The organism is Intrasporangium sp. Soil_C_50 (assembly GCF_057656595.1).
The window spans coordinates 1-56,679 of the sequence record NZ_JBDGKB010000008.1 but is presented as its reverse complement, the minus strand read 5'-3'; the positions used below and the strand labels follow the sequence as shown (position 1 = coordinate 56,679).

Here is a 56,679-nt window from a genome sequence, read left to right as displayed (position 1 = left end):
GTGCGGGTCGGCGGTGCGAACATCCCGTACCCGCCGAGCCGGATGGAGGAGGAGTTCCTCCCCGACCTCGACCGCATCCTCGACGGCGTCGACCGCGCTCTCGCGTACTGACCGAAAGAGACTGTCACACATGGCAATCCGTACGTTCAAGCTCCCCGACCCCGGTGAGGGGCTCGTCGAGGCCGAGATCGTCGAGTGGCGGGTCAAGCCCGGCGACACGGTCAAGGTCAACGACATGGTGCTCGAGATCGAGACCGCCAAGTCGCTCGTCGAGCTGCCGATCCCGTGGGCCGGCACCGTCAAGGACCTCCTCGTCGAGGTCGGCCAGACCATCGACGTCGGCACCCCGATCATCACGATCGAGGACGGCACGGCCGAGGAGCCGGCGCCGGTCGCGCCCGGCATCCCCGGCGAGACGGCCGAGCCGGCCGGTGGCTCAGGCGGCGAGGCGATCCTCGTCGGCTACGGCGCCAAGGCCGGTGCCACGGCGCGTCGCCCGCGCAAGGCGGCTGGTGCGTCAGGTGCCGCCCCGATCGCCCGCACCACGGCCCCCACCGAGACCGAGCAGGTCGCGGCGGCGGCCCCCGTCGCCGAGCCGGTCGCCCCGGCCGCTCGCGTCGAGTCCCCGGCGCCGGCTCCCGCGGCCCCTGCCGCCCCGGTGGCCCGCGAGGGACGGCCGAAGGCCAAGCCTCCGGTGCGCAAGCTCGCCAAGGACCTCGGCGTCGACCTCTGGACGGTCGCCGGGTCCGGCCCCGAGGGCGTCATCACCCGTGACGACGTCAACGCGCACGCGTCGGGTGCCGTGAACGGCGCTGCGGCACCGGGGGCCCCGGCTGTCGGCGGCGTCGCGGCTGCCGCGTCGGCCCCCGCGCCGCCGTTCGGTACGGGCGAGCGCGAGACGCGCCTCCCGATCAAGGGCGTGCGCAAGATGACGGCGCAGGCGATGGTCGGCTCCGCGTTCACGGCGCCGCACGTCACCGAGTGGATCACCATCGACGTCACGAAGACGATGGAGCTCGTCGACCGCCTCAAGGGCCATCGCGAGTTCCGCGACGTCAAGGTGACGCCGCTGCTCGTCCTGGCCAAGGCGCTGACGCTCGCGATCAGGCGCAACCCGGGCATGAACGCCACGTGGGACGAGGCCGCCCAGGAGATCGTCCAGAAGAACTACGTCAACCTCGGCATCGCGGCCGCCACGCCGCGCGGGCTCATCGTGCCGAACATCAAGGACGCGCACGCGCTGACGATGCTCGAGCTCGCCCGCGCCATCGGCGAGCTGACGGCGACGGCCCGCGAGGGTCGCACCCAGCCGGCCGAGATGTCGGGCGGCACCATCACGATCACCAACGTCGGCGTCTTCGGCGTCGACAGCGGCACGCCGATCATCAACCCCGGCGAGTCGGCGATCGTGTGCTTCGGCGCGATCCGCAAGCAGCCGTGGGTCGTCACCGACGCCGACGGCAACGACGAGATCGCGGTGCGCCACGTGACGCAGCTGGCCGTGAGCTTCGACCACCGCCTCATCGACGGTGAGCTCGGCTCGCGGTTCCTGTCCGACCTCGCGGCGATCCTGCAGGACCCGGCCCAGGCCCTCGTCTGGGGCTGACCGACCCCACCACGCTCAACCGTCGAGTGGCCACGAATGGTGGCCTCTTGACCGTCGAAGGGCCGCGAATGGTGGCCGGCTGACACACGAGAGGCCAGATCCCGGACAGGGATCTGGCCTCTCGACGCGCCGGGGCCAGCCGAACATGGCCTCTCGACGGTGGGGGGTGACGGGGTCAGCGGGCCGAGGCGGCCTCCTGCTCGACGCGTCGGGCCTGCTGACGGTCGACGAGGTAGGCGGCCGTCAGGTCGTCGCCGACCCGCTCGAGCATCCGGACGTCGACGGCCTCGTACCGCTCCGCGACGGTCGGCTCGACGGTCGTCATGACCTCGTGGGCATCGCGCTCGGCGATGGCCGTGGCGAGCTCGCGCTTGAGAGCCTCGTCGAGCACGCCGCCCTCGGCCTTGGCCCGTGCCGCGACCTCGACGGCAAACCGCTCGGTGTCGGCCGCGATCGACGGGTCCTCGGTCGTGAGCATCCGCGCCGTCCGGTGCAGCAGCGCCGCCCCCGCGTCGAGGTCGCCCTCGCCGATCCGGACCACGGCCCGCGTCAGCAGTGGTCGGTCGCCGCGCAGTGCGGTGTCGGCGAGCAGCGCCAGGCGCAGGCCGAGCAGGCGCTCGTGGGTGCGGGTGTTGCCGGCCTCGCGGCCGAGCGGCACCTTGAGCTCGTCGTCGGGCGCCGACTGGGACAGGGTGTCGAGCATCTCGATGCCGGCCTCGTCGGGCGTGTGGACGGTGTCGCGCAGCGGCAGCTCCTTGATGAAGAGGGCGGCCAGCAGTGCCAGGGCGAAGGGGACCAGGCCCCAGACGAACACGGTGTGCAGCGAGTCGGCCAGACCCTGCTGGACGCCGTGCACGATCTGCGGCGGCAGCTTCGACAGGGCCGACGGGTCGAGCACCGAGCCAGCGCTGATCTGCTGGCCCGAGGCCTTCATCTGCTCGACGACCTGGGCCGGCAGGTGCGAGGCGATGTTCGCCGCCAGACCGCTCGTCATGATCGTGCCGAACACCGCGGTGCCGACCGTCGAGCCGACGTTGCGGAAGAACTGCGTGGACGCCGTGGCCACGCCGAGGTCCTTGCGCTTGGCGGAGTTCTGGATGATCAGCGTGAAGACCTGCAGGGCCATGCCGAGGCCGATGCCGAAGACGATCATCGACAGCGTCAGCTCGACCTGGCTCGAGCCGTAGTGCAGCTGGGTGAGCAGCCAGAAGCCGACGCCCATGATCAGGATGCCGAGGATCGTCTGCAGCTTGTACCTGCCGGTCTTGGTGATGACGAGGCCGGACACGATCGACAGGCCGATCATGGCCACCGACATCGGCATGAGGATGAGGCCGGAGTTGGTGGCCGACACGCCGAGGACGCCCTGGGCGTAGACCGGCAGGTAGATCATCGCGCCGAACATCATGACCGAGACCATGAAGGCCGCGATGTTGGACAGCGTGAAGAGCGGGCTGCGGAAGAGGCGCAGCGGCAGGACCGGCTCGACGGCCTTGCGCTCGATGGCGATGAAGGCGCCGAGCGCGATGATGCCGGCGACGTACATGCCGATGATGGCGGGGGAGCCCCAGTCGAGCGTCGTGCCGCCGAGCGAGGTGGGCACGAGCAGGAGGATGAGCGTCAGCGACAGGACGCCGATGCCGGCCTTGTCGACGACGGACTCGCGCGGCGTGTGCTCGAGGTGCAGGAAGCGGCTGATGCCGAAGAACGCGAAGACGCCGACGGGCAGCGTGATGAAGAAGAGGTAGCGCCAGCCCCAGTGGTCGGTGACGAAGCCGCCGACGAGCGGGCCCAGGATCGAGGCGAGGCCGAAGACGCCGCCCATCAGGCCCTGGTACTTGCCGCGCTGACGCGGCGGGATGATGTCGCCGATGATCGTCTGCGACAGCGGCATCAGGGTGCCCATGCCGGCGCCCTGGATGGCGCGGGCGGCGATGAGCCACCAGAAGTTCTGCGCGAAGCCGGACAGGATCGAGCCGGCCATGAAGACGACGAGCCCGCCGAGGTAGAAGCCGCGGCGGCCGTAGAGGTCGCTCATCTTCCCGACGATCGGCACCGTGATCGCGCTGACGAGCATGGCGGCGGTGGCGAGCCACGAGTAGTGGTCGATGCCGCCGAGCTCGGCGACGATGCGCGGCATCGCGGGCCCGACGATCGTCTGGCTGATCGACGCGACGAGCATGCCGAGCATGAGCGCGATGAAGATGTTGCGGGTGGAGCGGTCGAGTCCGGGCGCCTCGGTGGCGGTCGTCGAGCCGGCTGGTGCGGTCGCGGTGTCCGTGGCTACCCCCTGGGTCTTCTGTGGCATGAGCGCTACGGTACGCCGATTGTGCAGTCACTGCAAAATTGCAGTCCATGCAGTGATCGTGACACCATGAGGGCATGAGCACGACGACGCTGACCGACGACGGCTGCGGCCTGAGGGAGCGCAAGAAGCGGGAGACCCGCCGCGCCATCAACCTCGCGGCCCTCGAGCTCGTCGAGGAGAGGGGCTTCGCCGCGGTCACCACCGAGGAGATCGCCACGCGCGCCGGCGTCAGCGCCCGCACCTTCTTCAACTACTTCCCCTCCAAGGAGGCCGCCGTCATCGGCACGACGGCCGAGGAGCTCGAGTCCTACGCCGGGCAGCTCGAGGAGGCCACTGACGGCGAGACGCCGCTCGAGTCGCTGCGCCGCATCCTCGCCGGCATGCTCGCCCCGGCCTCGGTGGACCGCGAGCTCCGGGCCAAGCGCCGCCGCATCCTGCTCGGCGAGCCGTCGCTCGCTCCCGCCCTCGTCGGCAACAACATCCGCATCGAGAACGCCCTGACCGCGGCGCTCGAGCGCCGGCTCGGCCTCGCGCCCGGCGAGTCCCTCCAGCCGCGGGTGACGGTGGCGGTGGCCATCGCCGCGGTCCGGGCCTGCATCGAGCACCAGCAGGCCGGGGGTGGCGGCCGTCTCGAGCGCAACATCGATGCCGCCTTCGACTTCATCGGCGCCGGGATCGCCTGAGCCGCAGCCGGTTTCCGCCTCCCGAGGCGGGCACGTCCCGGGTGGAGCTGCGTCTGGTGAATGCGCGTCAGGCGAGGCCGCTGCGGACCGCGACCGCGGCCGCCTCTGCGCGGCCGTGCAGCCCAAGACGGGCGTAGAGCGCGGCGGCGTCGTCGGTCAGCGCGGCGAGCTCCAGCCCCGACGCGTCGCCGATCTCCGACAGGAGACGTCCCGAGCCGAGGGCGCTGAGCAGGTGCACCTCGGCCGCGGAGAGCGGCACCTCGCCGCCGGGGCGACCCTGCGTCGACGCGGGCGGGCCGGCGGGGGCGGCGGGCTGGCCGCCCGCGATGGCGGTGACGTAGGCGAGCACCTCCGCGTGGGCGGTCGCCGGGTCGAGGAGGGAACCCTCGAACGCCTGGCGGTCGAAGACGTCGGCGCCGAGTCGCTCGCGCAACACGGCAACCGACCGCTCGTAGGCCGCTGCCTTGCCCGGCGGGAGGCCCGCCAGCAGGACCGGGAGCACCGGCATGGCGATGCCGTGGAAGCGTGCCGCCGACACCAGGTCGCCCTGCGCCGCAGCCATGCGTGAGGCGACGAGGTAGGAGTAGGCGACCGTCGTCCACGCGGACAGGCGCCACACGAGCTCGAGTCGGGTGCGCGTCCAGCGGGCCGCCCCCACGATGTCGCCGTCGTGCAGGGCTCGGCTCGCCAGCTGGCCGAGGATGAGCGAGCGCGACGCGGCGTCGCCCGCCTCGGTGGCCACGGTGAGCAGCTCGGGCAGCGTCGGCACCTCAGGGCTCGGCCGGCCCGACGCGTCGCGCGCGCCCGGCAGGCCGATGCCCGGCGGCACCGAGTGCAGGAGGGTCCCGGCGGCCACGACTGACTGCCGGTCCCCGGAGGCGCGCCCGCGACGCAGGGCCGACAGACCGAGCTGGGCCGCGCCCGCCGCGTCTCCGCCCTGGCTCAGGAGCGTGGCGCGCCAGGCCTCGAAGCGCGCGACCCACCGCTCGTGGTGGAGGTTCGTGGCCACCTCGAGGCCCTCGACGACGCAGCGGTGGGCGAGGATCGCGTTGCGGTGCAGGGGTGCGGTGCGGGCCACGGCGTCGAGCCCGCGGAGCAGTCGCAGCCGGTCGGGCGTGTGCCGGGCGCGGTCGATGCCGGCGAGCATGTGGGGCAGGGCCTCGTCGACGCGCTCGAGCGCATCGGCGCCCTCGAGGGCCAGGGTGCCCGACCAGATCTCGGCGTCGGCGAGCAGGCCCTCGTCGACCGGTTGCGTGGCCAGCTCGCCGAGCAGCTCGTCGAGGACGCCGCGCAGGTTGCCGCGCTCGCCGACGGTGCGGCTCAGCAGGGCCAGGTCGACGGCGAGCCGCAGGGCCGTGGCGTGGTCGGGGCCGGCGCGCAGCCAGGTCAGCGCCGCGCTGAGGTCGGCGGACACGGGCTCGAGCAGCGCCAGGGCCTCGGGCTCGCGGGCGTCCGCCGCGATGAGGGCCGCCCGGCGGGCCAGTGCGGCGTGGTGCGCGGCATGACGGTCGAGCACGGCGCCGCCGGCACCCGTCTGGTCGAGCAGCTCGGCCGCGAGCTCGGCCGCGACCGGATCGAGCGCGAACCGGGCCCGGTGGTCCGGCCGGGCGCCCCCGGAGGCCACGGCGGCCGGGGCGGCCGGCGCCGCCGAGAGGGCCGCGTCGTCACTGGTGACGTAGGAGGCGAGGTGCAGGTCGACGAGGGTGTCGAGGGCGTCCACGAGCCGCGCCAGCGGCAGGTCGGACACGGCGCACGCGGCGTCGAGGTCGAAGGGCCCGCGCAGCGTCGACGCGTCGCGCAGCAGCTCCTGGGCGTCCGGCGACAGCGTCGCGTACGACAGCTCGAGGGCGGTGCGCACGCCGCGCGGTTCGGTGCGCCTCATCGACAGCAGCGAGACGCGGGAGGACCCACCGCGCAGCAGCCCCGCGACACCGTCGATGCCGAGGGCCCCGGCGCGCGCGGCGGCGAGCTCGAGGGCGAGTGGCAGTCCGCCGACGCCACGGCACACCTCGGCGGCGTCGCGGACGACGTCGTCGGTCGGTTCGAGGTGGGCGTCGACGAGGGCGACGCGGTCGAGCAGGAGCTCGACGGCAGGGTGGCGGCGCAGCGCGTCCGGGTCTTCCCCCTGGCGCGGCGGGTCGAAGGCCAGCACCGCGACCTGCTCCGCGCCGGGCCACGAGGCCGGGCGACGGCCGATGATGACGACGGCGAGGCCGGGGCAGGTGTCGACGAGCCGGTCGGCGTCGTGGACGAGCTGGCGCTCGGCGAGCAGGGCGTGGGGCCCCGCACCGTCGGGCGGGTCGACGACGACGAGCAGCCGTCGCTCGCCGATCGCGGACGCGAGCCGGTCGACGTCGTAGGGCTCGAGCACGCCGAGGTGGCTGGCGAGGCCGCGACGCAGGCCCGGCCCGCCCCGCACGGCCAGCGTGACCGACGCGTCGTAGGCGTCGCCCAGCTGCTCGGCGGCCGCCGCGACGAGCGTCGACGTGCCGACGCCGAGCGGGCCGTGGACGACGACGCGACGCGCGCCCCCCGGGTCGAGGGCCGTCACGAGGGCCTCGACCTCCTCGACCCGGCCGTGGATCCCGTGTCCGGGGTGCACGACGAGGCGCGCGGCATCTCGCCGCGACCGTCCCGGCTCGCTCATCCGACCTCCGCGGACCAGCGTCGCAGAAGCGGGCCTCCGGCGGGGCCGTTTCGCGGAGAGCAAGGAGCCGTCGGTGCCGTTCCTCCTCGTTCAGGCGGGGCGGCGTGCTGCGACGTGCTCGACGCACCGCGTCGCGGTCGGCCGGGCCTCGAGCCGGGCCGCCGGGATCGGACGGCCGCACACCTCGCAGCGCCCGTAGGTGCCCTCCGCCACCCGGGCGAGGGCGGCGTCGATGTCGGTCAGGTGTCCTTCGGCCTGCTCGACGAGGGCGCCGAGCTGGGTGCGCTCGTAGGCGATCGTCGAGCCCTCCGGGTCGTGCTCGTCGTCGGGGTTCGTGCCCTCGGCGGCGTCGACGACACGGATGAACTCGCTGCGCAGGTCGGCGAGACGCTGCTCGGTGGCCTCGCGGTCCTCGGCGAGCAGCTGCTGCGGTGTGGTGATGAGCTCGTCCACCCCATCATTCTGCGTCGCCGGCCCCGGCTCGTCCGCGCATTGTCGTGACATCGGCACGTCCGGGGCGGACACCGGCCACGGGCACCGGCAGGATGGCCGCATGAGCGACTCCGACACCCAGCGCGGTGTGGTCTTCCCGTCCGACCCGGCGACCGGCCGGCGCAGCACGACGCTGGTCGGGCGCGCCGTCGTCGCCGAGGCCCTTCGGGCCCACGACCCGGTCGGCGCGGCGTCGGCCGAGCGCGAGACGAGCTGGCGCCAGGGGTACCTGCCGCACTTCCGCCGCCTCGTCGAGGCAGGGCTGGTGTCCGACGCCGCGGCCGTCGGGATCGCCCGTGACGGGCTCGCCTCGCTGCACGGCCGGATGTGCTGGGCCGGGGCCGAGGGCGACGTGCCGCTGGCCGACGCGTTCTCCCCTCGGGACGCGGAGGGTGCCGCGCCGCCGCTCGGGTCCGAGACCCTGCGCGGCGAGGGGGAGGTCGAACGTGCCCTCTCGCTGCCCTACGGCGGGGAGCGCCTGACCGGTGACGCCCTGCGCCGCCGGCTCGACGCGTGGGTGGAGGCCGGCACGGTCGAGCCGTCGTGCGCCGAGGCGGTCGGACGCGTCGTCGACCACCCGGAGTGGCTCGACCTGCGCGACCACACCGTCGTCGTCCTGGGAGCCGCGGCCGAGATGGGCCCGCTGCGGTCCCTGCTGCGGTGGGGCGCGAACGTCGCAGCCGTCGACCTCCCGCGGAACGACCTGTGGGACAGGCTGATCGGGGACACGCGTCGGCTCGCGGGCTCGATGACCGTGCCCGTCCGAGGGGGCGACGGCGCGCTGGCGGCCCGGGCCGGCGGTGACCTCGTGCACGACCTGGCGGCCGTCACGGAGTGGGTCACCGGTCTCGACGCGTCGGAGCGCCTCGTCATCGGCAACTACGTCTACGCCGACGGCGCCACGAACGTGCGCGTCTCGACCGCCGTCGATGCCCTGACCGAGCGGGTCGTCGCCCAGCGTGGGCACGAGGCCGTCGCGCTCGCCTTCCTCGCCACCCCCACCGACGTCTTCGCGGTCCCGGCCGAGGCCGTCGAGAGGTCGGTGCGCAGCTACGCCGAGCGACGCACCTCGAAGCTGCTCCGCGTGCCCCTGCGCACCGTCAGCGGGGGACGGCTGCTGCGCCGCAACTACGTGCCCGGCCAGGACCCCGGCATCAACGACAGCGTCGTGCTCCAGCAGGGTCCGAACTACCTCCTGGCCAAACGGCTCCAGCGCTGGCGGGCCACGGCCCACCGCGCCGACGGCGGGCTCGTCTCGTTCAAGGTGGCACCGCCGACGCGCACCCGGTCGGTCGTCAAGAACCGCGCGCTCGCCGCCGCGTACGCCGGGGCCCACCGGTTCGGCATCGAGGTGTTCGAGCCCGGCACGGCCAACACCCTCATGGCGGCGCTGCTCGTCCACGACCTGCGCACCGGGGCGCCGAGCCATGGCCACCCCTGGCAGGACGAGGCCTACGCCGCGGCGCACGGTGGGCTCTGGACCTCGGCCTACGACCCGCGCAGCGCCCTCGGCATCGCGGCACTCCTCGGCTTCGCCTCCGCCCGCTGACGCGTCGGTCGACCCGACGCGTCCTGTGGTGTCGGTCTCGACGCCGGCCGGGAGTTGGCGTGGGGGCGCGGGAGGCCCGATGCTGTCCTTCATGAACGAGCGGGTGGCGCAGGAGCCGCGCCGGGTCGCCGACCGGGCCGCCGATCGGGGCGTGCGCGGGCTCGGCGGCACGTTGCGCTCGCCCCGCACGCTCGTGCCCGCGCTGCTCGCCGCGATCGCCTACGTCGACCCGGGCAACTTCGGCGTCAACATCACCTCGGGTGCCGAGCACGACTACGGGCTCGTCTGGGTCGTCGTCTTCGCCAGCTGCTCGGCGATGGTCATCCAGTACCTCGCCGCCAAGCTCGGCATGGTCACCGGCAAGAGCCTGGCCGAGCACAGCTCGGAGCGGTTCCCCGGCGTCGGGCGGTTGCTGCTCTGGGCCCAGGCCGAGCTCGTCGTCATCATGACCGACCTCGCCGAGATCGTCGGGGGCGCCATCGCGCTGCGGCTGCTCTTCGGCATGCCGCTCGTGGCCGGGGCCGTGTGCGTCACGTTCTTCAGCCTGGTCGTGCTCGCCCTCAAGGTCCGCGGTCGCAGCCACTTCGACTCCGTCGTGCTCGTGCTGCTCGTCGTCATCATCGGCTCGCTCGTGTGGCAGGTGACCGTCGCCGAGGTCGACAGCGCCGGCCTGCTGCGCTCGCTCGTGCCCGGTCCGCTCGACGGGTCTGCGGCGCTGCTCGCCGTCGGCATCGTCGGCGCCACGGTCATGCCGCACGCCCTCCACTTCCACTCGGCCGCCTCGCGCGGGCACGACGACGGCGCGCCAACGCCCTCGCAGGCCGAGCGGCTGCGGTCCGGGCGCCGTACGGTCCACAGCGTCGTCATCGCCATGACGATCGCGGGCATCGCCAACGTCAGTCTCGTCGTCTTCGCCGCGGCCCTGCCGACGACCGCGGGCGCGAGCATCGAGACGGCCTACGCCGCGCTCGGCGCGAGTGCGGGCGACATCGCCGCGACGATGCTCGCGGTGGCGCTGCTCGCCTCCGGCCTCGCCTCCACGCTCGTCGGCGTCCAGACCGGTGACGTCGTCATGCAGGGGTTCGGACGCCGACCCATCCCCCCGTTGCTGCGCCGCCTCCTCGCCGTCGTGCCGGCCCTCGTCATCCTCGGCGTCGGTGTCGAGCCGACCGACGCGCTCGTGTGGAGCCAGGTCATCCTGTCGTTCGCCCTGCCCGGCACTCTGGTGCCCCTGCTCCTCTTCACCCGCGACCGACGCCTCATGGGCGTCCTCGTCAACCACCGCGTCACGACCGCGGCGGCCACCCTGATCACCGCCGTCATCGTCGGCCTCTGCGCGTACCTCGTCGTCAGCGGCGCGTGACGCCTGAGGCCCCGTGCTCACTCGACGCAGTGGGCGAGCGGACCTCTCTTCCGTCGAGTGAGCACTGCGTCACTCCTGCCCCACGCGTCGCGAGCGACCCGGCCCGGCGGGCGCGTGAGCGTGTGGGAGAGTGACCCCTGACCCGGCCCGACCGACGGAGGTGAGCATGGCGACCCGACTCGTGCCCCCCGGCGTGCGCGAGCTGCCCGCGCTCACCGACCTGCGTCTCGAGGTGCGCGCCTTCCTCGCCGAGCAGGTACGCGCCGGCGTCTTCGTGCCGCACGTCGACACGTGGCTGACCCGCTGGGACCGCGCGTTCACCCGCGAGCTCGGTCGCCGTGGCTGGCTCGGGATGGTCATCCCCACCGAGTACGGCGGCCAGGGCCGCACCTACCTCGAGCGGTTCGTCGTCACCGAGGAGCTGCTCGTCGTCGGCGCGCCGGTCGCGGCCCACTGGATCGCCGAGCGGCAGATCGGCCCGTCGCTGCTGCGCTACGGCACCGAGGAGCAGAAGCGGGCCTTCCTGCCGCGGATCAGCAGTGGCGACGTCGTCTTCGGTATCGGCATGAGCGAGCCCGACTCCGGCTCCGACCTCGCCAGTGTCCGCACCCGCGCCGACAAGGTCGAGGGTGGGTGGCGCGTCACCGGCACGAAGGTGTGGACGTCCGGCGCCCACGAGGCCGACGCGTTCTTCGCCCTGTGTCGCACGTCGCCCCTCGACCCCGAGCACCGGCATGCCGGCCTGAGCCAGGTCATCGTCGACCTGCACGACCCCGACGTCCACATCCGGCCGATCCTGTCGATGGGCGGCGACCACCACTTCAACGAGGTGCACCTCGACGGCGTCTTCATCCCCGACGACCGCGTTCTCGGCGAGGTCGGGGACGGCTGGCGCCAGGTCGGCTCCGAGCTCGCCTACGAGCGCAGCGGGCCCGAGCGCGTCCTGTCCACCTTCCAGCTGCTCGCCGCCGCGGCCCAGGCGATGGGAGACGGCGGGCTGCCGACCGACGCCGGTCTCGGCCGTCACGTCGCACGCGTCGCGGGGTTGCACCACCTGTCGTTCTCGGTGTCCACGGCCCTCGAGGCGCACGAGCCGGCCGACGTGCCGGCCGCGCTCGTCAAGCTGCTCGGCACGACGACCGAGGGCGACATCGCCGACTTCGTCGACCTGCTGACGGCCACCGGGTGGGTCGAGGACGAGGAGCTCTACACGCTCCTGCACGCCGCGATCCTCCAGCGCCCCGGTTTCACGTTGCGAGGCGGCACGAACGAGATCCTGCGCGGCGTCGTGGCCCGCGGGCTGGGGATGCGCTGATGTCCGACGTCACCGGGAACGACCGGCGCACAGCGGGGTTCGCGCACCTGGCTGCGCCGTCGGCCGCCGACCCGGACGTCGTCGCGATGCTGACCGACCTCTTCGACGACTACCGCGCGACGCGTCCGGCTCCGGGCGCCACCGTCGACCTCGACCGCAGCCTGTGGGCCCGCCTCGAGGACCTTGGCCTGACGCGTCTGACCGGCAGCGAGGCCTCCGGCGGCAGCGGCGCCGGCTGGCTCGAGGCGGCCGCGCTCCTCGGGCTCTCCGCCGCCGCGGGCGCCCCGGTGCCGGTGGCCGAGCACGACGTCCTCGGCGGCTGGTTGCTCGAAGCGGCGCAGCTGCCCAACGACGGCGGCATCCGCACGGTCTGCCGCCCGGACCCCTCCGGTGTCGCCCTCAACGTCACCTGGGCGCGCGACGCGTCGCGGATCGTGGCGCTGTGGGAGGACCGCGACGAGTGGCGGGTCGCCGACGTCCCGCTCGACCGGGTCGGGCTCGAGGAGGGTCGCAACCTCGCGGGCGAGCCGAGCGACACCGTCGAGTTCGACCTGCTCGACCTCGAGGACGGCATCGTCGTCGCTCACGAGATCGGCGAGCAGTTCCACTACCGCGGCGCGCTCGCGCGGTCGGCCCAGGTGGTCGGCGCCATGGAGCGCGTCCTCGACGTCGTGCTCGCCCACGTGCGCGACCGCGTGCAGTTCGGTCGCCCGATCGGACGCTTCCAGGCCGTGCAGCACCTCGTGTCCGACATCGCCGCGGAGACCGCCCTGGCCCGGGCTGCCACCGACGCCGCCGTGGCCCGGGCCGCCGCGTCGGACTGGCAGGACCGCGGCATGCTCTTCGCCGTCGGCGTCGCCAAGTCGTGCGTCGGCCACGGTGCGTCCGTCGTCGTGCGCAACGCGCACCAGGTGCTGGGCGCCATCGGCACCACCCTCGAGCACGAGCTCCACACCCTGACCAAGCCGATGCTGGCGCGGCGCAGCGAGTACGGCTCGGTGCACGAGTGGGACGAGACGCTCACGACGCTCGCGACCTCGGCCGGCCGGGACCGGCTCTGGACCCTCGTCACGACCGGTCGCGCCAAGAGTGCCGCCCGTACAGACAGCTGAACCGCACTGGTGCCGAAGGAGATCCTCCGATGACTGAGATCCGCTACGAGGTGTCCGAGGGCGTCGCCCTCATCACCCTCGACGCGCCGGAACGTCGTAACGCGCTGTCGGTGGAGATGTCCGTCGAGCTCGCCGACGCCGCCCGCACCGCCGAGGCCGACGCGTCCGTCGGGGCCGTCGTCATCACCGGCGGCGAGCACTTCTGTGCGGGCGCGGTGCGAAGCGTCCTCGCCGACACCGGCGCAGACCCCGTGGCCGACGACGCCTACCGCAACCTCGAGACCGTCTACGCGGCGTTCACGACCGTCGGAGGCATCGGCGTCCCCACGGTGGCCGCGGTGCGCGGCGCGGCAGTGGGCGCAGGACTCAACCTCGCCCTCGCCACCGACCTGCGCATCGTGTCGCGCACGGCGCGCCTGCTGCCCGGCTTCGCCCAGATCGGCATCCACCCCGGCGGCGGCCACTTCACGCTGCTCAACCGGGTCGCGGGCCGCGAGGCTGCCGCGGCGCTCGGTCTCTTCGGCGCGGAGGTCGATGGGCGGCGCGCCGTCGACCTCGGCCTCGCCTGGGCCGCCCACGACGACGCCGACGTCGAGCAGGAGGCGCTCGCCATGGCCCGACGCGTCGCCCGCGATCCGGCCCTGGCGCGGCGGACGGTCGCCAGCTTCCGCCGCGAGACCGCTCCCGGCGGCCTGCCGTGGGACGTCTCGGTCGAGCTCGAGCGCTCGCCGCAGATGTGGTCGCTGCGACGTCGTCACGGTCACTGACCCTCGCCCGATCACGCGCGGGCCGCGCCCCGGGTTTCGGCACCGCGGTCCGCTTGGTGGCAGGATGGCGAGGTTGCCGTCGCCCACCGAGGAGGAGTTCCGTGCTCGCGTCCTACCGACCTCTCTTCGAGGTACCGGGCGCCCGCACCTTCATCACCGGAGGGATGATCGCCCGCACCGCGGGCTCGATGTTCGGTGTCGCCGTCGTCGCGATGGTCGCCGCCCGGTCCGGCTCCTACGAGCTGGCCGGTGCCGTCGTCGCCGTCGGCATGGTGGCCCTCGCGCTCTTCGCGCCCTTCCTCGGCCGCCTCGTCGACCGGTACGGGCAGCGTCGGATCGCCATCCCGTTCTTCCTCTTCTCCGGGTTCTGGGCGGTCATGACCATCGTCGTGTCGATGAAGGGCTGGCCCTCGTGGCTGCTCTTCATCACCTTCCCGCTGTGCGGCGCCATCCCGAACATGGGCACCATGGCCCGGGCGCGGTGGACGCACATCTTCGCCCACGACCCCCGGTCCCTGCACTCGGCGATGTCGTTCGAGCAGGTCATGGAGGAGCTGACGTTCGTCATCGGGCCGGTCGTCGCGATCTGGCTGGCGTCCGCGTGGTTCCCGGAGGCCGGGTTCGTCGTCGCCACCATCGCCTACGGCGTCGGGGTGCTCATCTTCATCTCGGCGCGCTCCACCGAGCCCCCCGTCGTGCCGCACCACCAGCGTCCGGAGGGCCACGCCCACCACAACCCCGGCCTCATCCCGCTCGCCTTCATCATGGTCATGACCGGCGCGATCTTCGGCGTCAACGAGGTCGTCACGCTCGCCGTCGCCCAGGACCACGGCGCCAAGGGTGCGGCGGGCGCCATCCTGGCCCTCTACGCGGTGGGCTCGGGCCTGGCCGGCCTCGTCTTCGGGCACGTGTCGCACGGTCGCAACCTCGTCAAGCTGCTGATCCTCGGCACCCTCGGCATGGGGGTGCTCGAGGCGCCGCTGCTCTTCGCCCCCAACCTGTGGGTGCTCGCCGGGCTCATGGTCATCGCCGGCATGGCGACCGCCCCGACGCTCATCACGACGATGAACCTCATCGAGCGGATCGTGCCCAAGGCCCAGCTCAACGAGGGCATGACCATCGTCCTCACCGGCCTCATCATCGGCATCGCCGCGGGGTCGGCGGTCTCCGGCGCCGTCGTCGACCGCGTCGGCGCCGCGCACGGCTACTGGGTCGCCGTCGTCGCCGGCGGTTTCGCCTTCGTCATGGCCCTCGGCACGCGCGCCTTCCTCAGCCGTCGCGAGCTGCACAACCTCCGCTGAAGCGTCCCCCCCCGACGCGTCCGGCCCTCCACCGTCGAGAGGCCACGACGGGCTGCCCCGGACACGTCGAAAGGCCACCTCTCTGGACGAGAGGTGGCCTTTCGAGGGTCACGCGACGGCCACTCGTGGCCTGTCGACGGTCAGCCGACGGCCACTCGTGGCCTGTCGACGGTCAGTGGCCGGCGGCGGCCACGGGAGCGGACTCGGCGTCGCCCTGCTGGGCACCCTGCTGACCCGGGCTGGGGCCGAGGTCGACGTGCGGCAGGAACAGTGAGGCGATGAAGGCGAGCACGAGCACGCCCGAGGCGACGAGGAACACGACCGACATGGCGTCGGAGAAGCCGACGAGGAACGGGTGGGCGAGGCGCGGGTCGAGCTGGTTGATGAACGAGCTGTCCTGCAGGGCCGAGGAGCCCGCACCGCTGCCGCCACCCTTCTGCACGCCGGCGACGAAGGCCGCATTGGCCTGCGGGTCGCCGCCCGTCGGGTTGCGCACCGCCGCGATGAACTCCGGCGACCTGGCCGCGGACTGGAACGCCTCGGCGATCTTCGTGCCGGCCTGCGAGAACAGGATGGACAGGAACACGGCGGTGCCGAGCGTGCCACCGATCTGTCGGGTGAAGGTCGCGGACGACGTCGCCACCCCGATGTCACGCCGCGGGACGGCGTTCTGGACGGCGAGCGTGAGCGGCTGGAAGTTGAAGCCGAGGCCGATGCCGAAGAAGAACATCCCGATCATCGTCTTCCACAGCGGGGTGTCGGCCCCGATGTAGTGGAAGCCGAAGAGCGCCGCGACGAGGATCGCCGAGCCCACGATCGGGAAGATGCGGTAGCGCCCGGTGCGCGAGATGGTCTGGCCGGAGAAGATCGAGCCGAACATGATGCCGCCGGTCATCGGCAGCAGCATGAGGCCGGCCTCGGTCGGCGTCGCGCCCTTGACGATCTGGAGGTAGAGCGGGAGGGCAGCGAGGCCACCGAACATGCCCATGCCGATGAAGACCGAGCTGACCGACGCGGCGGCGATGGTGCGGTTGCTGAAGAGCCGCAGCGGGATCAGCGCCTCATCGCCCATGTTCCGCTCGATGAGGAAGAACGCGACAGCACCGACGAGGCCGATGGCGTAGCAGAGGATCGAGGTGGCCGACCCCCAGCCCCAGCCGCGACCCTGCTCGGCGACGATGAGCAGCGGCACGAGCGCGACGGACAGCGTGGCCGCGCCCCAGTAGTCGATGCGGTGGTCGAGGCGGTGGTGCCGCAGGTGCAGCGTGCGGCTCACCACGACGAGCGCGATGATGGCGATCGGCACGTTGACGAGGAAGACCCAGCGCCAGCCGGTGATGCCGAGGATCGTCGCCTGGCCGGCGAGGAGGCCGCCGACGACGGGGCCGATGACGCTCGAGGTGCCGAAGACGGCGAGGAAGTAGCCCTGGTAGCGGGCCCGCTCGCGCGGCGGCACGATGTCGCCGATGATCGCGAGCGCCAGCGAGAAGAGGCCGCCGGCGCCGATGCCCTGGACGGCGCGGAATGCCGCGAGGGCCGGGATCGACCAGGCGAGCGTGCAGAGCATCGAGCCGATCGTGAAGATCGAGATGGCGAAGAGGAAGAGCTTCTTGCGCCCGTAGATGTCGCCGAGCTTGCCGTAGAGCGGCGTCGCGATGGTGGCCGTGATGAGGTACGCGGTGGTCACCCAGGCCTGGCCGGCGAGGTCGTTGAGGTCGTCGGCGATGACGCGCATGGCGCTCGCGACGATCGTCTGGTCGAGGGCGGCGAGGAACATCCCCAGCATCAGACCGATGAGGATCGTGATGATCTCCCGGTGTGACAGCGGCGGGTGGTCGGCGGTCCCCGCCGGGGCGCTGGCCGGGGTGCGTGCCGCGCCGCCCGGCTCGGCGGTGGTGTCGGACATGTCAGTCCTTCCTGGACATCTGGTCGGTGGCACCGGCCGCCCTGGGGGCGGCGGCGTAGGGCATCGGCGGCAGGGAGGCGCCCCGCGCGCGCAGGTTGGCGTCGAGCGCGTCGGCGAGCTCGTGCAGGTCGGTGACGAACGAGTCCGCCCGGGCGCCGTCCCAGGACTCGAGGAGCCCCTGGAACCACGTCGACCGGGTGGACTGGATGTGGTCGAGCACGGCGTGCCCCTCGTCGGTGAGGGACACGACCAGGGCACGCCCGTCGTGCGGGTCGGCCGTCTTGACGAGCAGACCGCCGGCGACGAGCGTGCTGACCTGGCGGCTCACGGTCGACACGTCGTTGTGCAGCGTCGTGGCGAGGTCGGAGATCCGCACGGGCTCTGCGGACCCGGCTACGACGAAGAGGACGGGGTAGGCGGTGGTGTCGACGGCCTCGTGGACGCGTGGCGCGGCGTTGCGGGCCGCGAGGAGCAGCTTCTGGACCCGCAGCAGCGCGACGAAGACGTGGTTCGCCTCGTCCTTGTCGACGGTCACCGCGACCGCCCCCATTTGCTTGTTTGCACCAAGCAAGTATTCGCCGCAGTGGTGCCGGTGTCAAACCACTGTCTCTCGGGCGCAGCCACTGCAGGCCGCTCCGAGGTCCCGACGGGCGCGCCGTGTGGTTGTCTGTGCGCACACGCCTCGGGGGAGGTGTCAAAATGTCTGCGCCGCCTCAGTGTTCGGAAGGGAGCATGCCGCGGCGAAAGTCCAAACCCCTCAGGGAGAGCCATGGCAGCCGACGTCCCCGCCGACGTCCCCGTCGACCTACCGACCCCGGACGCGTCCGTCACCGACCTGCCCGAGCCGGACCCTGCCATCGCCGAGGCGACGAGGCAGGACGAGTCCGTGCAGGAGGCGTTCCGCCAGCTGTCCGCGCTCATCTACTCGGGCGCCGACGCGGGGTCGATCCACCACGCCCTCGTCGACGCCGCGGTGCGTCTCATCGACGGCTGCGACCGGGCCTCCCTGCTCATGCGCTCCCACGACCGGTACCTCACGGCGGCCTCCACCGACGACATCGCCCGGCGCATCGACCAGATCGAGCTCGAGGTCGGCGAGGGTCCGTGCGTCGACGCCATCCTCGACGAGGCCTACCAGCACGACCCCGACCTCACCGACGCCGTGACGCCGTGGCCGCGCTTCACCGAGCGCATCGTCGCCGAGACCCCGGTGCGCTCCGCGGTCGGCTACCGGCTGCTGCTCGAGGGTGACAAGGTCGGCGCGCTCAACCTCTTCTCCGACACCCCGGGCGGCCTGACCGGCGCCTCGGCCGACGTCGGGGCCGTCATCGCCTCCTTCGCGACCGTCGCCCTCATGGCGATCCGGGCGCGCGAGGAGGCCGCGACGCTGCGCCAGGGCCTGCAGAGCAACCGCGAGATCGGCAAGGCCGTCGGACTGCTCATGGCCGCGCACCACATCAACGGCGACGACGCGTTCGCGCTGCTGCGCCGAACGTCGCAGGAGCTCAACATGAAGCTCGCGCACGTCGCGACGCAGGTCATCCAGGGCCAGGAGTCGCAGTTCCCGGCGACGCCGCAGGCCTGAGCGTCGGTCCGGACACACATCGGTCGACGCGTCCGCACGAACCGGACGCGTCGACCGTGGTGGACGGGGGTGGGGCTAGGGCCCGCCCCCGTGCGCGGGAAGCCGCGGGACAGCCGAGGTGTCGGGGCACGAACTCCGTGCCCGGGTGCCCTCAGGCGCTCGCGACGCCCTCGGCGTCGAGCTGGCGACGCAGGGACTCGAGGATCCGCCGCAGCAGGCGGCTGACCTGCATGGCCGACAGGCCCATCGACTCGGCGATCTCGGCCTGGGTCATGTCGTCGACGAAGCGGCGCTCGATGATCTCCTGGTCGCGGGCTGGCAGCCGTTCGATGGCGGAGCGCACGACGATGGAGTCGTCGAGCGCCGGGTCGGCGCCGGTGTCGCCACGGGCGTCGATGAGGTCGAGGACGGGCCGGCCGCCCTCGTTCGTCGTGACGTCGAGCGAGGCCGGGCGCAGGTTCGACGCGGCGACCTGCGCCTCCTTGACCGACTCGACGGGGATGGCGAGCTCCCGGGCGAGCTCGTCGACGTCCGGGTCGTGACCGAGGACCTGCTCGAGACGCGAGCGGGTGTCGGTGACGAGCTGGCGGCGTTCCTGCAGCTCGCGCGGCGGCCGGACGAGCCAGCCGAAGTCGCGGAAGTACCGGCGCAGCTCGCCGGTGATCGTCGGCGTCGCGTAGGCGCCGAACTCGGTGGGCTTGTCGAGGTCGAAGCGCTGGACTGCCTTGAGCAGGGCCAGGAAGGCCACCTGCTCGAGGTCCTCTCGGTCCAGGCCCTTGCCCGAGTAGCGGTGGGCGAGCGACCGTGCGAGCGGCATGTGCAGTCTTGTGACAGCCTCGAGAGCGTCGTTCCGTTCGGACGCGGAGTCCGAGGTGCGGAAGGTCGTGATCAGCTCTCGCGTGCGTGCGTCCTTGCGCGGACCAACCTTGGCGTCGGTCATGGCAATCCTCCATGGGATGTCCTGATGCGGCGCTGGCTTGACCGACTGCCTCGACGTTAAACCCTTGTCCAAGGTTTGGCAAGGCCGGGTCTGGGCTGCTTCGGTCGTTCCGGGCGGAGTCGGGATGTGCCCGTTCGTGCTCAAAACAGGCGAATTCGACCGCATGTCAGTGGGATTCGACGGTGACGCCACCCGCGGTGGCGCGTCCAAGGATTGTCGAGAGTTTGCGCAGGTTCTGCGTCACTTCCGGCGCCGTCCACGTCCGGGTGTCGCACGCCTGTCCAAGGTTGGACGGCATCCGGGGTGGGGCCGTCCAGGGTTGGGCGTTCCCCGACGCTCAGTGCGTCAGGACGAGCGCCCCGAGGACGCGTCGGGCGATGACGTCGTCGCCGTGCACCGTGAAGTGGAGGTCGTCGACCTCGCGGCGGCCGGCCGCGCGACGGGTCAGGGCGTCGGTCGTCAGCTGGATCGTCGTGACGTCGAGCTGCTCGTCGCCGTCGGGGCGGTCCTGGCCGCTGAACAGCGCCTCGCCGAACGGGCGCCCGTCCTCGCCCGTGCACACCCGGACCCCGCCCCGCGCCTGGACCGGGCCGGTCACGTCGAGGACGACCGCGTGCCCGGGCTCGACGCCGGCCACCCGCGCCGCGACCCGGGGGAGGGCGTCGAGGATCTCCTGGGTGAAGACGGCCGCCGAGGGGGAGTCGAGGTCGCCGGGGCGGTCGAGGGCGCCCCGGATGTCCTGCTCGTGGCACCAGAGGTCGATGATCCGACGCCGCAGCTGGAGGCCGAACGTGGCCTCGGGACCGAAGAAGCCGCCGATGACCGTGTCGAGGTCGGTGTCCGCGGACCGCAGCCCCGCCATGCGCTCGGGGTGGAACTCGGCGAGCTCGGCGACGACCTCGCGGCCCGATACGGCACGGCGGCTCTCGACGTCCTGCTCGGTGAGGCGGCCCATGTCGTTGCGGATGTGTGGGTAGTCGGGCACCTCGATGCGCGAGCGTCGCACTCCCGCAAAGGACTTCTCCGCTCCGACGACGTGCGAGAACTGGTCCTTGACGGTCCAGCCCGGGCACTCGGTGTCGCGGTCGAAGTCCTCGTCTCGGCAGGCGTACCCGAGGTCGATGATCGACAGGACGGTCTGGTCGAAAGCATCGAGGAGGCCATCGCGGTCGACGGGAGCGGCCGGGTGCATGGGCATGTGTCCACACTACTTACCCTTGGAACATGCCCACCCCTGTACGAGAGCGCTCGTCGACCGCCCCGGTGGACCGGCTCTCGCGCCCGGCGTGGGCCGTCGCCGCGACCGTCGTCGTCGGCCTCGTCGCGTCCGTCCTCGCGGCCCGCTCGACCGGCGCCGCGGCCCCCCTGCCGGGTGGCCTCGTCGACGCCGGCCCGGGCGTGCGCTGGGCGCTCCCTCTCGTCCGCGTCGTCCACGACGTGTCCGCCGCGCTGACCGTCGGGTGCCTCCTGCTCGCCGCGACGATGGTGCCCGGCCGCACCCGGAAGGCCAGCGCCGCGCCGGACGAGCCGCGCCGGGCCGCGGCGCTGCGCGTCGTCGTGCCGGCCGCCTTCGTCTGGGCGGCGGCGGGGATCACGGGCGCCGTGCTCGGGCTCGCCGACGCGGCGGGGATGCCGCTGTCCGACCCCGCCTTCGGAGGCCTGCTGCCCGAGCTGTGGACGATCGAGACGCTGCGCGTCGGCGTCATCAGCGCCGGGTGCGCCTTCGTCGTCGCGTCCGTGGCGGCCGTCGCCCGGTCGCGGGCCGCCGCGCTGGGGCTGCTCGTCGTCGCGACCGTCGGTGTGCTCGTCCTCGGCCTCGCCGGCCACGCGGGCGGGTCGGCCGACCACGAGACGGCCGTCAACTCCATCGCCACGCACCTGCTCAGCGCCGCCCTGTGGGTGGGTGGCCTGCTCGCTCTCCTCGTCCTGTGGCGCTCGCTCGGCGACGCCGTCGGCGTCGTGGCACGGCGCTACTCGAGCGTCGCCCTGTGGTGCTTCGTGGCCCTCGGGGTCTCCGGCGTCATGAACGCCTCGGTCCGGCTGGGCTCGCTCGCCGACCTCACGACGCCCTACGGCGTGCTCCTCGTCGTCAAGACCCTCGCGTTCGTGGTCCTCGGCCTCGCCGGCGCCTGGCACCGACGCGTCACCCTCGACCGCCTCGACGCCGACGTCGCGTCGCGGGGTGCCGACGCGTCGGCCGGGATGCCGCGCGGCCGGCTCTTCGTGCGCCTCGCGGTGGGGGAGACGCTCGTCATGGGCCTCGCGTTCGGCGTCGCCACGGCGCTGGCCCGCAGTCAGCCGCCGGTGCCCGAGACCGAGCCGAACCCGAGCCTGACGATGGCGCTGACCGGCTACCCGCCGCCGCCGGCGCCCACCGCGCTCTCCTGGGTCACCGCCTGGCGCGTCGAGTGGCTCTTCCTCGCCACCGCCCTGCTGGCCGTGGGCCTGTATGTCGCCGGAGTCGTCCGGTTGCGCCGCCGCGGCGACGCCTGGCCGGTGCTGCGTGCCGTGTCGTGGGTGGTCGGCTGGGCCCTGTTCGCCTACGCCACCAACGGGGTCCTCGGCATCTACGGTCGGGTCGCGTTCTCGTGGCACATGACGCTGCACATGATCGAGGCGATGGTCGTGCCGATCTTCCTCGTGCTCGGGGCGCCGGTGACGCTCGCCCTGCGGACGCTCCGGCCGCGCCGCGACGGCACGCTCGGTCCCCGCGAGCTCGTCCTCGGGCTCGTCCACTCGCCGGTGCTCAAGGTCGTCGGCAACCCGGTCTTCGCCGCGGCGTTCTTCTTCTTCAGCCTCGTCGTCTTCTACTGGACCGGCCTGTTCGAGCTCGCCCTGACCACCCACACCGGCCACCTGCTCATGACGGCCCACTTCGTCCTGGCCGGCTACCTCTTCGCGTGGGTCCTCATCGGCGTCGACCCGGGCCCGAAACGCTGGAGCCCGGCGTTCCGGCTCATCGTGCTGTTCGCGACGATCGCGGCGCACGCGTTCTTCGGCGTCGCCATGATCACCGGCACGACGCTGCTCGCCGGCGACTTCTTCACCTCGATCGCGCTGCCGTGGGTGCCCGACCCGCTCGCGGACCAGCGCTTCGGCGGCGGTGTCGCGTGGGCCATCGGCGAGCTGCCGAGCCTCGTGCTCGCCCTGGTCGTGGCGGCCCAGTGGTTCCGCTCCGACAGGGCGGAGTCGACGCGTCGGGACCGCCGCGCCGACCGCGACGGCGACGCCGAGCTGGTCGCGTACAACGAGCGTCTCGCCGCGCTCTCGCGCCGCGACGAGAACACGCCGCGCTGAGCACCTCCCCGCATCCACTACACTGGGTAGTAGTTATGGGAGGAAGGGTGAGATGAGCCGAGCCCCGGTGCCGCAGTGTCCGATCCGCATCGGCGAGCCGTGCACCCTGTGCGTCCCCGGTGCGACCGGTCCGCAGGACTGCGGCCTCGTCTGGCTCGTGCAGGACGACCCGGAGATGCGCGAGGAGCTCGCGCGCCGTCGATCCGGCCTCGCCGGGACCCGCCGGGCCGAGAGGGAGTCGGCCGCCCGCGCCGTGTGAGATCCGGGGGAGGTCCGTGTGAGAGTTGACCCATGAAGGTCGCCCTCATCCAGCTCGCCTACGGCGACGACGAGTCCGTAGCCGACCGCACCGCCCGCGTCACGCGTCTCGTCCGTGAGCAGGAGGGCCACGACCTCGTCGTGCTGCCCGAGCTGTGGCCGGCCGGCGGGTTCGACTACCGCCGCTGGGACGAGCGTGCCGAGGCGGTCGACGGCCCGGTCGCCACGGCCCTCGCCGAGGCCGCCCGCGACGCCGGGGTGACGCTGCACGGCGGGTCGATCGTCGAGCGCGGCGAGCCCGCGACCGAGGGCGACCACGGCGTCTGGAACACGAGTCTCGTCTTCTCGCCGCAGGGCGAGCTCGTCGCGACCTACCGCAAGATCCACCGCTTCGGCTTCGGCGACGGCGAGCCCCGCCTCATGGACGCCGGCGAGGAGGTCGTCGTCGTGGCCGTGCCCGTCGCGGGCGGCGGCGCGGTGCCGGTGGGCCTGTCCACGTGCTACGACCTGCGCTTTCCCGAGCTGTACCGCCACCTGGTCGACGCCGGTGCGCTCGCCCTCGTCGTGCCGGCCGCCTGGCCGAAGCGACGCGTCGAGCACTGGACGCTGCTCGGGCGGGCCCGCGCCATCGAGGACCAGTGCGTCGTGCTGCAGTGCAACACGGCGGGCACGCACGCCCGCCACGAGATGGGCGGCCACTCGCAGGCCGTCGACGCCACCGGACGCGTCCTCGCCGAGGCCGGCGAGGGCGAGCAGGTGCTCAGCGTCGAGGTCGACGTCGACGCCGTGCGGCAGTGGCGCGAGGACTTCCCGGTCCTGGCCGACCGCCGCCTCTGACCGCCGCCTCTGACCGCCGCCTCTGACCGCCCCACAGCCCGCTCGGGAATGCGTCGGGCGGCGGACGTATTGTCGCTGGGGTGAGCAGTGCCCCCAGTGCCCCCACCACTCCAGCCGCCCCTCGGGCCCGCGTCAAGGTTCGCGCGCCCGAGCTCGTCGGCCGCGGCTGGCTCAACACCGGCGGCCGCAGCCTGTCGCTGGCAGACCTACGTGGCCGCGTCGTCGTCCTGGACTTCTGGACCTTCTGCTGCGTCAACTGCCTGCACGTCCTCGACGAGCTGCGTCCCGTCGAGGAGCGCTACCCCGACGCCCTGACGATCGTCGGCGTGCACTCGCCGAAGTTCGAGCACGAGGCCGACCCGGACGCCCTCGCCGCGGCCGTCGAGCGGTACGCCGTGCACCACCCGGTCCTCGACGACCCCGAGCTGACGACGTGGAACGCCTACACGGCCCGCGCCTGGCCGACGCTCGTCGTCGTCGACCCCGAGGGGTTCGTCGTCGCCTCGATGTCGGGGGAGGGGCACGGCCCCGGCCTCGTCGCCCTCGTCGGCGAGCTCGTCGAGGAGCACCGCGCGAAGGGCACGCTCCAGCCCGCCGACGACCCCTACGTCGCCCCGCCGGCACCCGACACGGCGTTGCGCTTCCCCGGCAAGGCGGTCGCGCTGTCCGACGGGTCGTTCGTCGTGTCCGACACCGCGAACCATGCCGTCGTCCACGTCGAGGCCGACCTCGAGACCGAGCGCGCCCGCTGGGGCGGCCCGGGCGTCTTCGCCGAGCCGCAGGGCGTCCTGCTCGCCACCCCGGAGGTGGCCGAACGGCTCGGTGTCGACATCCTCGTTGCCGACTCGGTCGGCCACGCGCTCAAGGGGATCCGCGTTTCCGACGGTTCGGTCACGACGCTCGCCGGCACCGGTTCGCAGCTGCGTGAGCGCAGCGGCGGTGGCCCCGCCCTCGAGCAGGCCCTGTCGACGCCGTGGGACCTCGCGTGGCTCGACGGACGCGTCGTCATCGCGATGGCGGGCACGCACCAGCTGTGGGCGTGGACGCCGGGCGACACCGTCGACGGCGGCGCCGTCGAGGTCGTCGGCGGCACGTCGAACGAGGGCCTCGTCGACGGACCTGCGAGTGAGGCGTGGTTCGCCCAGCCGTCCGGTCTGGCCACCTCCGGCGACGGCGCCCGCGTCTGGGTCGCCGACTCCGAGACCTCCGCGCTGCGATCCGTGACCCGAGCGGTCGACGGCTCGCTCACCGTCGACACGCACGTCGGCACCGGGCTGTTCGACTTCGGGCACCGCGACGGCGACGCCGCCGACGCCCTGCTGCAGCACCCGCTCGGGGTCACCGTGCTGCCCGACGGCTCGGTCGCCGTCAGCGACACGTACAACGGCGCGCTCCGACGCTTCGACCCGGCGACGGGCCAGGTGTCCACCCTCGCGCAGGGCCTCGCCGAGCCGAGCGACGCCGTCGTCGAGACCGACTCCGAGACGGGTGAGACACGCCTCGTCGTCGTCGAGTCGGCCGCGCACCGACTCGTCCGCGTCGCATTGCCGGCCGAGGCCCAGCGCGTCGATGGCCCGGCCCACCGCACCCAGCGACCGCCGACGGCCCTGCCCGCCGGCGAGGTGCGCCTCGAGGTGACCTTCGTGCCTCCCGCAGGGCAGAAGCTCGACCACCGCTGGGGCGACCCCACGCGTCTCGACGTGTCGGCGACGCCCGAGGCACTCCTCGTCGAGGGCGCCGGCCGCGCCCAGGGGCTGACCCGCACCCTCGTGCTCCGCGACGGCATCGGATCGGGCACCCTGCACGTATCGGTCCAGGCCGCCGCATGCGACGGCGACCCGATCACCGGCGAGGTGCCCGAGCACGCCGCCTGCCACCTCTTCCAGCAGGACTGGGGCCTTCCGGTCGTGCTCGACCCCGACGCACCTGCAAGACTGCAGCTGGACCTCCGGGGGGCGTGACCGGCCGAACAGGCGCGGCCGACGGGGTCGACCGCTGGCCGACGCCCCGGCGCGGTCACGACACACGTTCGACGCGGCGACCGGCGAGTTGCCCTATGACACAAGGCGGTTCCGTGCCCACATCCTCCTCCGGTGGCTTCTTCCGGTCGCTGCTCGCCACCCTGCTCGGGCTGCTCGCCGTCGTCCTGCTGCCCGTCGGCCTCGTCGCCTTCTGGGCCTCGACGACGCTGACCGACACCGACGCCTTCGCCCAGGAGCTCGGCCCGGTCGTGACCCAGCCGAAGGTGCAGGAGGCCCTCGCCGACACGGTGACGAACGGCGTCCTCAGCGCCATCGACCTGCGCCCTGCCGCGGAGAACGCCCTGGATCCGGTCATCCGCGCCGAGGCCACCAAGATCGTCGCGAGCCAGGCCGTCGAACGCGCGTGGACGGCGTCGGTGCGCAGCGCCCACGAGCAGTTCGTGGCCGCCATGCAGGGGAGGGGCAACACCGCGGTCGGCTCCGACGGCCGCGTCTCGCTCGTCCTGCAGGTACCGCTGCCCGGCGTCACCGAGGCGTTGCAGCAGGCCGGCGTCCCGAACATCGCCGCGGCGCTCAAGCCGACCGTGCGCGTCCCGCTCGTCGACGCGTCGCAGATGTCGACGGTCCAGCGCGTCTACCGCGCGACCTCCGCGTGGGGCACGTGGGGGCCGGCCGCTGTCGCGGCGCTCGGCCTGCTCGCCGTCCTCGTCGCGGTGCGGCGCGCGCGGGCGCTCGGTTGGCTCGCCGTGGGCTGGGGTGTCGTGTCGGTGCTCGGCATCCTCGCGCTCATGATGGCCCGCGGACCCGTCGTCGACCGCGTCGGGTCGCCCGTGGCGCGCACCGTCGCCGACGCGGCCTACGGCGTCGCGGCCCGGGGCCTCTACGTCGAGCTGGCAGTGGCCCTCGGGGTCAGCGTCGTGCTGCTCCTGGTCGCGGGGGTGTCCGGGCACATCGGCCGCGCTCGTCGGCGGACCGACACCTACTGACACCTTCCGACGCGTCCTGACGTGCACCGGCGTCCGGGCCCCTGCCCCGCTGGGTATGGGGAGGCGAGAGGCGCGTCAGGAGGGCACGCCCCGAACAAGGAGAGCACATGGGTATCGGACTCGGGATCTTCCTTCTCGTGGTCGGTGCGATCTTCTACTTCACCAACCTCGACTCGAGCGTCCTCAACCTCAGCAGCGGCACGGGCAACACGATCGGGATCATCCTGATGATCGCGGGAGCGCTTGCGATCATCCTCGGGCTCATCATGAATGCCCAGCGCACCCGCACCCAGCACACCGTCGTGCAGGAGCGTCGCGGTGGCCCGGACGTCGTCGAGCATCGCGACGGTGACGTCGTCGAGCGCCGGGTCGAGCACCGCGACGACGCCTACTGAGCCACGGCTGACCCGGACAAGACCACCCACGGACGTCGGCGCCGCCCCCCCGGACGTCACGTCCACGAAGCCGGACCTCCCTCCCGCGTCCGGCACGGCACGCGACCGGCGACCTGAGCACCAGAACCCATCCCCTCAGGTCGCCGGTCGTGCTGTCATGAAGAGGTGACGACGACCTCGCCGAGGCCCCCGCGCGCCCCGCGCCGGCGCGACAGCGGCTCGCGACCGCCGCGTCCTACCGCCACCGAGATCGACGCGGCGACGCCGTCGGGCCGCGACCGCTGGGCCGACACGTTGCGCGCCGGCTCGCTCGTCGTCGTCATGCTCGGGCACTGGCTGATGGTCGACATCACGGCCGACGGCCACATCTCAAACGCGCTCGTCGCGGTGCCGGCGCTCCAGCCGATCACCTGGGTGCTCCAGGTCATGCCCCTGTTCTTCCTCGTCGGCGGCGTCGCCCATGCGCACGCCTTGGAGTCGCTCGACCGGCGGTGGCCGACGCCGCGGGGCCGGTACGCCGCCTTCGTGCGGTCCCGGGCGATGCGCCTGCTGCGTCCGACGGCCGCCTTCCTCGTCGTCTGGGTCGCTGCCGGGGTCGTGGCCCACCTGTCGGGCGTGACGTCCGGCTCCTCCGACAGGGCCCGCCTCGCCCGCGACGCTCTCGTCCTCGTGCCGCAGCTGCTGTGGTTCGTCGGCATCTACCTCGGGGCCTGTGCGTTCGCGCCCCTGATGCGGCGGCTGCACCTGCGGTTCGGGGTGTGGGTGGTCCTCGCCCTTGTCGCGGCCGCCTGCGTCGTCGACGCCGTGCGGTTCGGTGGTGGGCCGGGCATCGTCGGCAACCTGGACTTCGTGCTCGTGTGGTTGGCCCTGCATCAGCTCGGGTTCCTCTGGCGCGACGGGCAGCTCACGCCGCGTGTCGGAGCGATGATGGCCGTCGGTGGCTATGCGGCGATGGGGCTCCTCGTGCGGTTCGGGCCCTACCCGGTGTCGATGGTCGGCCTGCCCGGGGAGGCTGTGTCCAACATGGCGCCGCCGACCGTCGCGCTCCTGGCGCAGGGCATCGGCATCTGCGGCCTCGCGGCTGCGCTCCGGTCCTTCGCTGCCCGTGCGCTCGCCCGGCCCCGCGTGTGGAAGGGCGTCGTCGTCGCCAGCCCCTTCACCATGACCGCCTTCCTGTGGCACCTCACCGCCCTGATGGTGACGTTGCTCGCGCTCCGCGCCGTCGGCATCATTCAGCCGGCGGTCGCGTCGGCGTCGTGGTGGTTGACGCGTCCGGCGCTGTTCGTCGGGCTGGCTGCCGTCACGGCCGTGCTCGTCGCCGCCTTCGTGCGCTTCGACGGAGGACCCCGGTCGGCGGGCGAGACCGACGCGGCGGATGCGGCCGATGTGGAGATCCGTCGGTGGCCCGACCCCCTCGCCGCGGTGGCTGCACTCGTCATATTCTTCGGCATCCTCATGGTGTCGATCGTCGGCGTCGACGTCCTCGGCAACCGGCCCGTCCTCTTCCTCGTCGGCGATGTCACTCCGGCCATCGCGTTCGCCGTGCTGCTCTGCGGCACAGCACTCCTCGCCGCCACGAGGCCTGCGGGTGGTGCGCGCAGCCGTCTCCCGTGGCACGATCGCCGGAACAACCACCGCGCGACCGGAGGACGACCCTGATGCGACTGAAGCTCGAGCTGGTCCCTGTGCCGGTGTCCGACGTCGACCGCGCCATCGCCTTCTACGTCGACGCGCTGGGCTTCACCAAGGACGTCGACGTCCAGCCCGCCCACGGCGTCCGGGTCGTCCAGGTGACGCCGGAGGGCTCGGCGTGCTCGATCGGGTTCGGCACCGGCCTCGACGTGTACCGGGCCGAGCCCGGCAGCGTGCGCGGCCTGCACCTCGTGGTGGAGGACGTCGACGCGGCCCGCGCCGAGCTGGTCCGGCGAGGCGTCGAGGTCGGCGAGGTGCACGACTTCGGAGGCGGCGTCAGGGGCGCGAGCTTCTCCGACCCGGACGGCAACACCTTCGAGCTGCAGGAGATGGCCTGGCGGAGGGGCCACACCTTCTGACGAGCCGACAAACCGGGGGCGGCCGGAGAACCGTGCTGGCACAGTGACGCCCATGGACGGACCCGACCTTCCGATGAGCGTGCTGGCGGCGGCGATGCGCGGGCTTCTGCCGGCCGGCTCGGGTCTCAGGGGCGTCGGCGACGCCGACGCCACGGTCGTCGACGTGCTGGCCCGAGCCGACGACGTGCTCGTGCGCTTCCGATGGAGGTCCTATCCGTACGACCTCGGCTACGCCTTGCACCTCGACAGCGCCTACGCGCCGTTCGAGACCGCGGAGGACTGGGCAGGCCAGGCGATGGTGGAGCTCGAGGAGGAGCTGGGCACCGGTGTGGTGGCGCGGGCCCGTCGGCACCAGCGCGACGATCTCATCGAGCTGACGTCGCCCGACGTGCCGAGCGACCGACGCTTCTACATCCAGACGGTCGAGCCAGGTGCGGACGTCGGCTGGAATGCGGTCCGGTACGTCCGGCGGGACGGGCTCGACCCGTCGGCGGCCACCTCGCGACGTCGGGACGGCACGCTGCTCTCGTGGCACGTGGCCCACGTCAACGACGCGAGCGGGTCACCCTGCGTGGGCCAGGCCGTCGTCGCGCGTCTCGACGCGGACACAGCCCTGCTCGAGCAGTGCGTCACCATGTCGGGCACGCCTGGCTCGGTGGTGCTCGACCTCTGCCGGCTCGCCGCCCACTCCGCCTCGTGGCACGGGGCCGGGAGTGTCGTGACCGACCTCGTGCACCCGGCGCTCGGGATCCTGGGCTTCGAGGACCGTGGCGGTCGGCGCGTGCTCGACACCCGGTTCCTGTCGGTCGACCACGAGGCGGCGGCCCGCCTCGTCGCCGCCGAGCCCGACTGGCGCCCACCCCGAGCCCGTCGACGGTTGGGCCGCTGACCGGAAATTCGCCATTAACCAGTCGGTCCCGTGAGACCGGTTGGCGCGCCGGGCTCCGACGCGTCACACTGCCGTCGTGTTCAAGTACGTCGTGGACGACCGGGAGATGCCGACGCAGGTCGCCGGCCACCCGGCGCTCGAGCTGTGCAACACCAGCGCGGGCTGGGACCTGCCGACGGCCCGTCGCGGCGAGTACCTCACGTCGTACGACGACCTCGCCGTGTGGGCCCGTGAGGCCGGGCTCGTCGACGAGGTGGCCACGGCGCGCCTGCGGCGGGCCGCCGCCGCGCACCCGAGCCGGGCGCGCGCCATCCTTCGCGAGGTGCACCGGCTGCGCACCGACGTGCACGACCTCGTCCTCGGCGGGGCCGGTCCCGCAGCGCTCGGGCGCGTGGGCAGCCTTGCGGCAGAAGCGCGCCAGTCCCAGGCGCTCGAGCGGACCGGGGGCGCCACGCGCTGGGTGTTCAGCCGCGACGCGGGGCTGCACGAACCGCTCTACGCGGCAGCGCTGAGCGCCGCCGACCTGCTCACCTCCGACGCGCCCGTGGCCGTGTCGGCGTGCCCGGGCGACGCCTGCGGGTGGGTATTCCTCAACCCGACCGGCCGGCGTCGCTGGTGCATCATGGCCGTCTGCGGCAACCGGGCCAAGGCCCGCGCGTACGCCGAGCGCCACGCCTCGACGACGCCCGCCGCCCCCCGTGATAATCGAAAGAGCAGTTCGTCCTGGTGAGAATCGAAAGAGCAGTTCGTCCGTGTCGGACGAACTGCTCTTTCGATCGGGAGGAGCGGCGGAGCGCTCCTCGGCGAGGGTCAGAAGGCGGACTCGGGGACGTCCATGAGGTCGTTGTCGGTGGCCTCGGCGATGGCCCGCTCGGCGGAGATCTTCGGCAGGACGTTCTTGGCGTAGAACGACGCAGCGGCGACCTTGCCCGTGTAGAAGTCGGCGTCCTTGCCGGTGGCGCCGGCGTCGAGGGCCTTCTGCGCGACCTCGGCCTGGCGCAGCAGCAGCCAGCCGACGACGAGGTCTCCGGCCGAGAGCAGCAGGCGGCTCGTGTTCTGGCCGACCTTGTAGAGGTTGGACACCTCGCCGCCCATGCGCGGGTCGCTCTTCATGAGCGTGTCGATCATGTGGCCGAGGATGCCCTGGACGTCCTCGAGGGCGCGGCCGAGCAGCTCGCGCTCGGTGTCGAGCGAGCCGCCGAGGTCCTTGGCGAACTCCTGGACCTGGCCGGCGACGTGCTGCAGGGCCTGGCCCTTGTCGCGGACGATCTTGCGGAAGAAGAAGTCGAGGCCCTGGATCGCCGTCGTGCCCTCGTAGAGGGTGTCGATCTTGGCGTCGCGGACGTACTGCTCGATCGGGTAGTCCTGCAGGAAGCCCGAGCCGCCCAGCGTCTGCAGCGACTCCGTGCCGAGCAGCACCCAGGCGCGCTCGGAGCCGAGGCCCTTGACGATCGGCAGGAGCAGGTCGCTGACACGGTTGGCGAGGTCGGCCTCCGAGCCCTTCTCGACCGCTGCGGCCGGGTTGCCCGCCTGGGCCTGGTTGACCGTGTCCTGCTGGCTGGCCGTGTAGAGGACGAGCGCGCGCAGGCCCTCGGCGTAGGCCTTCTGGAGCATGAGCGAGCGGCGCACGTCGGGGTGGTGCGTGATGGTGACGCGCGGCGCCGACTTGTCGGTCATCTGCGTCAGGTCGGCGCCCTGGACGCGCTCCTTGGCGTACTCGAGCGCGTTGAGGTAGCCGGTCGACAACGTGGCGATCGCCTTGGTGCCGACGAACATCCGGGCGTTCTCGATGACCTTGAACATCTGGGCGATGCCGTCGTGGACGTCGCCGAGCAGGGTGCCGACCGCCGGCTCGTTCTCGCCGAAGGTCACCTCGCAGGTGGTGCTGACCTTGAGGCCCATCTTGTGCTCGACGTTGGTGACGTGGGCCCCGTTGCGCTCACCGAGCTCGCCGGTCTCGAGGTCGACGTGGAACTTCGGGACGATGAAGAGCGACAGGCCCTTGGTGCCCGGGCCGGCGCCCTCGGGGCGGGCCAGGACGAAGTGCACGACGTTGTCGACGAGGTCGCTCTCGGCGCTCGTGATGAAGCGCTTGACGCCCTCGATGTGCCACGTGCCGTCGGGCTGCTGGATCGCCTTGGTACGGCCGGCGCCGACGTCGGAGCCGGCGTCCGGCTCGGTGAGGACCATCGTCGTGTGCCAGGCCTGCTCGACGATGTGCTTGGCCATCTTCTTCTGGTCGTCGGTGCCGAGGTGCCAGAGCAGGTTCGCGAAGGAGTAGCTGGCCGTGTACATGTGGATGGCCGGGTTGGCGCCGCAGACCATCTCGGCCACCGACCAGCGCAGCGACGCCGGCACGACCATGCCGCCGAGCTCGGCCGGCACGTCGAGGTTGCCCCAGTCGCCGTCGACGTACGCGCGGAAGCTCTTGCGGAAGGAGTCCGGCATGGTGACGCTCTTGGTGGCCGGGTCGTAGACCGGCGGGTTGCGGTCGGAGTCGAGGAGGCTGTCGGCCAGCTCGTGCTCGGCGAGGCGGGACACCTCGCGGAGGATGTCCTTGGCGGCGTCGACGTCGAGGTCGCCGTAGATGCCCTGGCCGAGGATGTCGCCCCGGCCGAAGACCTCGAAGAGGTTGAACTCGAGGTCGCGCACGTTGCTCTTGTAGTGGCCCATGGGGTCCTCCACCGTTCTGTCGCTGGGACCGTCGGTCGGTCGCTGGAGCTGTCTGTGGACGGTCGCTCGGTCGCCACGCGCACGGCAGCGGGCGGACCAAGTTACTGGCCGGTCACATCCATGATGCTACCCGCCGGTAATCAGCGCAAGGGGGATGGTCGACACGTCGGGCGAGACGGCCGGCGCCGTGGGCCGGCGCCGCGCTAGGGGGCGCCGGCCTCGTCGCGGTCGGCGAGGCCGAGCATGACGAGCAGCTCGGCCAGGCGGCCCTCGAAGAGCTCCTCGGCGTCGTCGAGCGCCCACCGGAGGTGGCCGAACACCTCGGTGGCCACGGCCCCGTAGAGGCTCTGCCAGCAGTACACGTAGAGCATCGCCGCGTTGATGTCGATCGGCAGCCCCACACCCTTGACGAACTCGTTGAGCTGGGCGCGGACTCGCTGGGGAATCGGGCGGTTCCACCGCATCCCGTGTCCCTCGCGGTCGATCTCGGCGAAGACCTCGAGCCACACGAGGGCGAAGCCCTGGCCGCCGTCGGCCGAGCCGTGCTTGTCGTCGGGGTCGACGACGACGCCGGGGATCGGGGCCCCGAACAGGAGCGAGAACTCGGGGACGTGCGACAGGGCCCAGTGTCGGAACGCACGGGCCGTGTGGGACAGCCGCTCGGCGGCGCTCGCACCCGTCCGCTCGTCGCGGGCGGCGTAGAGGTGGGCGCCGAGCTCGCCGTAGAGGTCGACGCAGACGCGTCCGAGGAGGGTCTCGCGCGAGTCGAAGTAGCGGTAGATCGCCGGGGCCGTCATGCCGACCCGCTCGGCGACGGCGCGGACGGTGACCGCCTCGACGCCGCCCTCGACGAGCAGCTCGCGTGCGGCGTGGCTCAGCTCGGCCTGGGTCGCGGCGAAGAGCCGCTCGCGGCGGGTGGATTCGGTCTTGACGGCGTCCGGCACAGGAGAACTATAGTTGATCGCGCTAGTTAACGTCGTTCACCAACACGAGCAAGAGTCATCGGAGATAACCATGTTCCAAGCCTTGGGTCGCGTCGTCACCGACGGCCGACGTGTCGTCGCCGCTCTCGCCGTGCTCGTCGCCGTCGCCGCCGGCGCGTTCGGCCTCGGTGTCTTCGGCTCCCTGACCAACGGCGGCTTCGACGACCCGAACAGCGAGAGCGGCCGCGCTGCGACCCTGCTCGAGTCCCGCGTCGCCCGCACCTCGCCCGACCTCGTGGTCCTCGTCGACAGCCGGCAGCGCACCGTCGCCGACCCGGCCTATCGCGCCACCGTCGAGTCCGCGCTGGCCGCGCTGCCCGCCGCCGACGTGGTGTCCACCCACACGTACTGGAGCACCCGGAGCGACGCGTTCGTCGCGCCCGGCGGCCGCACGACCTATGCGGCCGTCACGCTGCGCGACCCGCAGGTCCTCACGGAGGACGCCGCGGCCGTCGACGCCCTGCGCTCCCGACTCACCGACGCCGGCTACGGCGTCCGGCTCGGCGGCCCGGCCGGCGCCAACGTCGACATCTCCGACCGCGTCGCCGCCGACATCGGTCGGGCCGAGTCGCTGTCGATGCCGATCCTGCTCGTGCTGCTCGTCGTCATCTTCGGCAGCGTCGTGGCCGCCTCGCTGCCGTTGCTCGTCGGCGGCCTGTCGATCGTCGGCGCCTTCGCCGCGATCCGGGCCGTCACCTCGTTCACCGACGTCAGCATCTTCGCGATCAACCTCGTGACGATCCTCGGCCTCGGACTCGCCATCGACTACGGCCTGCTCATGGTCGGGCGCTTCCGGGAGGAGCTCGCCGCCGGCCACGACCGGTTCGCCGCGACGCGTCGCACCGTATCCACCGCCGGTCGGACCGTCACGGTGTCGGCCGCCACCGTGGCCGTGGCGCTGTCCGGCCTGCTGCTGTTCCCGCAGACCTTCCTGCGCTCCATGGGGATCGGCGGGATCGCGGCGGTGATCGTCGCCGCGGTGGCCGCCGTGGTCGTCCTGCCTGCCGTGCTCGCGATGCTCGGCAGCCGCGTCGACCGGTGGTCGCTGCGACGGTCGCACCGGGTCGAGCGCGGCACCGGGTTCTGGTCGCGCCTCGCCGAGCTCGTCATGCGGCGGCCGGTCGTCTTCCTCGCGTCGGGCCTCGCGGTCCTGGCAGTGCTGGCGGCGCCCTTCCTCGGGGTGCGTTTCGGCGGCGTCGACGAGCGCGTGCTGCCCGCCGACGCCGAGACGCGCCAGGTGAGCCAGGTTCTCGCGCGGGACTTCGGCGTCACGACGACCGACCCGGTGGTGGTCGCGGCGACGCTCGACGCGCCCGTCGCGTCCGCCCAGGGGCAGGCCGTCCTCGGCCGGTACCTGGCCGACCTGCGCCGCCTCGACGGCGTCACCGGAGCGCAGGTCGTCGGCGCCGACGGCGACCTCGCCGCAGTGTCGGTCACCTATCGGGGTGAGTCGCTGGACCAGCAGGCCAAGGACGTCGTGGCCGGGGTCCGCGGGCTGCACACCGACGGCGTCCGGCAGGCCCTCGTCACCGGCCCGACCGCGCAGCTCATCGACCGGCTCGACTCCATCGGGGCCACGCTGCCGCTCATGGGCCTCGTCGTCGCCGGCGCGACGTTCCTGCTGCTCTTCCTCGCCTTCGGCTCGCTGCTCATGCCGCTCAAGGCGATCCTGCTCAACCTCGCGACGCTCGCGGCGACCCTCGGTGTCGTCACGTGGGTCTTCCAGGAGGGCCATCTGTCCTCGTGGCTCGGCTTCGAGTCCACGGGGTTCGTCGAGGCCACCCAGCCGATCCTCGTCATGACGCTCGTCTTCGGGCTGTCGATGGACTACGAGGTCTTCCTCCTGTCGCGGATCCGCGAGCAGTACGACCGGACCGGAGACAACCGTGCCGCCGTCGCCACGGGCATGCAGCGCACCGGCCGGATTATCACGTCCGCAGCCCTGCTCATCCTCGTCGTGATCGGCTTCTTCTCCGCGTCGTCGATCAGCTTCATCAAGCTCATCGGCGTCGCGATGATCGTCGCCATCGTCCTCGACGCGCTGCTCGTGCGCATGGTCGTCGTGCCGGCGACGATGCGCCTCCTCGGCGCCGCGAACTGGTGGCTGCCCGGCCCGCTGGCGCGCGTCTACGCCCGGTTCGGGATCCGCGAGGAGGGCGACGCCGCGGGCGAGCCCGACGCGACCGGGCCCGAGGCGACGCCGCGGCCCGACCCGGTTCCCGTGGGCTGACCCGACCCGACCGCCCCGGAAGCCGGGGACGCACGAAGGGCCCGGTCGCGAGACCGGGCCCTTCGTCTACTGGAGCAGGCGGCACGAATTGCACGTGCGTCTTCCTTCTGGAAGAAGGATGTTCTGCTACTGAACTACACCTGCGAGGCGTCGCCCACCGTAGCGGACGCTGCCTCGACCGTCCAACCCGCCGCGCCCTGACGCGCCGTGACGCGCCCTGACGCGCCGGGGGACGACGGGTCGTGGTGGTCAGCCGTGCCGGACGCGTCGCGCGAACGCCGCGGACCGCGTCCGCAGCTCCTCGACGCGTCGGTCGACGAGGGCCTGCGGGTCGAGCCCGCCCTCGAGCGCGTTCGGAAGGCGGCGCACGTGGGCCGAGCAGCTGAAGTCGGCGTGCACGAGCGTGCCGAGGCTGTTGCCGTCCCGTCCTGCGGCGCCGGCGCGGCGGGCGACGAACAGCGACACGTCACCCGTGGCGAAGACGTCCTCGCACCACGCGCACATGGCGCTGCGGCCGCCCTTCTTCTCGCTCGCGCGGAGCATGAAGCCGATCGGCTCGTCGTCGACGGGGACGACGACGTAGGCCCGCTGCGGGTTGCTGCGGTCGGTCCAGCCCAGGTAGTCGAGCGCGTCCCAGTGGTCGCTGGTCAACGACTCGAAACGGTTCGGCAACGGAGCCTGCTTCGCCTCGCGGCGCGAGCAGTTGACGAGCGATGTGCGGATCTCGTTCTCGGACAGTGGTTTCACGGTGGTTCCTTCATCGTGCATGCGCGGGCACGGCCGGATGACCCGGCCGGCCGGGTGGGGAGAGAGGTTCAGCGGTGGAACCGGTCCGCTGAGCAGGCCATGGCGGCCACCCACCTCTCCGCGGGCCTTCCCGCTCACGACGACACGACGCCCCGCATCCGCGTGCGGGGCGTCGTCCATGGTGCGTCGAACCGCTGCTGGAGTCCACCTGGTTTTCCGCCGGCGACGTTTTCCCACACGGACGCCGACTCGTCGTAAAGGCGACGAATCGGGCTGTCGTTCTGTCGACTTCGCACCGCTTTGGGCTGGCAACTGTTGACCAAGGTGGGGACCGGCCATTTTCCCGGCTCCGAGTGTCTGTCACCGTCGACTGGAGTTCATCGCCCGGGGTCTTCCCCGGGCGGCCCGCCGGGCGCCGAATCCTGTCCGCCGGTGGGGCAGTCGGGCAAGACCGCGGACAGGAACGGGGGACCCACATCCGGGCCGCACAGCCGGCCCTCGGGGTGAAGCCGCAGCAGCGGCCGGGCATCTTCCGTCCGAACCCGACAGCTCACCTCGTAGGCGTGGAAGGGATCCCCCATGTCCACCACCACCCCTGCACGTCGCATCTCCCTGTCCTCGCTCGCCCTCACGCCCCTGCTCGCCGGTGCCCTGCTCGTCGGGACCGGCGCGGCGCCACCGGCCTCGACGGCGGCCTCCCCCCCGGCCCCCCAGGTGGCCACGAGAGTGGTGGGCCCGAGGGCCGCGGCACCGTCCCCCGCCTCGGTCCGGACCGTCTCGGTCGCCTACGTCACCCCCGCCTCCATCGCCATCCCACGCGGTCTGCGAGCGGTTCGGATCGCCGCTGCCCAGCGCGGCAAGCCCTACCGGTGGGGCGGAGCCGGGCCACGCTCGTTCGACTGCTCCGGGCTCGTGTACTACGTGTACAAGAAGCGGTTGCACGTGCAGCTGCCACGCACCGCGAATGCTCAGCGGCTCAAGACGATTCGCATCGCCAAGTCGAGCGTCCGACCGGGCGACCTCATCTTCTTCATGTCCCACGGCCGGGCCTACCACGTCGGCATCTACGCCGGCCACGGCAGGATCTGGCACTCGCCGCGGCCGGGTCAGCGCGTCCAGCTCCAGAAGATCTGGACGTCGCAGTGGCGGGCTGGCCGCATTCGCTGATGAACGCTCGTCGGTCGACGTCCCCTCACCGACGCGTCAGCGGCGGCCGTCGACCGACGAGTACTTCGAGGCATCGCCGCCACGGCTGCGCCCGTACCAGTCGCGCCAGATGATCCGGTGTATCGGCACGAGCCGGGGGATGTCGCGCAGCCCGGGCAGGAACGGCAGGAGCACGAGCAGGAGCGAGAGCACCATCATCAGACCCCAGACGAGCGCGTCGGCGTTGTCGGAGGTGCTGAACGGCGGCACCTGGTACCAGAAGGTGTAGAGCCACAGCCAGGGCTGGCCGGGGTAGTTGCCGGTCTCGTTCATCATCCCCCACTGGTCGCCGCCGAGGCTCCGCGCTCGAGCCTGGTCCTCGAGGTAGGTGCCGTCGGCGAGGAGCAGCAGCCGGCGCGTCGGGTCGTTGCCGTAGAACGAGCCGTTGCTCACCATCTGCTCGAGCCCGCCGGCAGCGGCGACCTTCTGATAGGCGGTCGCGAGCGTCGGCACCGGTCCGTAGTTCCCGGCCGCCACCTGGGCCGGGTCGCCGTTGGGGGCGGCGCCGAGGGCGGTGGCGTAGGCGCTCGCCCACGCCGCGCGCTGCTCGTCGCCGGCCGTGCGCCAGCGACGGAGCGCGAGACTGAGGGTCGGGTCGCCCGTCACCGACTGGAGCGGCGTGATGACGAAGTCCTGTGCGGCGTCGACCGGGTTGGTGACGCCCGCCAGCTTCTGCAGCGGCAGCCCGAGCAGCGTCTGCCCGTCGGACGCCGTGTTGTACGGCGGCCCGTAGCCCGCCGTGGTGCTGTCGCCGGACAGCTCGGACGCGGCGGTGGCGACGACGTCGTTCGGCGCGCTCCGAGCCCAGTCCTGCAGGCTGATCGCGCGCTCGTCGGGAGACCCGAACGCGATCGCGAGCGCGATCGTCAGGACGATGACGCCGACCAGCGCGAGGACGAACTCCTTGACGAGGTCATAGCGGCGCGTCGGGAACGAGTGTGCGTCTGGCGTGCGGCGTCGGCCTCGGGGGGCGGCCCCGGCGGGTGGACGCGTCCTGGTTGTGGTCATGGCGCCGACACCTCCTCCGAGGACGGCTCGTCGAGCTCCTCCCCGAGCGGGGGCACGACGCCGTGGCGACGCACGAGGACGACGTGGACGACGGCGATGGCGCCCACGGCGAGGGGCAGGAGCGTCACGTGGAACAGGAGCATCTGCCCGGTGTCGAGGACGTTGAAGAAGGCTCCGACGCCCACGGAGTTGAGCCCGTCCTTGGCCTGGGTGCTGATCCACTGGCTGTCGAAGTTGCCTTGCACGAGGTAGCCGGTGAACGCGGTACCGATCGAGACGAGGAAGGCGACGACGCCGGTGATCCACGTCAGCGCGCGACCGCCGCGCCAGGCGGCCATCCAGAACTTGCCCCACAAATGGATGACCATGAAGAAGAAGAGCAGCTCGACCGACCACAGGTGCAGGCTGTTGACGAAGTGGCCCGTGGACGAGGTGTGCCACCAGTCGACCCCGCCGAGGGCGAGGAGGCAGCCGGTGGCGACGACGACGAACAGCGCGGCCAGGGTCAGCACGCCGAAGACGTAGATCCACGACGACACGTAGGCCGGCTGCCGGTCGGGCAGCGCCTGTCCGGGTGGCACGGTGTGCTCGATGCGGGTGCGCAGGCGCGCGGTCCAGGTGTCGCTCATGGCCGGACCTCGGTCCGGCTCTCCGGTTCGACGAGGGGGTCGACCCCCGGGTCGGCTCCCGGGTCGACTCCCGGCCCGCGGTCGGGCTCCGGGCGCGGTCTGGGGAAGGGGATGACGATGGCCGCCACGAAGACGACGACCATCAGCCCGATGATGATGGCGTTGGTGAGGGAGACGTGGACGACGCCCCAGTCGAGGTAGGTCCCGGCCCCGCTGTCCGATGCGAGCACCTGCATGGCGCGACTCCTTGGTTCGGAGCAGTGGAGGTGTCCTCCCCGGCACGCGCTGCGTCGGTCGTGATCCTTCGATCATCCACTACTACGTCATGTAGGAGCAGGGAACGGCAGAAACTCACAGGCCCCCTGTCCGCCGGGGCGGTCAGGGGTCTGGGGCGCGGGCCGACGCGTTCAGGGGAGGGCGGCGCGGATCGGACGCCCGGGGAAGGCGCCGACGTCCAGGCTGCCGTCGCGCACCACGAAGGTCCCGTCGACCAGCAGATGGCGCACGCCTACGGAGGTCCGCGTCGGGTCGACGTAGGTGGCGCGGTCGGTGATGCGGTCAGGATCGATGACCACCAGGTCGGCGTCCGCGCCGACGTCGAGCCAGCCCTTGTGCCGCGCCGCGGGAGCGAAGCCGGCGACCACCTGCGCGGGCAGGTAGGAGCAACGCCGGAAGGCCTCCGCCCACGACCACGCGCCGGTCTCGACGACCATCCGCCGAAGCGAGCGGGAGAACGTCCCGGCGGTGCGCGGATGCGTCTGCCCACCCCCGGGGAGCGGCCACTCTCGGCTGTCGGTCGAGCCGTCGGGCCACTCCACGTGCATGGCATCACTGGCGACGATCGAGTCCGGGAAGGCGAGCGCTCGCTGGAGCAGCGCCGCGTCCTCAGGCCTTTCCTCGTCGAGGAAGGAGACGACGCAGACGGCGCCGGGATCGGTCGCGCGCAGCTCGGCCAGCCGGGCGACCGAGGCGATCCGCTCGCCGGTCGCGACGAGCCTGAGCGACGATGGCTGAAGACCCCACGCGTCGAGACGTTCCGGGGCGAGGAAGTAGGCGCCGATCGCGGTGCTGCCGGCGCCGTACGGGTAGGCCTCGACGGTGACCCTGGATCCGTTGCTCCGCGCCGTGTCGAGCAGGTCCAGCACCCGGTCTACGTGCCGGCGGGAGGTGCTGTTGACGTGGCAGTGGTGCATCGACGCACCCGTCTCGGCTGCGGCTCGGACGATCTCGAGCGAACCGTCGATCGGCGTGGTCGGGTCTGCCTCGATGAGCTCACGCACGTGGGTGAAGGTCGCGGTCCCGGTCCGCGCCGCCAGGCGGGCGACGTCCAGGAACTCGTCGGGGTCGGTCCGCGGGGCGTAGCCCATGAGGACCCCGATGCCGAGCGCTCCTGCCTCGAGCTCGGACTCGAGCAGCCGTAGCCAGGCGACGCGTTCTGACGGCGAGGACGAGCGCTGCCATGCCGGGTCGCCCAGCATCTTGAGCGACGCGTGGAGGTCGGCCGCGGGCGTCGCCCCGAGGTGCACCGCGGCGCGGGCGTCGCCCCACGAGGCCGAGAAGCCGTAGTGCAGGAGCCGACCCTCGGCGGCCGCACGTGCGTAGGCCCTCCTGACCGGCATCAGCCCCGCCTCGAGGTCGAGAGTCGTCGTGACTCCGTCCAGCGCCTGCAGCCGCTGCCCGGAGATGGAGTGGACGTGGCTGTGCAGGTCCACGAAGCCCGGCCCCACCACGAGGCCGGTCACGTCGACGACAGCCGCACCCTCCGTCGCGAGATCCGGAGCGATGGCAACCACCGAGCGTCCGTCGACCGCCACGTCGGCTACTCGTTCGGTCTCGGAGCGCGGGTCGATGACGCGCCCGCCGCGCAGAATCAGCACCCCCACAGCAAACACGCGCCACGCGGCGTCATCACTGGCGAATCGCACAAACCCAGACGGGTGTTGCTGTTCGATCGGACGAACACTCGCGTCGCCGAACCGCTTACGGTGACGGCCATGTCACCACAGGACAGCCCTCTGGGCGCCGCGGGTCCACAGGCCGCCGGCCCCTGGCTCGCTGAGAACTTCGCGGGCCTCGTCAAGGAGCACGGGGTCCCCGGAGCAACGATCGCCGTGCTGGCGGGGGGCGAGGTCGCCACCGCCGCGAGCGGCGTCACGAGCCTCGCCACTCAGGTGCCGGTCGACGCCGAGACCGTCTTCCAGATCGGCTCCATCACGAAGATCTGGACCACGACGCTCGTCATGCAGCTCGTCGACGACGGGCTGCTCGACCTCGACCAGCCGCTGCTCGACCACCTGCCCGAGCTGGTCCTCGGCGACATGGAGGCGGCCAAGGCACTGACCGCGCGCCACCTGCTGACGCACACCGCCGGCTTCGAGGGCGACATCTTCACCGACACCGGCCGCGGCGAGGATGCCATCGAGAAGTACGTCGCCACCCTCACCGACCTTCCCCAGCTCTTCGCGCCGGGAGAGACCTTCTCCTACAACAACACCGCGTTCGTCGTGCTCGGCCGCCTCGTCGAGGTCCTCCGGGGCAAGCCGTACGACGACGTGCTCCTGGAGCGGATCGCGGCGCCGCTCGGTCTCGAGCGCGTCAGCCCGAGCCCCTACGAGGCGATCCGGCACCGTGCCGCCACTGGCCACGTCGTCGGTGAGGACGAGGAGCTGGCGCCGGCAACCTCCTGGGCACTGGCGCGCTCGAACGCTCCCGCGGGGTCGATGCTGGCGATGACCCCCACCGACCTGCTCGGCTTCGTGCGGATGCACCTCGACCGGGGTGTCGCGCCCGACGGCACCCGCGTGCTCAGTGCCGAGTCGGTGCAGGCGATGCAGACCCGCGAGATCGACCTGCCCCGCCTCGCTGGCATGGGCGACGCCTGGGGGCTCGGCTGGGAGCTGTTCGACGCGCCGCAGGGCACCGTCGTTGCCCACGACGGCGGCACCATCGGTCAGGCAGCCTTCCTGCGGGTGGTCCCGGAGGCAGGCGTCGCCATCGCGATGCTCACCAACGGCGGCGACGTCTTCGGTCTCTTCAACGACGTGGTCGCCACACTCCTCACCCGGCTCACGGGCGTCGAGCTGCCGCCCCGCCCGAGCCCCCCGGCAGCCCCGAAGCAGGTGGACGTCAGCCGCTACCTGGGTCGCTACGCCGACACCATCTACGACATCACCGTCAGCCAGGATCCGGACGGCCGGATCTGGCTCGACCGGCAGCCCAAGGACATCCACGCCGAGATCGGTGAGAAGCCGATCCGCTTCGAGCTCGTGCACCTCGTCGACGACAGCCTCATCACCGTCGAGGACTACCACGGCATCCATGTCGTCTTCGCCTTCATCGGCTCGGTGACGAGCGCCTCGGGCGCCGACAAGGCGAAGTACGTGCACTACGGCCGTGTGGTCGCGCGCGTCGAGTGACGCGGCGCCGGTCGAACCAGCGATACCCATCCGCATTCCACTGCACCACCCGAAGAAGCCGGAAGAAAGAGGAACGCCCATGAGGCCGGTCCGCTCGAGCGCCATCCTGGCGCTCTCCCTCTCCGTGGCCACTGTCGGCCTCACCGCCTGCGGTGGGTCCGACGGCGGCTCCAGCGCCAGCACGTATGCCGTCGGCAAGACCTTCACGATGGCGCTCTCCGCAGACCCCGGGGCACTCGACCCCCAAGGCAGCGCGTCGAGCCCACTCTTCCAGGTCAGCAAGTTCGCCTACGACAGCCTCGTCTCCGTCAATGCCAAGGGGCAGGTCGCCTCCGGCCTCGCCTCGAAGTGGTCGGTCAAGGGCAAGACGGTGACGTTCGAGATCGCATCCAAGGTCACGTGCGCAGACGGTGCGGCGTTCACCGCGCAGACCGCGGCCGACAACATCAGCTACGTCGAGGACCCGAAGAACAAGAGCCCCTTCCTCGGGGTGTTCGTGCCGGCAGGCGCGAAGGCCACGGCGAGTGGCAGCACCCTCACGGTCACCCTCGCCTCCGCGTCGCCCTTCGTGCTGGACTCGTTCGCCAACCTGCCCATGGTCTGCGACTCCGGCATGAAGAACCGCGCGTCGCTCAAGGCTGGCACGGCCGGCACCGGCCCCTACGTCCTCAAGGAGGCCGTGCCGGGGGACCACTACACCTACGCGATCCGCACCGGCTACGCCTGGGGCCCGGGCGGCGCCACGACCGCCACGACGGGCATGCCTGCCACCATCCAGGTCAAGGTCGTGCCCAACGAGACGACGGCCGCCAACCAGCTCCTCTCCGGCGCGCTCAACGCGGCAGCGATCCATGGGCCGGACGCCACCCGTCTCGAGGCGGCCAAGCTCGACCACGACGACGCGCAGGCGATCGTCGGCGAGCAGTGGTACAACCACGACAAGGCCCACGCCACAACCGACCCGGCGGTCCGGCAGGCCCTGACGCAGGCGCTGGACCTGGCCCAGCTGCAGAAGGTCATCACCTCCGACCGGGGCGGCCCGGCGACCCAGCTGGCCGTGGTCGCGCCGGCCGCCTGCACCGGCTCGTCGGTCGAGGGCAACGTCCTCGGTTCGGACGTGGCCGCCGCCGGGGCAGCGCTCGATGCCGCCGGCTGGGTCAAGGGCGCCGACGGCATCCGCGCCAAGGCCGGGAAGCCGCTGTCACTCTCCTTCCTCTACGACTCCTCGCTCGGCTCCGGCGGCAGCGCTGCGTCCGAGCTCGCCGTGGACGCGTGGAAGAAGCTCGGCGTCGCCGTCAAGGCCAAGCAGCTCGACGAGACCGGCATGGTCAACGCGATGTTCGGCACCGGCGACTGGGACATCTCCTGGGAGCCGCTCAACCTCAACACGCCGGAGCAGGGTGTCCCCTTCTTCTCGGGGCCCGCCGTGACGGGTGGCGGCAACAACATGTCCGGCATCACCAACGCGGACTACTCCGCGCACGTGCAGAAGGCCATGGGCAAGGTCGGCGCCGACAGCTGCCCCGACTGGTTGGCCGCCGAGGCCGCGCTCTTCAAGGCCAACGACGTGGTCCTGTTCGCCAACAGCAAGCTGCCGTTCTTCAGCAAGGGCGCCGACATGGACGTCCTCGGCAGCATCGTGCCCACCAGCATCCGGATGCTCGGCTGATCGGGAAGTGACCGCGAGATGACAACACTGACGCCGGCAGCCGCTCCGCCCCGGGCCGTCCCTGAACCACAGGGCCGGCTGGGTGGGAGGTGGACACGCTTCGCGCTCCGTCGTACGGGGCGGCTGCTGGTGTCGCTGTGGGTGCTGGTCACCGTGTCGTTCCTGATGATCCACCTGGTCCCGGGCGACCCGGTCCGGGCCGCCCTCGGGATGACGGCCCCGACCGAGCTGGTCGAGGCCAAACGTCAGGCGCTCGGCCTCGACGACCCACTGCTCACGCAGTACGTCCACTACCTGGGCAACCTGCTCCACGGAGACCTGGGCGAGTCGATCACGACCCAGCTCCCCGTCTCGGAGACGATCAGCCAGCGGCTTCCCGCGACGGCCTCATTGGCTGTCCTCGCGTTCCTCGTCGCCATCGCGGTCGCCGTCCCGCTGGGCGTGGCCGTAGCGGCTGCGACGCGGCGCGGTCGGCGCCGCCGCACCGAGCTGGCGTTCGCCGGTGGCAGCGTCGTGCTCGGCGCGATCCCGGACTTCCTCGTCGGCGTCGCCCTCGTCGCCGTGTTCGCGGTCGGCCTCGGGTGGTTCCCCGTCGCCGGCCGGACCGACGCCTCGTCGTACGTCCTGCCCGTGCTGGCCCTGGCCATCGGACCCGCGGCCGTCCTGGCGCGCATCGTCCGCGTCGAGATGCTTGCGGTGCTGGAGACGGACTACGTCCGCACGGCTCGGTCGAAGAGACTGCCCGCCCGACGCATCCATCTCAGGCACGCGCTTCCGAACGCCGTCACGGCGACGCTCACCCTCGGCGGCATGTTGTTGGCCTCGATGGTCGCCGGCACGGTCCTCGTCGAGAACGTCTTCTCGTGGCCCGGGCTGGGCAGCACGATCGTCCAGTCGATCGTCACCAAGGACTACCCGGTCGTGCAGGGCACGGTCCTCGTGTACGGACTCGGTGTGCTCGTCATCAACACCCTGGTCGACGTCGCGCTCGCCGTGCTCGACCCCCGTTCCACGATCGGTGAGCACTAGTCATGTCCCAACGCTGGATTCGCATCGTCAAGACGCCCGTCGGCATCGTCGGACTGGGCCTGCTCGCACTCATCGTGCTGCTCGCGGTCTTCGCCCCGATCCTCTGGGGCGACAAGGCCGGTGTCGTCGACACCGAGAACCTCCTCGCCGGTCCGTCGGCGCAGCACTGGTTCGGCACCGACAACCTGGGCCGCGACCTGTTCTTCCGGGTCCTCGTCGCCACGCGACTCTCGCTGGCGCTGACGCTGGTGGCGACCGCGCTCGGAACGGTGATCGGGCTCGTGCTCGGCACCGCGCCGCAGCTGCTCGGCGGCCGGCTCGGACGGCTCGTCACCGCGCTCGTCAACGTCTTCGTGGCGTTCCCCGGCCTGCTCCTCGTCCTCGTCTTCGCCGTCATCTTCGGCATCGGTGCGAGGGGGGCGGTCCTGGCGATCGGCCTCGCGGTCGCCCCCGGCCTCGCCCGCCTCTGCCAGACCCTGGTCGCCGGAGTGGCCGGGCTCGAGTACGTCGCCGCGGCGCGGATCGCGGGCGTCAACCGCTTCCGGATCATGGCCCGGCACGTGCTGCCCAACGTGGCGGAACCACTCATCGTCAACGTGACCATCACGGCCGGGGCCATCCTGCTGAGCTTCGCCGGGCTGTCGTTCCTCGGGCTCGGCGTCCAGGCACCGGAGTACGACTGGGGCCGGCTGATGCAGGACGGCCTGAGCGGCATCTTCGTGCACCCGCTCGCGGCGCTCGGGCCCGGCATCATGGTGGTCCTCGCCGGGCTGGCCTTCAACCTCACCGGCGAGGCGATCGCCGGGGTGTTCGGGATCTCCACGCCGACGGGCACCGGCACGGTGCGGGTGCCGACCGGAGGGACGCCGGTGGCCGAGATCCGCCACGACCACGCGGCCGGCGGCGACCTGGTGCTCGACGTCCGCGACCTCTCGGTCACCTTCCCGGGGGTGAACGGTCCTGTCCGGCCGGTCCGCGGCGTCTCGTTCGGCATCGCCGCCGGTGAGGCCGTGGGCGTCGTGGGCGAGTCGGGATCCGGAAAGTCGCTGACGGCGCTGTCGATCGCCGGCCTCGTCGAGGAGCCGGCGAGCATCGATGCCCGGCACCTGACCTTCTGCGGGACCGACCTGCTCGAGGAGCCGGCGACCGGTCAGACCCACGACACGCTGCTGGGTACCTCGCTCGCCGTCGTGTTCCAGGACCCGATGACCTCGTTCAACCCCACGATGCGGATCGGCGCCCAGCTGGCCGAGGTCGGCCGTCACCACCAGGGACTCGATCGCAAGGCGGCGTCGGAACGTGCCGTCGACCGTCTCCGGGCCGTCCGTGTCCGGGACCCGGAGCGCCGGGCCCGCCAGTACCCCTTCGAGTTCTCGGGTGGCATGCGTCAGCGCGCCATGATCGGGATGGGACTGATGGGCAGCCCCAGGCTCATCATCGCCGACGAGCCGACGACCGCGCTCGACGTCACCGTGCAGAGCCAGGTGCTGGCACTGCTCCAAGACGTACGCCGCGAGGAGGGGGCGGCTCTCCTGCTCATCAGCCACGACGTCTCGGTCGTCGCCGACGTCTGCGACCGGGTGCTCGTCATGTATGCCGGCCGGATCGTCGAGGACCTGCCGACCGCCGACCTTCGCACCAGGGCCCGACACCCGTACACCCGTGCGCTCGTCGCCGCAGTGCCGGCGATGACCACCGACGTCGACGCCCCCCTCGCCACGATCCCCGGCCACCCGGTCGAGCCGGCGCAGGTCCCGGTCGGTTGCGCCTACGCCGCGCGTTGCCCGCTCGCCACCGACCGCTGCCGCGAGCAGGACCCGACCCTGTCGGCGGCCCCGGGAGGCAGCCGCGTGGCGTGCTGGCACGCGGCGGAGCCGGCGGACGTCCTGACCGCTCAGGAGGCGCTGGCATGAGCACGCTCGAGTTCGACCACGTGACGGTGCGCTACGGCGCAAGCACCGTCCTCGACGAGGTGAGCCTGACCGTTCCCGACGGCGGGATCGTCGGGCTGGTCGGGGAGTCGGGGTCGGGCAAGTCCACGCTCGCGAAGGCGGCCGTGGGGCTTGCGCCGGTGCACGGTGGACAGATCCTGCTCGACGGAGAGCCGATCCGCCGCCGCGGTCGGCACCGGCCCGTCCAGATGGTCTTCCAGGACCCGTTCTCCTCCCTCGACCCGAGGATGACCATCGGGGAGAGCATCGCCGAGGCGCTCTACCGGCCCGAGTCGGGACGCCTCTCGCGCGCCGGCCGTCGTGCCGAGATCGCCCGGCTGCTCGAGCTGGTCCACCTCGACGCCGGCCGGGCCGGGCACCTTCCCGTGGAGCTCTCCGGCGGCCAGCGCCAGCGCGTCGCGCTCGCCAGGGCACTCGCCGGCCGGCCGAGGCTCGTGATCGCCGACGAGATCACCTCGGCGCTGGACGTCTCCGTGCAGGGCGCGGTGCTCAACCTCGTCCGCGAGATGCAGCGCGAGCTGGGCCTCTCGATGCTCTTCATCTCCCACAACCTCGCGGTCGTCCGCTACGTCGCCGGCGAGGTGGCCGTCCTCGAGGGCGGCCGAATCGTCGAGCACGGCCCCACGGCAGAGGTGCTCGGACGCCCGCAACACGACTACACCCGCCAGCTCCTGGCCGCCGTCCCCGGCGGCCACGACATCCCCACGAAGGAGACCACCCCATGACCGCGAACCGACCCGACCTCGACACCGCCCACTGGGAAGCCCGGTTCGCCGAGCTCGTGAAGAAGCACGGTGTTCCCGGCGCCCAGCTCGGCATCCTGCGCCTCGGTGCCGACGGCGCCGACGACGAGGTCTTCACGACCGCGACCGGCGTCCTGCACGCCGGTACCGGCCAGGTCGCCACGCCCGCCTCGGTCTTCCAGATCGGCTCGGTCTCCAAGGTGTGGACCGCGACCGTCGTCATGCAGCTGGTCGACGAGGGCCGGTTCGCCCTGGACACCCCGGTGGTCGAGATCGTCCCGGAGCTTGCGCTGCGCGACTCGGAAGTCACCAAGAAGGTCACGGTCTGGAACCTGCTGACCCACACGAGCGGTCTCGACGGCGACGTCTTCACCGACACCGGTCGCGGTGACGACGCCCTCGAGAAGTATGTCGCCCAGCTCGGTGACGCGGCGCAGAACCACCCCATCGGTGCGACGTGGTCGTACTGCAACTCCGGCTTCTCGCTGCTCGGCCGGGTCATCGAGGTCGTCACCGGAAAGACCTGGGACGAGGCGATGAAGGAGCGCCTCTTCGCGCCGCTCGGCCTGACCCACACGACGACGCTGCCCGAGGAGGCCATGGTCTTCGGCCACGCGATGGGCCACCTCAAGGGCGGCGACGAGCCGGAGACCGCACCGGTCTGGGGCCTGCCCCGCTCGGTCGGACCGGCCGGCCTCATCACGTCCAATCCCGACGATGTGCTGGCCTTCGCGCGGATGCACCTGACCGGTGGCCTGGCGGCGGACGGCACCCGGGTCCTCTCGGAGGAGAGCGTCGCCGCGATGGCTGGCTACCAGACCGAGTGCCCCGAGAAGATCCTGCTCGGCGACTCCTGGGGCCTGGGTTGGTTCCGCTGCGACTGGAACGGTCACCGCGCGATCGGCCACGACGGCAACACGATCGGCCAAGCCGCGTTCCTGAGGTTGCTGCCGGAGGCGGGCATCGCCGTCTCGCTGAACACCAACCTCGGCAGCGCCATCACGCTCTATCAGGAGCTCTACGAGGAGATCTTCTCGGCACTGGCCGACGTGCACCTCCCCGCGCCGTTCGAGCTGCCCGGCGAGCGGGTCCCCGTCGACCCGACACCGTACCTGGGCACGTACGCCCGCGAGTCGGTCGTCGAGGAGGTCTACCTCGAGGACGGCAGGACGTGGATGCGGACAACCGTCTCGGGGCCGGTCGCCGAGGCGTCCGGCGCCGCGGAGCCCGAGGTGCACGAGCTGATCCCGGTCGGCGAGGCCCTCTTTGCCGTCAAGCCCGACAAGAGCGCGGCGTACTACCCGGTTCGCTTCTACTCCCTGCCCACCGGCGAGGAGTACATCCACTTCGGCGCCCGCGCCACTCCCAAGAGGCCTGCATGACGACGCTCGGTGACACGCGTCGGGCGGGGCAGGCTCTCGACGAGCTGCTCGCGGACCTGCGCGAGCTGGTCGAGTGCGAGTCGCCGTCCGACGACCTCGCCGCGGTCGAACGTTCGGCGGATCTGGTCGCTCGCATCGGCACGGAACGCCTCGGCGTGGCGCCGGAGCGCATCGTCGTCGACGGAGTGCACCACCTGCGCTGGCGCTTCGGCTCGCCGACGGCACCACACCGTGTCCTGGTGCTGGCGCACCACGACACGGTGTGGCCACTCGGCACGCTCGCGCAGGCACCGTTCACGATCGCTGGCGGGGTGCTGCGCGGGCCGGGTTGCTTCGACATGATCGCCGGGCTGGTGATGGCCCTGCACGCCATCGCGGACCTGGGCGAGCGCGAGGGCGTGACGCTGCTGGTGACGGGTGACGAGGAGGTCGGCTCCGCGAGCTCCCGTGAGTTGATCGAGGACGAGGCCCGCCGTGCCCAGGCCGTGCTGGTACTCGAGGCCTCGGCCGACGGGGGTGCGCTCAAGACGGCCCGGAAGGGCACGTCGCTCTACGAGATCTGCATCTCCGGCCGGGCCGCCCATGCCGGGCTGGAGCCGCACAAGGGGGTCAATGCCACCGTCGAGCTGGCCCATCTGGTGCAGGGGGTCGCGGCGCTGGCCGACCATGGTGCCGGCACCACGGTCACGCCCACGGCGGCGACGTCCGGAACCAGCGTCAACACCGTGCCGGCCTTCGCCCGGTTCTCGGTCGACGTCCGGGCGTGGACGGCGTCGGAGCAGAGGCGCGTCGACGCTGCGTTGCGGGGGCTCCGGCCGGTGCTGCCCGGTGCGGAGGTGCAGGTCAGCGGAGGCATCAACCGGCCTCCGCTGGAGGAGGAGGCGTCGCTGCCGCTCTTCGAGCGGGCGCAGGCGGTCGCCGCACGGCTCGGGTTGGCCGAGCTGACGCGGGCGGCCGTCGGGGGTGCCTCGGACGGCAACTTCACGGCCGGTGTCGGTGTTCCGACCCTCGACGGACTCGGAGCAGTCGGCGGAGGAGCGCACGCCGAGGACGAGCACGTGCTCGTCGACCGACTGGCCGACCGGACCCTGCTGCTGCGGGTACTCATCGAGGAGCTGCTCGCGCCGTCGCCACCGAACCAGGAGCCACATCATGACCACTGAGCCGTGGGCGTCCTACGACGCCGCCGCCGCCGCGTCACGCGTCGTCGTTCGCGAGCTGCTCACCCTCGAGGAGCTGCAGGATGCTGCCGCCGTCCTCGGCCGGATCTGGGGCACTCCCGACAACCCGCCGATGAGCGCCGAGCTGCTGCGCGCCATGGGCAAGGCGGAGAGCTACGTCGCCGGTGCCTTCGACGCCGAGCACCCCGAGGGGGGCCTCGTCGGCGTCTGCGTGGGCTTCCACTCGACGCCTGCCGCCCGCGCGATGCACAGCCACATCGCCGGTGTGACGGACGCAGTCGCGGGCCGCCACGCCGGGTTCGCGCTCAAACTGCACCAGCGGGCGTGGTGCCTGGATCGCGGCATCGACCTGGCCGAGTGGACCTACGACCCGCTCGTCTCCCGAAACGCCTACTTCAACCTGGCAAAGCTCGGCGCCCGCGTCGCCGAGTACCTCCCCGACTTCTACGGCTCCATGACCGACGCGATCAACCGCGGAGACGACAGCGACCGGATCCTCGTGCACTGGTCGCTGACCTCGCCCGAGGTGGTGCAGGCGTGCGCGGGATCACCGGTGCGGGCGACCGCGCCGTCGGGTGCCGCCGCGTCCTGGGTACAGGTCCCGCGCGACATCGGGGCCCTTCGGCTCGCCGACCCCGAGCAGGCCAGGGGCTGGCGGGCCAAGGTACGCGACCAGCTGTTGGGTGCCCTGGAGGTCGGCGGGCACGTGGCCGGCTTCGACAAGGAGCGCGGCTACCTGGTCCTGCCGCACGAAGGAGATCTGTCGTGAGCGTGAAGCTCGAAGGCGTCGAGCTACGCCGTGTCGCGATGCCGCTGGTGTCGCCGTTCCGGACCTCGTTCGGGACCCAGACCGCCCGCGACATCCTGCTGCTTCGTGCCGTCGCCTCGGACGGCGAGGGCTGGGGCGAGTGCGTCGCGATGTCGGACCCCCTCTACTCGTCGGAGTACGTCGACGCGACGGCCGACGTGCTGCGTCGATTCTTCCTCCCGACGCTGGCGGCCTCGTCCGAGCAGCTGCAGCGCCACGGCGCGCCCGCGGTCAACGCGGTGCTCCACAAGTACAAGGGCCACCGGATGGCCAAGGCGGCACTGGAGATGGCCGTGCTCGACGCCGAGCTGCGGGCCGACGGGCGGTCCTGGGCGCGCGAGCTCGGGGCGGTCCACGAACGCGTGCCGTCAGGGGTGTCGGTCGGCATCTTCGACAGCATCCCGCAGCTGCTCGACGTGGTCGGCGGCTACCTCGACGCCGGCTACGTCCGGATCAAGCTCAAGATCGAGCCGGGGTGGGACGTCGAGCCGGTCCGCGCCGTGCGGGAACGCTTCGGGGACGACGTGCCCCTTCAGGTTGACGCCAACACGGCATACACCCTGCGCGACGCCCGTCACCTGGCCCAGCTCGACGACTTCGACCTGCTCCTCATCGAGCAGCCGCTCGAGGAGGAGGACGTCCTCGGCCACTCCGAGCTCGCCCGGCTCATCAAGACGCCGGTCTGCCTCGACGAGTCGATCGTCTCCGCGCAGTCCGCGGCGGCCGCCATCTCGGTCGGTGCATGCTCGATCATCAACATCAAGCCCGGACGCGTCGGCGGATACCTCGAGGCCGTGCGCATCCACGACGTGGCAGCCGCCCACGGGGTGGCCGTCTGGTGCGGCGGCATGGTCGAGACCGGGCTCGGGCGTGCAGCCAACGCGGCACTCGCCGCACTGCCCGGCTTCACCCTCCCGGGTGACATCTCCGCCTCGGATCGCTTCTACCGGACCGACGTCACCGCGCCGCTGACCATCTCCGAGGGCTGCATGGCCGTTCCCGCCGGCCCCGGTCTCGGGGTCAGCCCGATCCCCGAGCTCCTCGACGCCGTCACCACGTTCACGGAGTGGATCGCGCTCTGACCAGCGTGGGGCACCAGGAATGCGGCCTCGCCTCCCGGCCCCTCGGCGAGCCCTATCCTGAGTCGGTGAGCCAACGCCCCCGTGCGAGCCTGGGACGGGTACTCGAGGACCTGGGGGACTCGTTCCTGGAGCTGGTCGCGGGCGATCCCGAGCACGAGGGCGAGATCGGCGGCATCGTCATCCACGACCCGGACGACGAGCCGGTCCAGCCTCCGGGCGCGCTCGTCCTCGGTGTCGGCGTCCCGTCCGCGGCACTGCCGGACCTGGTTCGCGGCGCCGGACGCCAGGGCGCCATCGGGCTGATCGTCCGTGCGCCGGTGGAGATGGGCCCGACGCTCGACGCGGCGGTGCGGGAAGCCGGGCTCGCCCTGCTCGGCTTGCGTCGTGGCGCGACGTGGAGTCAGCTCACCGCGCTGCTCCGCTCCCTGCTCGCAGAGGACGACATCGGGCCCGCCGAGGCAGAGTCGATCGGCGGACTGCCGTCGGGCGACCTGTTCGCCGTGGCCAACGCGGTAGGTGCGCTCCTCGACGCTCCGGTCACGATCGAGGACCGGAGCTCACGCGTGCTGGCCTTCTCCGGTCGGCAGGACGAGGTGGACTCGTCCCGGGTCGAGACGATCATCGGGCGTCAGGTGCCGGAAAGGTACGCGAGGACGCTCACCGAGCTCGGCGTCTTCAGAGAGCTCTACCGCGAGCACCGCCCCGTCGTCATCAACCCGGCCGACCTCGGTGCCGATGAGGTCAACAAGCAGCGGGTCGCGATCGCGGTCCGTGCCGGCGACGAGGTGCTGGGGTCCATCTGGGCGGCGATGGACGGCGAGGTCACCCCCGAGCGGAGCGCAGTGCTGCAGGACTCCGCCAAGCTGGTGGCGCTGCACATGCTGCGCGTCCGCGCCGGTGCCGACGTGCAGCGTCGGCTGCGCACCGACCTCGTGAGCACCGCGCTGGAGGGTGGTGTCGGCGCGCGCGACGCGCTGAGCCGGCTCGGTCTGGCAGGCACGCCCCTTGTCGTGCTCGCTGCGACCCTGCGCGCCGGGCACCCGTACGACCCCCCGCTCAAGCCCGCCCCACCCGGAGGTGTGACCGGCAGTGGGACCGCCAGTGGGACCGGCGGTGGCTCCGGCGATCTCGAGCGGGTTGCCGATGCGCTCAGCCTGCACCTGTCGGCATCCTCGCCCAGCTCGGCCGTCGCTGTGGTCGGCGGCATCGCGTACGGCCTGCTCGCTGTGGTGGCCGGCACCGAGCCCGAGGAGCGCGCCGCCCGCCTGGCGGAGGAGTTCTGCGAGCGGGTCGGCAGTCGCTTGCCGATCGTGGTCGGCATCGGTGGGGTCGGCGAAGACGTCCGCGGGGTGACTGGTTCGCGCGAGACGGCGACCCGGGTGCTGCGGGTTCTCCGCGAGGCGCATGGAGCGCAGCGGGTCGCGCGCCTTGCCGACGTCCACGCCCAGTCCCTGCTGCTCGAGCTGCGCGACCTCGCCGCAGCGCGCGGTGAGCGCCCGGTTGGTCCCGTCGCGCGCCTTCTGGCCTACGACGAGGACAACGACTCGGACCTCACCGGAACCCTCTCGGCGTGGCTGGACGCGTTCGGCGACGTCCGCGTCTCCGCCGCCGCACTGTTCGTCCACCCCAACACACTGCGCTACCGGTTGCGGCGGCTCGAGGAGGTCAGCGGGCTCGACATCACGGATCCGGAGCAGCGGTTCGCGGCGATGGTCCAGCTGCGGATGCTTGCGCCTCGCTGAGGCGAGGGGTGCACCACCCGCTCGCGACGTTCTGCGCGGTCGCGGACGGGGTCTCGCGTCGGGGGATTCCGATGATCACGCGGAAGCCGCGGGGTGGCATCAGTCGAGGCCCGCTCAGGCACATAGGCGGCGCTGTGGGGCACTCCGCCCGTGGATCCGTAGCCGGATGGGCCTGGTGCGCTTCATGGGGTGTGCAGGCCCCGTCGAGGCTCCCGAGCGCGTCCGTCCGACCCGGGCCTACAGGTCTCTCGCTGATCCCCTGCACCGGGCGGGTCTCGACTGCGCCCTTTTTCGCGAACACACGCTCGCTTTTTCGCTAACACCTCGTGGAGCGAGCGACGGGAATCGAACCCGCGTATCCAGCTTGGGAAGCTGGCGCTCTACCATTGAGCTACGCTCGCACGGGCCGCCGGAAGGTGCCCCACCAGGGGTGTGAGGCGGCACGCGGCGTCAGTGTAGCCGACGCCCAACCACCTTCACGCACCGTCTCCCCAAGGCCCCGACACCACCATGGACCTCGCCAAGCAGACCGCCCTCGTCGAGCACGCGCGGGCCCGCGGCGGTGACTCCACCCAGGTCGCGGTCACCCTCGAGCAGTTCTTCGACGGCAACGACTGCGAGTGGTGCATCGCGCCCAACCGCGACGAGGCCATGCCCCTCGAGACCGTCCGGCGCGTCCTCTTCGACCTGCGCGAACGCGCCGAGGTGCACGATGTCCGCGTCGAGCTCGACGTGCTCGAGTTCCAGACCTATCCCGATGACGAATGGCCCTATGCGAGTGGGGTGGCCGTCATCACCACCCTCATGCCGGAGGAGGTCGACGCCATGACCGTGGACGCAGAGACCGAGCCGAGCGGCGGCCCGGCGGCGAGCGTCGACTGGCTCGTCGACGCACCGACGATGCCCGCCGGGCACCACTACGTCGGCGTGTGGTGGGACTGATGACCGGCCTCGTGCAGTCGCGGCCCGAGCAGGTCACCGCGCCGCTCTGCTACCACGCGGAGGGTCCCGTCTGGTCGCCGACGTGGGACGGTCTGCGCTGGGTCGACATGTTCGCCGGAGACGTCCTGACGCTGCACGCCGACGGCTCGGTGGCCGCGCTGCACGTCGGTGACGTCGCGGCGTTCGTGCGCCCGCGCACCCGCGGCGGGTACGTCGTCGGAACCGAGCGCGGTCTCGCCCTCGCCGATGACCCCCACGCCGATCCGGCACCGTGGCTGACGCTCTGGGACGACCCGGCGGTGCGGATGAACGAGGGCGGGTGCGATCCGCAGGGGCGGCTCCTGGCCGGCTCGATGCGCTACGACCGAGCCGCCGGCGGCGCCCGCCTCTACCGCGTCGACCCCGACGGACGCGTCGCGACCCTGCTCCCCGACGTCACCATCTCCAACGGCATCGACTTCTCGCCCGATGGCACCCTCGCCTACTACGACGACACCCCGACGGGTCGCACCGACGCGTTCGACGTCGTCGACGGCGAGCTGACGGGCCGTCGCCCCTTCCACGCCGCCGGCGTCGGCCACCCCGACGGACTGACCGTCGACTCCGCGGGCAACGTGTGGGTCGCGCTCAACGGGGCCGGACGCGTCCGCTGCGTGTCGCCGTCGGGGGAGGTGCTCGCCGAGGTCGAGCTGCCCGCACGGCTCACGACGGCCTGCGCCTTCGGGGGCGACGACCTGCGCGACCTCTACGTCACGACGTCGCGAGAGAACCTCAGCGACCCCGAGCCCGAGGCCGGCTCGGTGTTCCGGGTCAGGGTCGCCGTGCCCGGGAAGCCGGTGCTGCCCTTCGCCGGCTGACGCCTCACTGGTGGACCGTGGGGTGTGACAAGGGCAGAGTTCTTGTCGCACTACCGGTGTCGTCGGGTTACTGCCGGGCTGAGCGAGCCGCCCTGCTTTCGGGGACGGCCTGGCTGAGAGTTGCAGGGCCC

48 protein-coding genes, 2 tRNA genes and 1 riboswitch (1 of these 51 only partly in view) are annotated in these 56,679 nt (G+C 72.2%); of the genes, 34 read left to right on the top strand and 16 right to left on the bottom strand.

Going from position 1 to position 56,679, the window contains the following annotated elements; translation table 11 throughout:
* Together AC3A5R_RS16185 and AC3A5R_RS16180 are read left to right on the top strand one after the other, a co-directional pair.
* On the top strand, window positions 1-111 hold the 3' portion of the coding sequence (locus AC3A5R_RS16185; protein ID WP_487621786.1) for an alpha-ketoacid dehydrogenase subunit beta. It extends 876 nt beyond the left edge of the window; the window shows 111 of its 987 coding nt (coding positions 877-987); its start codon lies beyond the left edge, outside the window; the stop codon is at window positions 109-111.
* A 19-nt stretch (window positions 112-130) separates the two neighbouring features.
* Window positions 131-1,606: a dihydrolipoamide acetyltransferase family protein gene (locus AC3A5R_RS16180; protein WP_487621785.1), complete on the top strand. Its 1,476-nt coding sequence runs from the start codon at window positions 131-133 to the stop codon at window positions 1,604-1,606.
* Between the two features lie 175 nt (window positions 1,607-1,781).
* Here the strand turns inward: AC3A5R_RS16180 and AC3A5R_RS16175 are convergent, their stop codons facing one another.
* Window positions 1,782-3,914 carry an MDR family MFS transporter gene (locus AC3A5R_RS16175; protein WP_487621784.1) on the bottom strand — a complete coding sequence of 711 codons (2,133 nt, stop codon included), beginning with the start codon at window positions 3,912-3,914 and terminating at the stop codon, window positions 1,782-1,784.
* Between the two features lie 74 nt (window positions 3,915-3,988).
* Between AC3A5R_RS16175 and AC3A5R_RS16170 the strand changes: the two genes are divergently transcribed.
* Entirely contained in the window at window positions 3,989-4,597 is a 609-nt protein-coding gene (locus AC3A5R_RS16170) for a TetR family transcriptional regulator (RefSeq protein WP_487621783.1), read from the top strand.
* A gap of 67 nt (window positions 4,598-4,664) precedes the next feature.
* Here AC3A5R_RS16170 and AC3A5R_RS16165 read toward each other — a convergent pair whose 3' ends face one another.
* On the bottom strand, window positions 4,665-7,244 hold the full coding sequence (locus AC3A5R_RS16165; RefSeq protein WP_487621782.1) for a hypothetical protein: 2,580 nt from the start codon (window positions 7,242-7,244) through the stop codon (window positions 4,665-4,667).
* Window positions 7,245-7,334: 90 nt separating this feature from the next.
* Window positions 7,335-7,697 carry a TraR/DksA family transcriptional regulator gene (locus tag AC3A5R_RS16160; RefSeq protein ID WP_487621781.1) on the bottom strand — a complete coding sequence of 121 codons (363 nt, stop codon included), beginning with the start codon at window positions 7,695-7,697 and terminating at the stop codon, window positions 7,335-7,337.
* A 100-nt stretch (window positions 7,698-7,797) separates the two neighbouring features.
* Between AC3A5R_RS16160 and AC3A5R_RS16155 the strand changes: the two genes are divergently transcribed.
* The 6 genes from AC3A5R_RS16155 (at window position 7,798) to AC3A5R_RS16130 (ending at window position 15,143) form a co-directional block, all read left to right on the top strand.
* Complete coding sequence (locus AC3A5R_RS16155; protein WP_487621780.1) at window positions 7,798-9,285, top strand: hypothetical protein; 1,488 nt, start codon at window positions 7,798-7,800, stop codon at window positions 9,283-9,285.
* A 91-nt stretch (window positions 9,286-9,376) separates the two neighbouring features.
* Entirely contained in the window at window positions 9,377-10,648 is a 1,272-nt protein-coding gene (locus AC3A5R_RS16150; RefSeq protein ID WP_487621779.1) for an Nramp family divalent metal transporter, read from the top strand.
* Window positions 10,649-10,814: 166 nt separating this feature from the next.
* On the top strand, window positions 10,815-11,963 hold the full coding sequence (locus AC3A5R_RS16145) for an acyl-CoA dehydrogenase family protein (protein WP_487621778.1): 1,149 nt from the start codon (window positions 10,815-10,817) through the stop codon (window positions 11,961-11,963).
* Complete coding sequence (locus tag AC3A5R_RS16140; RefSeq protein ID WP_487621777.1) at window positions 11,963-13,075, top strand: acyl-CoA dehydrogenase family protein; 1,113 nt, start codon at window positions 11,963-11,965, stop codon at window positions 13,073-13,075. Before AC3A5R_RS16145 ends, AC3A5R_RS16140 begins: the two co-directional genes overlap by 1 nt.
* A gap of 29 nt (window positions 13,076-13,104) precedes the next feature.
* A complete protein-coding gene (locus tag AC3A5R_RS16135) occupies window positions 13,105-13,842 on the top strand; it encodes an enoyl-CoA hydratase-related protein (RefSeq protein WP_487621776.1) in 738 nt (245 codons plus the stop codon).
* Window positions 13,843-13,943: 101 nt separating this feature from the next.
* A complete protein-coding gene (locus tag AC3A5R_RS16130; protein WP_487621775.1) occupies window positions 13,944-15,143 on the top strand; it encodes an MFS transporter in 1,200 nt (399 codons plus the stop codon).
* A gap of 172 nt (window positions 15,144-15,315) precedes the next feature.
* Here the strand turns inward: AC3A5R_RS16130 and AC3A5R_RS16125 are convergent, their stop codons facing one another.
* A complete protein-coding gene (locus AC3A5R_RS16125; RefSeq protein WP_487621774.1) occupies window positions 15,316-17,049 on the bottom strand; it encodes an MDR family MFS transporter in 1,734 nt (577 codons plus the stop codon).
* 1 nt (window position 17,050) lies between these two features.
* Complete coding sequence (locus AC3A5R_RS16120; RefSeq protein ID WP_487621773.1) at window positions 17,051-17,584, bottom strand: MarR family winged helix-turn-helix transcriptional regulator; 534 nt, start codon at window positions 17,582-17,584, stop codon at window positions 17,051-17,053.
* A 234-nt stretch (window positions 17,585-17,818) separates the two neighbouring features.
* On the opposite strand from AC3A5R_RS16120, the gene AC3A5R_RS16115 reads away from it, so the two are divergent.
* Window positions 17,819-18,634 (top strand): GAF and ANTAR domain-containing protein, encoded by an 816-nt coding sequence (locus tag AC3A5R_RS16115; RefSeq protein ID WP_487621772.1) that lies wholly within the window; start codon window positions 17,819-17,821, stop codon window positions 18,632-18,634.
* A gap of 151 nt (window positions 18,635-18,785) precedes the next feature.
* Here AC3A5R_RS16115 and AC3A5R_RS16110 read toward each other — a convergent pair whose 3' ends face one another.
* Window positions 18,786-19,574, bottom strand: coding sequence for a sigma-70 family RNA polymerase sigma factor (locus AC3A5R_RS16110; RefSeq protein WP_487621771.1), 789 nt, complete (start codon window positions 19,572-19,574; stop codon window positions 18,786-18,788).
* A gap of 337 nt (window positions 19,575-19,911) precedes the next feature.
* Entirely contained in the window at window positions 19,912-20,772 is an 861-nt protein-coding gene (locus AC3A5R_RS16105) for a maleylpyruvate isomerase family mycothiol-dependent enzyme (protein WP_487621770.1), read from the bottom strand.
* Window positions 20,773-20,798: 26 nt separating this feature from the next.
* On the opposite strand from AC3A5R_RS16105, the gene AC3A5R_RS16100 reads away from it, so the two are divergent.
* From AC3A5R_RS16100 to AC3A5R_RS16055, 10 genes are all read left to right on the top strand, one after another.
* Entirely contained in the window at window positions 20,799-22,871 is a 2,073-nt protein-coding gene (locus tag AC3A5R_RS16100; protein ID WP_487621769.1) for a bifunctional copper resistance protein CopD/cytochrome c oxidase assembly protein, read from the top strand.
* Window positions 22,872-22,923: 52 nt separating this feature from the next.
* A complete protein-coding gene (locus tag AC3A5R_RS16095; RefSeq protein ID WP_487621768.1) occupies window positions 22,924-23,130 on the top strand; it encodes a DUF6767 domain-containing protein in 207 nt (68 codons plus the stop codon).
* 32 nt (window positions 23,131-23,162) lie between these two features.
* Window positions 23,163-23,966: a nitrilase-related carbon-nitrogen hydrolase gene (locus AC3A5R_RS16090; protein ID WP_487621767.1), complete on the top strand. Its 804-nt coding sequence runs from the start codon at window positions 23,163-23,165 to the stop codon at window positions 23,964-23,966.
* 80 nt (window positions 23,967-24,046) lie between these two features.
* Window positions 24,047-25,927 carry an NHL domain-containing thioredoxin family protein gene (locus AC3A5R_RS16085; RefSeq protein ID WP_487621766.1) on the top strand — a complete coding sequence of 627 codons (1,881 nt, stop codon included), beginning with the start codon at window positions 24,047-24,049 and terminating at the stop codon, window positions 25,925-25,927.
* Window positions 25,928-26,040: 113 nt separating this feature from the next.
* The gene (locus AC3A5R_RS16080) at window positions 26,041-26,934 is read left to right on the top strand and encodes a hypothetical protein (RefSeq protein WP_487621765.1); all 894 of its coding nucleotides are present in this window, start codon (window positions 26,041-26,043) and stop codon (window positions 26,932-26,934) included.
* A gap of 107 nt (window positions 26,935-27,041) precedes the next feature.
* Window positions 27,042-27,329 (top strand): DUF6458 family protein, encoded by a 288-nt coding sequence (locus AC3A5R_RS16075; RefSeq protein WP_487621764.1) that lies wholly within the window; start codon window positions 27,042-27,044, stop codon window positions 27,327-27,329.
* 165 nt (window positions 27,330-27,494) lie between these two features.
* Window positions 27,495-28,988: an acyltransferase family protein gene (locus AC3A5R_RS16070; RefSeq protein WP_487621763.1), complete on the top strand. Its 1,494-nt coding sequence runs from the start codon at window positions 27,495-27,497 to the stop codon at window positions 28,986-28,988.
* Window positions 28,988-29,380 (top strand): VOC family protein, encoded by a 393-nt coding sequence (locus AC3A5R_RS16065; RefSeq protein ID WP_487621762.1) that lies wholly within the window; start codon window positions 28,988-28,990, stop codon window positions 29,378-29,380. Before AC3A5R_RS16070 ends, AC3A5R_RS16065 begins: the two co-directional genes overlap by 1 nt.
* A gap of 52 nt (window positions 29,381-29,432) precedes the next feature.
* The gene (locus tag AC3A5R_RS16060; protein WP_487621761.1) at window positions 29,433-30,269 is read left to right on the top strand and encodes a hypothetical protein; all 837 of its coding nucleotides are present in this window, start codon (window positions 29,433-29,435) and stop codon (window positions 30,267-30,269) included.
* A 76-nt stretch (window positions 30,270-30,345) separates the two neighbouring features.
* Window positions 30,346-30,999, top strand: coding sequence for a CGNR zinc finger domain-containing protein (locus AC3A5R_RS16055; protein WP_487621760.1), 654 nt, complete (start codon window positions 30,346-30,348; stop codon window positions 30,997-30,999).
* Window positions 31,000-31,079: 80 nt separating this feature from the next.
* On the opposite strand, the gene AC3A5R_RS16050 is transcribed toward AC3A5R_RS16055, so the two are convergent.
* Window positions 31,080-32,942: an acyl-CoA dehydrogenase gene (locus tag AC3A5R_RS16050; protein WP_487621759.1), complete on the bottom strand. Its 1,863-nt coding sequence runs from the start codon at window positions 32,940-32,942 to the stop codon at window positions 31,080-31,082.
* Between the two features lie 203 nt (window positions 32,943-33,145).
* On the bottom strand, window positions 33,146-33,886 hold the full coding sequence (locus tag AC3A5R_RS16045; protein ID WP_487621758.1) for a TetR/AcrR family transcriptional regulator: 741 nt from the start codon (window positions 33,884-33,886) through the stop codon (window positions 33,146-33,148).
* 70 nt (window positions 33,887-33,956) lie between these two features.
* Between AC3A5R_RS16045 and AC3A5R_RS16040 the strand changes: the two genes are divergently transcribed.
* A complete protein-coding gene (locus tag AC3A5R_RS16040; RefSeq protein ID WP_487621757.1) occupies window positions 33,957-36,155 on the top strand; it encodes an MMPL family transporter in 2,199 nt (732 codons plus the stop codon).
* Between the two features lie 70 nt (window positions 36,156-36,225).
* Here the strand turns inward: AC3A5R_RS16040 and AC3A5R_RS16035 are convergent.
* Both AC3A5R_RS16035 and AC3A5R_RS16030 read right to left on the bottom strand, forming a co-directional pair.
* Window positions 36,226-36,299, bottom strand: a tRNA-Gly gene (locus AC3A5R_RS16035).
* A gap of 105 nt (window positions 36,300-36,404) precedes the next feature.
* Window positions 36,405-36,902 (bottom strand): FBP domain-containing protein, encoded by a 498-nt coding sequence (locus AC3A5R_RS16030; RefSeq protein WP_487621756.1) that lies wholly within the window; start codon window positions 36,900-36,902, stop codon window positions 36,405-36,407.
* A 439-nt stretch (window positions 36,903-37,341) separates the two neighbouring features.
* Window positions 37,342-37,478: riboswitch (cyclic di-AMP (ydaO/yuaA leader) on the top strand.
* Window positions 37,479-37,481: 3 nt separating this feature from the next.
* Between AC3A5R_RS16030 and AC3A5R_RS16025 the strand changes: the two genes are divergently transcribed.
* Window positions 37,482-38,069 carry a C40 family peptidase gene (locus AC3A5R_RS16025; RefSeq protein WP_487621755.1) on the top strand — a complete coding sequence of 196 codons (588 nt, stop codon included), beginning with the start codon at window positions 37,482-37,484 and terminating at the stop codon, window positions 38,067-38,069.
* A 36-nt stretch (window positions 38,070-38,105) separates the two neighbouring features.
* Here the strand turns inward: AC3A5R_RS16025 and AC3A5R_RS16020 are convergent, their stop codons facing one another.
* From AC3A5R_RS16020 to AC3A5R_RS16005, 4 genes are all read right to left on the bottom strand, one after another.
* On the bottom strand, window positions 38,106-39,116 hold the full coding sequence (locus AC3A5R_RS16020; protein WP_487621754.1) for a hypothetical protein: 1,011 nt from the start codon (window positions 39,114-39,116) through the stop codon (window positions 38,106-38,108).
* A complete protein-coding gene (locus tag AC3A5R_RS16015; protein ID WP_487621753.1) occupies window positions 39,113-39,745 on the bottom strand; it encodes a cytochrome b N-terminal domain-containing protein in 633 nt (210 codons plus the stop codon). Before AC3A5R_RS16015 ends, AC3A5R_RS16020 begins: the two co-directional genes overlap by 4 nt.
* Window positions 39,742-39,981 carry a hypothetical protein gene (locus AC3A5R_RS16010; protein WP_487621752.1) on the bottom strand — a complete coding sequence of 80 codons (240 nt, stop codon included), beginning with the start codon at window positions 39,979-39,981 and terminating at the stop codon, window positions 39,742-39,744. Before AC3A5R_RS16010 ends, AC3A5R_RS16015 begins: the two co-directional genes overlap by 4 nt.
* A 171-nt stretch (window positions 39,982-40,152) precedes the next feature.
* On the bottom strand, window positions 40,153-41,622 hold the full coding sequence (locus AC3A5R_RS16005; RefSeq protein ID WP_487621751.1) for an amidohydrolase family protein: 1,470 nt from the start codon (window positions 41,620-41,622) through the stop codon (window positions 40,153-40,155).
* Window positions 41,623-41,739: 117 nt separating this feature from the next.
* Here AC3A5R_RS16005 and AC3A5R_RS16000 point away from each other — a divergent pair, with 117 nt between their 5' ends.
* From AC3A5R_RS16000 to AC3A5R_RS15955, 10 genes are all read left to right on the top strand, one after another.
* On the top strand, window positions 41,740-43,161 hold the full coding sequence (locus AC3A5R_RS16000) for a serine hydrolase domain-containing protein (RefSeq protein WP_487621750.1): 1,422 nt from the start codon (window positions 41,740-41,742) through the stop codon (window positions 43,159-43,161).
* 79 nt (window positions 43,162-43,240) lie between these two features.
* Window positions 43,241-44,830 (top strand): ABC transporter substrate-binding protein, encoded by a 1,590-nt coding sequence (locus tag AC3A5R_RS15995; RefSeq protein ID WP_487621749.1) that lies wholly within the window; start codon window positions 43,241-43,243, stop codon window positions 44,828-44,830.
* 18 nt (window positions 44,831-44,848) lie between these two features.
* Window positions 44,849-45,859, top strand: a complete 1,011-nt coding sequence (locus AC3A5R_RS15990; RefSeq protein WP_487621748.1) for an ABC transporter permease — start codon at window positions 44,849-44,851, stop codon at window positions 45,857-45,859.
* 2 nt (window positions 45,860-45,861) lie between these two features.
* Window positions 45,862-47,772: a dipeptide/oligopeptide/nickel ABC transporter permease/ATP-binding protein gene (locus tag AC3A5R_RS15985; RefSeq protein ID WP_487621747.1), complete on the top strand. Its 1,911-nt coding sequence runs from the start codon at window positions 45,862-45,864 to the stop codon at window positions 47,770-47,772.
* Window positions 47,769-48,536 carry an ABC transporter ATP-binding protein gene (locus AC3A5R_RS15980; RefSeq protein WP_487621746.1) on the top strand — a complete coding sequence of 256 codons (768 nt, stop codon included), beginning with the start codon at window positions 47,769-47,771 and terminating at the stop codon, window positions 48,534-48,536. Before AC3A5R_RS15985 ends, AC3A5R_RS15980 begins: the two co-directional genes overlap by 4 nt.
* Window positions 48,533-49,936 (top strand): serine hydrolase domain-containing protein, encoded by a 1,404-nt coding sequence (locus AC3A5R_RS15975; protein WP_487621745.1) that lies wholly within the window; start codon window positions 48,533-48,535, stop codon window positions 49,934-49,936. Before AC3A5R_RS15980 ends, AC3A5R_RS15975 begins: the two co-directional genes overlap by 4 nt.
* A complete protein-coding gene (locus tag AC3A5R_RS15970; RefSeq protein ID WP_487621744.1) occupies window positions 49,933-51,099 on the top strand; it encodes a M20 family metallopeptidase in 1,167 nt (388 codons plus the stop codon). The genes AC3A5R_RS15975 and AC3A5R_RS15970 overlap by 4 nt, the downstream gene beginning before the upstream one ends.
* A complete protein-coding gene (locus AC3A5R_RS15965) occupies window positions 51,089-51,886 on the top strand; it encodes a GNAT family N-acetyltransferase (RefSeq protein ID WP_487621743.1) in 798 nt (265 codons plus the stop codon). The genes AC3A5R_RS15970 and AC3A5R_RS15965 overlap by 11 nt, the downstream gene beginning before the upstream one ends.
* Before the next feature lie 2 nt (window positions 51,887-51,888).
* Window positions 51,889-53,007 carry an o-succinylbenzoate synthase gene (menC, locus tag AC3A5R_RS15960; protein ID WP_487621861.1) on the top strand — a complete coding sequence of 373 codons (1,119 nt, stop codon included), beginning with the start codon at window positions 51,889-51,891 and terminating at the stop codon, window positions 53,005-53,007.
* A gap of 65 nt (window positions 53,008-53,072) precedes the next feature.
* Window positions 53,073-54,749, top strand: coding sequence for a PucR family transcriptional regulator (locus AC3A5R_RS15955; protein ID WP_487621742.1), 1,677 nt, complete (start codon window positions 53,073-53,075; stop codon window positions 54,747-54,749).
* 327 nt (window positions 54,750-55,076) lie between these two features.
* Here AC3A5R_RS15955 and AC3A5R_RS15950 read toward each other — a convergent pair.
* Window positions 55,077-55,150: transfer RNA gene (locus AC3A5R_RS15950), tRNA-Gly, on the bottom strand.
* A gap of 109 nt (window positions 55,151-55,259) precedes the next feature.
* Here AC3A5R_RS15950 and AC3A5R_RS15945 point away from each other — a divergent pair.
* Both AC3A5R_RS15945 and AC3A5R_RS15940 read left to right on the top strand, forming a co-directional pair.
* Window positions 55,260-55,691, top strand: coding sequence for a hypothetical protein (locus AC3A5R_RS15945; RefSeq protein ID WP_487621741.1), 432 nt, complete (start codon window positions 55,260-55,262; stop codon window positions 55,689-55,691).
* On the top strand, window positions 55,691-56,548 hold the full coding sequence (locus AC3A5R_RS15940) for an SMP-30/gluconolactonase/LRE family protein (RefSeq protein ID WP_487621740.1): 858 nt from the start codon (window positions 55,691-55,693) through the stop codon (window positions 56,546-56,548). Before AC3A5R_RS15945 ends, AC3A5R_RS15940 begins: the two co-directional genes overlap by 1 nt.
* Window positions 56,549-56,679: the final 131 nt, after the last annotated feature.

Excerpts from the sequence above, each read along its gene's own strand:
- AC3A5R_RS16180 (WP_487621785.1), top strand. The coding sequence starts at position 131 with ATGGCAATCCGTACGTTCAAGCTCCCCGACCCCGGTGAGGGGCTCGTC.
- AC3A5R_RS16175 (WP_487621784.1), bottom strand. The coding sequence starts at position 3,914 with ATGCCACAGAAGACCCAGGGGGTAGCCACGGACACCGCGACCGCACCA.
- AC3A5R_RS16170 (WP_487621783.1), top strand. The coding sequence starts at position 3,989 with ATGAGCACGACGACGCTGACCGACGACGGCTGCGGCCTGAGGGAGCGC.
- AC3A5R_RS16165 (WP_487621782.1), bottom strand. The coding sequence starts at position 7,244 with ATGAGCGAGCCGGGACGGTCGCGGCGAGATGCCGCGCGCCTCGTCGTG.
- AC3A5R_RS16155 (WP_487621780.1), top strand. The coding sequence starts at position 7,798 with ATGAGCGACTCCGACACCCAGCGCGGTGTGGTCTTCCCGTCCGACCCG.
- AC3A5R_RS16150 (WP_487621779.1), top strand. The coding sequence starts at position 9,377 with ATGAACGAGCGGGTGGCGCAGGAGCCGCGCCGGGTCGCCGACCGGGCC.
- AC3A5R_RS16145 (WP_487621778.1), top strand. The coding sequence starts at position 10,815 with ATGGCGACCCGACTCGTGCCCCCCGGCGTGCGCGAGCTGCCCGCGCTC.
- AC3A5R_RS16140 (WP_487621777.1), top strand. The coding sequence starts at position 11,963 with ATGTCCGACGTCACCGGGAACGACCGGCGCACAGCGGGGTTCGCGCAC.
- AC3A5R_RS16135 (WP_487621776.1), top strand. The coding sequence starts at position 13,105 with ATGACTGAGATCCGCTACGAGGTGTCCGAGGGCGTCGCCCTCATCACC.
- AC3A5R_RS16125 (WP_487621774.1), bottom strand. The coding sequence starts at position 17,049 with ATGTCCGACACCACCGCCGAGCCGGGCGGCGCGGCACGCACCCCGGCC.
- AC3A5R_RS16115 (WP_487621772.1), top strand. The coding sequence starts at position 17,819 with ATGGCAGCCGACGTCCCCGCCGACGTCCCCGTCGACCTACCGACCCCG.
- AC3A5R_RS16110 (WP_487621771.1), bottom strand. The coding sequence starts at position 19,574 with ATGACCGACGCCAAGGTTGGTCCGCGCAAGGACGCACGCACGCGAGAG.
- AC3A5R_RS16105 (WP_487621770.1), bottom strand. The coding sequence starts at position 20,772 with ATGCCCATGCACCCGGCCGCTCCCGTCGACCGCGATGGCCTCCTCGAT.
- AC3A5R_RS16100 (WP_487621769.1), top strand. The coding sequence starts at position 20,799 with ATGCCCACCCCTGTACGAGAGCGCTCGTCGACCGCCCCGGTGGACCGG.
- AC3A5R_RS16095 (WP_487621768.1), top strand. The coding sequence starts at position 22,924 with ATGAGCCGAGCCCCGGTGCCGCAGTGTCCGATCCGCATCGGCGAGCCG.
- AC3A5R_RS16090 (WP_487621767.1), top strand. The coding sequence starts at position 23,163 with ATGAAGGTCGCCCTCATCCAGCTCGCCTACGGCGACGACGAGTCCGTA.
- AC3A5R_RS16075 (WP_487621764.1), top strand. The coding sequence starts at position 27,042 with ATGGGTATCGGACTCGGGATCTTCCTTCTCGTGGTCGGTGCGATCTTC.
- AC3A5R_RS16065 (WP_487621762.1), top strand. The coding sequence starts at position 28,988 with ATGCGACTGAAGCTCGAGCTGGTCCCTGTGCCGGTGTCCGACGTCGAC.
- AC3A5R_RS16060 (WP_487621761.1), top strand. The coding sequence starts at position 29,433 with ATGGACGGACCCGACCTTCCGATGAGCGTGCTGGCGGCGGCGATGCGC.
- AC3A5R_RS16050 (WP_487621759.1), bottom strand. The coding sequence starts at position 32,942 with ATGGGCCACTACAAGAGCAACGTGCGCGACCTCGAGTTCAACCTCTTC.
- AC3A5R_RS16040 (WP_487621757.1), top strand. The coding sequence starts at position 33,957 with ATGTTCCAAGCCTTGGGTCGCGTCGTCACCGACGGCCGACGTGTCGTC.
- AC3A5R_RS16025 (WP_487621755.1), top strand. The coding sequence starts at position 37,482 with ATGTCCACCACCACCCCTGCACGTCGCATCTCCCTGTCCTCGCTCGCC.
- AC3A5R_RS16020 (WP_487621754.1), bottom strand. The coding sequence starts at position 39,116 with ATGACCACAACCAGGACGCGTCCACCCGCCGGGGCCGCCCCCCGAGGC.
- AC3A5R_RS16015 (WP_487621753.1), bottom strand. The coding sequence starts at position 39,745 with ATGAGCGACACCTGGACCGCGCGCCTGCGCACCCGCATCGAGCACACC.
- AC3A5R_RS16010 (WP_487621752.1), bottom strand. The coding sequence starts at position 39,981 with ATGCAGGTGCTCGCATCGGACAGCGGGGCCGGGACCTACCTCGACTGG.
- AC3A5R_RS16000 (WP_487621750.1), top strand. The coding sequence starts at position 41,740 with ATGTCACCACAGGACAGCCCTCTGGGCGCCGCGGGTCCACAGGCCGCC.
- AC3A5R_RS15995 (WP_487621749.1), top strand. The coding sequence starts at position 43,241 with ATGAGGCCGGTCCGCTCGAGCGCCATCCTGGCGCTCTCCCTCTCCGTG.
- AC3A5R_RS15990 (WP_487621748.1), top strand. The coding sequence starts at position 44,849 with ATGACAACACTGACGCCGGCAGCCGCTCCGCCCCGGGCCGTCCCTGAA.
- AC3A5R_RS15985 (WP_487621747.1), top strand. The coding sequence starts at position 45,862 with ATGTCCCAACGCTGGATTCGCATCGTCAAGACGCCCGTCGGCATCGTC.
- AC3A5R_RS15980 (WP_487621746.1), top strand. The coding sequence starts at position 47,769 with ATGAGCACGCTCGAGTTCGACCACGTGACGGTGCGCTACGGCGCAAGC.
- AC3A5R_RS15975 (WP_487621745.1), top strand. The coding sequence starts at position 48,533 with ATGACCGCGAACCGACCCGACCTCGACACCGCCCACTGGGAAGCCCGG.
- AC3A5R_RS15970 (WP_487621744.1), top strand. The coding sequence starts at position 49,933 with ATGACGACGCTCGGTGACACGCGTCGGGCGGGGCAGGCTCTCGACGAG.
- AC3A5R_RS15965 (WP_487621743.1), top strand. The coding sequence starts at position 51,089 with ATGACCACTGAGCCGTGGGCGTCCTACGACGCCGCCGCCGCCGCGTCA.
- AC3A5R_RS15945 (WP_487621741.1), top strand. The coding sequence starts at position 55,260 with ATGGACCTCGCCAAGCAGACCGCCCTCGTCGAGCACGCGCGGGCCCGC.
- AC3A5R_RS15940 (WP_487621740.1), top strand. The coding sequence starts at position 55,691 with ATGACCGGCCTCGTGCAGTCGCGGCCCGAGCAGGTCACCGCGCCGCTC.